This window comes from Halorubrum ezzemoulense DSM 17463 (assembly GCF_002114285.1).
GTDB classification, from domain to species: Archaea; Halobacteriota; Halobacteria; order Halobacteriales; family Haloferacaceae; genus Halorubrum; species Halorubrum ezzemoulense.
The window spans coordinates 55,872-101,325 of record NZ_NEDJ01000004.1; the positions used below are offsets into that span (position 1 = coordinate 55,872).

Annotated in this window: 41 protein-coding genes and 2 pseudogenes (1 of these 43 running past the window's edge); 18 read left to right on the forward strand and 25 right to left on the reverse strand. The window is 66.7% G+C overall.

Annotated features, from left to right (window positions below; genetic code table 11):
• A pseudogene (locus B9H04_RS02385) lies at window positions 1–731 on the forward strand (IS110 family RNA-guided transposase) (it extends 277 nt beyond the left edge of the window).
• A 225-nt stretch (window positions 732–956) separates the two neighbouring features.
• Here the strand turns inward: B9H04_RS02385 and B9H04_RS02390 are convergent.
• Window positions 957–1,835 (reverse strand): annotated as a pseudogene (locus tag B9H04_RS02390) (IS1595 family transposase).
• Window positions 1,836–2,250: 415 nt separating this feature from the next.
• On the opposite strand from B9H04_RS02390, the gene B9H04_RS02395 reads away from it, so the two are divergent.
• The 4 genes from B9H04_RS02395 to B9H04_RS02410 are packed head-to-tail and all read left to right on the forward strand — an operon-like array spanning window position 2,251 to window position 6,456.
• A complete protein-coding gene (locus B9H04_RS02395; protein WP_080508550.1) occupies window positions 2,251–3,324 on the forward strand; it encodes a glycosyltransferase family 4 protein in 1,074 nt (357 codons plus the stop codon).
• The gene (locus tag B9H04_RS02400; RefSeq protein WP_049929726.1) at window positions 3,321–4,853 is read left to right on the forward strand and encodes a flippase; all 1,533 of its coding nucleotides are present in this window, start codon (window positions 3,321–3,323) and stop codon (window positions 4,851–4,853) included. Before B9H04_RS02395 ends, B9H04_RS02400 begins: the two co-directional genes overlap by 4 nt.
• A 51-nt stretch (window positions 4,854–4,904) precedes the next feature.
• A complete protein-coding gene (locus tag B9H04_RS02405; RefSeq protein ID WP_139835023.1) occupies window positions 4,905–5,765 on the forward strand; it encodes an alkaline phosphatase family protein in 861 nt (286 codons plus the stop codon).
• Window positions 5,766–5,820: 55 nt separating this feature from the next.
• Window positions 5,821–6,456, forward strand: coding sequence for an IS6 family transposase (locus tag B9H04_RS02410; protein ID WP_080508542.1), 636 nt, complete (start codon window positions 5,821–5,823; stop codon window positions 6,454–6,456).
• Between the two features lie 18 nt (window positions 6,457–6,474).
• Here the strand turns inward: B9H04_RS02410 and B9H04_RS02415 are convergent, their stop codons facing one another.
• Window positions 6,475–7,842 carry a sulfatase gene (locus B9H04_RS02415; protein WP_080508543.1) on the reverse strand — a complete coding sequence of 456 codons (1,368 nt, stop codon included), beginning with the start codon at window positions 7,840–7,842 and terminating at the stop codon, window positions 6,475–6,477.
• Window positions 7,843–7,949: 107 nt separating this feature from the next.
• Here B9H04_RS02415 and B9H04_RS02420 point away from each other — a divergent pair, with 107 nt between their 5' ends.
• Window positions 7,950–9,410, forward strand: a complete 1,461-nt coding sequence (locus B9H04_RS02420; protein ID WP_162141805.1) for a sulfatase — start codon at window positions 7,950–7,952, stop codon at window positions 9,408–9,410.
• On the opposite strand, the gene B9H04_RS02425 is transcribed toward B9H04_RS02420, so the two are convergent.
• Entirely contained in the window at window positions 9,404–10,204 is an 801-nt protein-coding gene (locus B9H04_RS02425; RefSeq protein ID WP_049929730.1) for a polysaccharide deacetylase family protein, read from the reverse strand. The genes B9H04_RS02420 and B9H04_RS02425 overlap by 7 nt on opposite strands.
• 35 nt (window positions 10,205–10,239) lie before the next feature.
• Between B9H04_RS02425 and B9H04_RS02430 the strand changes: the two genes are divergently transcribed.
• Complete coding sequence (locus tag B9H04_RS02430) at window positions 10,240–11,217, forward strand: glycosyltransferase family 4 protein (RefSeq protein ID WP_085682411.1); 978 nt, start codon at window positions 10,240–10,242, stop codon at window positions 11,215–11,217.
• A 22-nt stretch (window positions 11,218–11,239) separates the two neighbouring features.
• On the opposite strand, the gene B9H04_RS02435 is transcribed toward B9H04_RS02430, so the two are convergent.
• The 4 genes from B9H04_RS02435 to aglG are packed head-to-tail and all read right to left on the reverse strand — an operon-like array spanning window position 11,240 to window position 15,688.
• Window positions 11,240–12,046, reverse strand: a complete 807-nt coding sequence (locus B9H04_RS02435; protein WP_049929732.1) for a polysaccharide deacetylase family protein — start codon at window positions 12,044–12,046, stop codon at window positions 11,240–11,242.
• Window positions 12,043–13,545, reverse strand: coding sequence for an alkaline phosphatase family protein (locus tag B9H04_RS02440; protein WP_049929733.1), 1,503 nt, complete (start codon window positions 13,543–13,545; stop codon window positions 12,043–12,045). Before B9H04_RS02440 ends, B9H04_RS02435 begins: the two co-directional genes overlap by 4 nt.
• Before the next feature lie 37 nt (window positions 13,546–13,582).
• Window positions 13,583–14,731, reverse strand: coding sequence for a glycosyltransferase (locus tag B9H04_RS02445; RefSeq protein WP_049929734.1), 1,149 nt, complete (start codon window positions 14,729–14,731; stop codon window positions 13,583–13,585).
• A gap of 18 nt (window positions 14,732–14,749) precedes the next feature.
• Complete coding sequence (gene aglG, locus B9H04_RS02450; RefSeq protein WP_049929735.1) at window positions 14,750–15,688, reverse strand: glucosyl-dolichyl phosphate glucuronosyltransferase; 939 nt, start codon at window positions 15,686–15,688, stop codon at window positions 14,750–14,752.
• 144 nt (window positions 15,689–15,832) lie between these two features.
• Here aglG and B9H04_RS02455 point away from each other — a divergent pair, with 144 nt between their 5' ends.
• Window positions 15,833–18,991, forward strand: coding sequence for an oligosaccharyl transferase, archaeosortase A system-associated (locus tag B9H04_RS02455; RefSeq protein ID WP_049929736.1), 3,159 nt, complete (start codon window positions 15,833–15,835; stop codon window positions 18,989–18,991).
• Between the two features lie 43 nt (window positions 18,992–19,034).
• The gene (locus tag B9H04_RS02460; protein WP_049929737.1) at window positions 19,035–19,979 is read left to right on the forward strand and encodes a DUF368 domain-containing protein; all 945 of its coding nucleotides are present in this window, start codon (window positions 19,035–19,037) and stop codon (window positions 19,977–19,979) included.
• 153 nt (window positions 19,980–20,132) lie between these two features.
• On the opposite strand, the gene B9H04_RS02465 is transcribed toward B9H04_RS02460, so the two are convergent.
• Together B9H04_RS02465 and B9H04_RS02470 are read right to left on the reverse strand one after the other, a co-directional pair.
• Complete coding sequence (locus B9H04_RS02465; RefSeq protein ID WP_049929738.1) at window positions 20,133–20,543, reverse strand: PIN domain-containing protein; 411 nt, start codon at window positions 20,541–20,543, stop codon at window positions 20,133–20,135.
• Window positions 20,507–20,866, reverse strand: coding sequence for an AbrB/MazE/SpoVT family DNA-binding domain-containing protein (locus B9H04_RS02470; RefSeq protein WP_049929739.1), 360 nt, complete (start codon window positions 20,864–20,866; stop codon window positions 20,507–20,509). The genes B9H04_RS02465 and B9H04_RS02470 overlap by 37 nt, the downstream gene beginning before the upstream one ends.
• 178 nt (window positions 20,867–21,044) lie before the next feature.
• Here B9H04_RS02470 and B9H04_RS02475 point away from each other — a divergent pair, with 178 nt between their 5' ends.
• From B9H04_RS02475 to B9H04_RS02490, 4 genes are all read left to right on the forward strand, one after another.
• Complete coding sequence (locus B9H04_RS02475; protein WP_049929740.1) at window positions 21,045–21,605, forward strand: thioredoxin family protein; 561 nt, start codon at window positions 21,045–21,047, stop codon at window positions 21,603–21,605.
• Between the two features lie 96 nt (window positions 21,606–21,701).
• Window positions 21,702–22,397, forward strand: a complete 696-nt coding sequence (locus tag B9H04_RS02480; protein WP_085682420.1) for a hypothetical protein — start codon at window positions 21,702–21,704, stop codon at window positions 22,395–22,397.
• A gap of 66 nt (window positions 22,398–22,463) precedes the next feature.
• Window positions 22,464–22,880: an MPN domain-containing protein gene (locus tag B9H04_RS02485; RefSeq protein ID WP_049929741.1), complete on the forward strand. Its 417-nt coding sequence runs from the start codon at window positions 22,464–22,466 to the stop codon at window positions 22,878–22,880.
• 46 nt (window positions 22,881–22,926) lie between these two features.
• On the forward strand, window positions 22,927–23,253 hold the full coding sequence (locus B9H04_RS02490) for a DUF5789 family protein (RefSeq protein WP_049929742.1): 327 nt from the start codon (window positions 22,927–22,929) through the stop codon (window positions 23,251–23,253).
• Between the two features lie 37 nt (window positions 23,254–23,290).
• Here B9H04_RS02490 and B9H04_RS02495 read toward each other — a convergent pair whose 3' ends face one another.
• On the reverse strand, window positions 23,291–23,605 hold the full coding sequence (locus B9H04_RS02495; RefSeq protein WP_049929743.1) for a PRC-barrel domain-containing protein: 315 nt from the start codon (window positions 23,603–23,605) through the stop codon (window positions 23,291–23,293).
• 147 nt (window positions 23,606–23,752) lie between these two features.
• On the opposite strand from B9H04_RS02495, the gene B9H04_RS02500 reads away from it, so the two are divergent.
• Window positions 23,753–26,830 (forward strand): FAD-binding and (Fe-S)-binding domain-containing protein, encoded by a 3,078-nt coding sequence (locus tag B9H04_RS02500; RefSeq protein WP_085682412.1) that lies wholly within the window; start codon window positions 23,753–23,755, stop codon window positions 26,828–26,830.
• A 21-nt stretch (window positions 26,831–26,851) separates the two neighbouring features.
• Here the strand turns inward: B9H04_RS02500 and B9H04_RS02505 are convergent, their stop codons facing one another.
• The 3 genes from B9H04_RS02505 to B9H04_RS02515 all read right to left on the reverse strand — a co-directional run bounded on the left by B9H04_RS02505 (window position 26,852) and on the right by B9H04_RS02515 (window position 28,622).
• Window positions 26,852–27,061, reverse strand: a complete 210-nt coding sequence (locus tag B9H04_RS02505; RefSeq protein ID WP_049929745.1) for a hypothetical protein — start codon at window positions 27,059–27,061, stop codon at window positions 26,852–26,854.
• Window positions 27,062–27,082: 21 nt separating this feature from the next.
• Entirely contained in the window at window positions 27,083–28,078 is a 996-nt protein-coding gene (locus B9H04_RS02510; protein ID WP_049929746.1) for a DUF5787 family protein, read from the reverse strand.
• Window positions 28,079–28,175: 97 nt separating this feature from the next.
• Window positions 28,176–28,622 carry a bis(5'-nucleosyl)-tetraphosphatase gene (locus tag B9H04_RS02515; protein ID WP_049929747.1) on the reverse strand — a complete coding sequence of 149 codons (447 nt, stop codon included), beginning with the start codon at window positions 28,620–28,622 and terminating at the stop codon, window positions 28,176–28,178.
• A gap of 172 nt (window positions 28,623–28,794) precedes the next feature.
• On the opposite strand from B9H04_RS02515, the gene B9H04_RS02520 reads away from it, so the two are divergent.
• A complete protein-coding gene (locus tag B9H04_RS02520; protein ID WP_049929748.1) occupies window positions 28,795–29,127 on the forward strand; it encodes an uS10/mL48 family ribosomal protein in 333 nt (110 codons plus the stop codon).
• 84 nt (window positions 29,128–29,211) lie between these two features.
• On the opposite strand, the gene tgtA is transcribed toward B9H04_RS02520, so the two are convergent.
• From tgtA to B9H04_RS02560, 8 genes are all read right to left on the reverse strand, one after another.
• Window positions 29,212–30,690, reverse strand: coding sequence for a tRNA guanosine(15) transglycosylase TgtA (gene tgtA / locus B9H04_RS02525; protein ID WP_049929749.1), 1,479 nt, complete (start codon window positions 30,688–30,690; stop codon window positions 29,212–29,214).
• Window positions 30,691–30,775: 85 nt separating this feature from the next.
• Complete coding sequence (locus B9H04_RS02530; RefSeq protein WP_049929750.1) at window positions 30,776–31,588, reverse strand: Nif3-like dinuclear metal center hexameric protein; 813 nt, start codon at window positions 31,586–31,588, stop codon at window positions 30,776–30,778.
• Window positions 31,589–31,665: 77 nt separating this feature from the next.
• Window positions 31,666–33,006 carry a glutamyl-tRNA reductase gene (gene hemA, locus B9H04_RS02535; protein ID WP_085682413.1) on the reverse strand — a complete coding sequence of 447 codons (1,341 nt, stop codon included), beginning with the start codon at window positions 33,004–33,006 and terminating at the stop codon, window positions 31,666–31,668.
• Entirely contained in the window at window positions 33,003–33,674 is a 672-nt protein-coding gene (locus tag B9H04_RS02540) for a precorrin-2 dehydrogenase/sirohydrochlorin ferrochelatase family protein (RefSeq protein WP_049929752.1), read from the reverse strand. The genes hemA and B9H04_RS02540 overlap by 4 nt, the downstream gene beginning before the upstream one ends.
• A gap of 31 nt (window positions 33,675–33,705) precedes the next feature.
• Window positions 33,706–34,791 carry a siroheme decarboxylase subunit beta gene (ahbB, locus tag B9H04_RS02545; protein ID WP_049929753.1) on the reverse strand — a complete coding sequence of 362 codons (1,086 nt, stop codon included), beginning with the start codon at window positions 34,789–34,791 and terminating at the stop codon, window positions 33,706–33,708.
• A gap of 96 nt (window positions 34,792–34,887) precedes the next feature.
• Window positions 34,888–35,355, reverse strand: coding sequence for a DUF7112 family protein (locus B9H04_RS02550; RefSeq protein ID WP_085682414.1), 468 nt, complete (start codon window positions 35,353–35,355; stop codon window positions 34,888–34,890).
• Between the two features lie 10 nt (window positions 35,356–35,365).
• Window positions 35,366–35,764, reverse strand: a complete 399-nt coding sequence (locus B9H04_RS02555) for a 30S ribosomal protein S6e (protein ID WP_049929755.1) — start codon at window positions 35,762–35,764, stop codon at window positions 35,366–35,368.
• 66 nt (window positions 35,765–35,830) lie between these two features.
• Entirely contained in the window at window positions 35,831–36,574 is a 744-nt protein-coding gene (locus tag B9H04_RS02560) for a lipoyl protein ligase domain-containing protein (protein ID WP_085682415.1), read from the reverse strand.
• Between the two features lie 136 nt (window positions 36,575–36,710).
• Between B9H04_RS02560 and B9H04_RS02565 the strand changes: the two genes are divergently transcribed.
• From B9H04_RS02565 to B9H04_RS02575, 3 genes are all read left to right on the forward strand, one after another.
• A complete protein-coding gene (locus tag B9H04_RS02565; RefSeq protein WP_085682416.1) occupies window positions 36,711–38,387 on the forward strand; it encodes a sensor histidine kinase in 1,677 nt (558 codons plus the stop codon).
• Window positions 38,384–39,355, forward strand: a complete 972-nt coding sequence (locus tag B9H04_RS02570) for a hypothetical protein (protein ID WP_049929758.1) — start codon at window positions 38,384–38,386, stop codon at window positions 39,353–39,355. The genes B9H04_RS02565 and B9H04_RS02570 overlap by 4 nt, the downstream gene beginning before the upstream one ends.
• Window positions 39,356–39,430: 75 nt before the next feature.
• Entirely contained in the window at window positions 39,431–39,892 is a 462-nt protein-coding gene (locus tag B9H04_RS02575) for a PaaI family thioesterase (RefSeq protein ID WP_049929759.1), read from the forward strand.
• Here the strand turns inward: B9H04_RS02575 and B9H04_RS02580 are convergent.
• The 4 genes from B9H04_RS02580 to B9H04_RS02595 all read right to left on the reverse strand — a co-directional run.
• Entirely contained in the window at window positions 39,862–41,892 is a 2,031-nt protein-coding gene (locus B9H04_RS02580; protein ID WP_085682417.1) for a molybdopterin biosynthesis protein, read from the reverse strand. The genes B9H04_RS02575 and B9H04_RS02580 overlap by 31 nt on opposite strands.
• The gene (locus B9H04_RS02585; RefSeq protein ID WP_085682418.1) at window positions 41,889–43,148 is read right to left on the reverse strand and encodes a molybdopterin molybdotransferase MoeA; all 1,260 of its coding nucleotides are present in this window, start codon (window positions 43,146–43,148) and stop codon (window positions 41,889–41,891) included. The genes B9H04_RS02580 and B9H04_RS02585 overlap by 4 nt, the downstream gene beginning before the upstream one ends.
• A gap of 108 nt (window positions 43,149–43,256) precedes the next feature.
• Window positions 43,257–44,189 (reverse strand): CehA/McbA family metallohydrolase, encoded by a 933-nt coding sequence (locus B9H04_RS02590; protein WP_049929762.1) that lies wholly within the window; start codon window positions 44,187–44,189, stop codon window positions 43,257–43,259.
• Window positions 44,190–44,278: 89 nt separating this feature from the next.
• Window positions 44,279–45,454 (reverse strand): universal stress protein (locus B9H04_RS02595; RefSeq protein ID WP_085682421.1); only part of this gene is annotated, 1,176 nt, incomplete at its 5' end.

Consider the following 45,454-nt stretch of genomic DNA (forward strand, 5'->3'; position numbering starts at 1 on the left):
TGCTCGCGCAACTTCGCCGAGCCGGCATGATCGCTGAGAGTTATATTCCGTCCGAAGAGCTCCGACAGCGCCGCGCACTTGTGCGCGGCCGGAAGCGATTAGTTGAGAAACGTACGGACTTCAAAAACGAAGTCCACGCTCTCCTCGACAAACACGGGATCACCTACGACTGGGATCCATTCAGTGTGAACGGGCGAGACATCCGCGCCGGCGAGGATGTCTCGCTCGGGGTCGTCGGCGATCAGTCGATAGAGTCGTTCCTCTCGATCATCGACGAGTTAACCGCTCGGATCGAGGAACTCGAATCGTTGATCGAAGAAACTGCTTCGTCTCTTGAGGAGGCGCAGCTGTTGATGACGATTCCTAGCGTAAGTTTCTATTCGTCGCTGCTGATCACCTCGGAGATCGGTGAGATCGACCGATTTGATGAGGCGAAGCAGGTGGTGAGTTACCTGGGATTGGATCCGGCCGTCCGCGAGTCAGGGGACTCGCGGACGGAAGGTTCAATCTCGAAGCGCGAAAGTGGAGAATTACGCTGGATCCTCGTTCAGTGCGTTTAAACAGCGGTTCACCGGTGTAACGATCCGTATCTTGGACGGTTTTACCCTCGATTGAAACAGAGGAAGAATCATCAGATAGCAATCGTCGCAACGGCGCGAAAACTGCTCGTGTCAATCTTCCATATGCTGGAGCGTGAGGAAGTGTATGATTCACCAGAGGTGAGTGCCTGAAGGCCGCGGCCCGGCGGCCCTCATCGGCCGGCCGCAGCGGTCGTAAGCTACAGCTGTCCCTTCACGTTCTGACCGCCTGCCGGCTGGTTCCTGAACCACCACGGTGCCTGCTTGCGGTCTCTCTTTCGTGATCAAGATCGGATCGATCCCGGCAAAAAATATAGTATCGCAGACGTGGTTTGTTGAGCTAGCAGGCTTTCATAGGTGAAGTACGTTGTTGGTGAGTCAGAGAAGTTCTCGAATAATCTGTTTCAGTGCTTCTCCTCTCGGTTTGCGGAGGATTCGTCGCTGAAGTTGGAGCGGTCTGAGATGCGCTGTCAGTTTGTTCTTTGAGACGCCTCGATGTGGCGAGAGCCACCGTCGCGCCAGCGACGCGTGGCTCTCGCACGTGTTCACGTGCGCGTCTCCATCAACGTACTCGCCGTCACCGTGAATAACTGCTTCTCGGTGGAAGTTCTCGTCACCGTCAAGCGGATCGTAGGCCCGAAATCCGTCCGTATAGACAGTCAGCGACTCTTCCTTGTGGTTGTCGAGAAAGAGTCGTACCGTCGCTTCGTCGGCGGATTTCGCCGGGACGATGTACCGCTGACCGGTACCGCGATCAACGAGCGTGAATACCGGCGGTTTGTCCTCTTCATGCGTTCCTCGTCCGCGTTTCGAGAGCGCACGCGAGTGCGACCCTCGGTCGCGCTTGCGGCCTTTCTTCCCGGCAGAAACGTAGAACTCGTCGATCTCAACCGGGCCAACGAGAGAGATGTCTGGCGCGTCGGGCGTTCTGGCGAACTGCTCGACGCGCCAGCAGAGCGAGCGATACGAAACGTCGATTTCAGCGTCTAGCTGGCGGATACTCGTGTTGAACCGGAGGAGCGAGTAGAACGCGAACAACAGCTTGAGGCCAATCTTCGCGTGCGCGAAGATCGTGCCGGTCTTGTCGTTGAACGTGCGGTCGCAATCCTTACACAGATACCGTTGGTACTCTCAATAGCTGCCGTGTTTGATCACCGATTCAGACCGGCAGCGCGGGCAGAGGCCCTCGCGCCAGCGAACCTGCTCCAGCAGGTTTGCGGCGCTCGCCTCTGAGCTCAGCAATTCAAATGGGAACATTATGTTCGGGTGACGCGTTCGCGTCACGCTTGCCCGCTACGCTTTCACAGCGACAGCTCTACCCAACCAACAATCTGCTTCGGAAGAGCGTCGAATTTCAACGTGTATTGGACCAGTGTGAGCCACATGGAATGTACTTGGTTATCAGATCTGTTTGCTTGACCTGGTTAGGATAAAAACACAGCAGTCAACATTCGAGTGGTCCATGTCAGGAACTGGTGATTGAAGTGAGAATCCGCAGCTCTTGGTCCAGAAAGTCACTACACGAGGTGAGTAATCATATCTGTGACGACGTGAGCGCTGATAAGTCTCTATCTCACTGGTAAATACCGCGAGATATATTAATTCCCTATCCGGCTTTCATTACATGCGCGTCCTATATCTAACCGAGGAATCTATCTCTTTTACTGGCGCGATGGTTCGAGGGGGCGCAATCCATGTCCGTAATGTCGTCACCGGCCTCCGCGAGCGAGGTCATGATGTGACACTCCTTGACTGGAACAACACTCCTGAGCGGCCATTTCAAGTATCAATCTCTCCTCGATTTCGGATTGTCGAAGGGCCGCTCCGAACAGTTACCCACGCAGTACAAGCTGGGAAGCGACATAACGTAGATGTACTCGTGTCAAAGACACGTAAGACATATATACCGGGATTGATCGCAGCACGACGGCTGGGTGTCCCTCATGTCGTCCATGTAGGCTCGAGCCTAGATCCACCTGTCAACAGGATGTATGATCGCCTTGATCTAGCGTCGTTTTCAGCACGCTTGCGGGCACCACACGACGGTTATTTTGTTGTCTGTGAACATATTGGCAATCAGCTTCGAAACCAAGGTGTACCCGCCAAACGAATCTTCGACGTACGCAACGCTGTCGATGTGGATCGTTTTCACCCCGATACGATTCCAGAGCCACTCGCCAATCGATTTAGAAACCGCCTCGATAGTGCTGATACAACAGATGATACGCTCAAGCTCGGGTTTGTTGGCGGCCTCCAATCGTACAAAGGACTTGATGATCTAGCGGCCGCTCTGAATCAGGCGAACAGCAAGTGGCACCTGCTAGTGGCTGGTGATGGTCCAAGACGAAACCAACTGGCCGATCGATTTGGAAATCAAGCGACATTCCTCGGGTCAGTACCGTACGAGCAGATCCCCGCTTTATACCACGAGTTCGACATATTCGTGCTGCCTTCTCACACCGAAGGGTTGCCACGGGTTATCCTCGAAGCGCAGGCGACGGCGACTCCCGTTGTGGCGACGCGAGTTGGCGGAGTCCCGAAAGTGATCAGGAACGAGGAGACTGGACTGCTGTGTGACGCCCACGATCCAGCTGGCTTGGCGACGCAGCTGGACCGGCTGGCCAACAAGGACATGCTCGCCGACTATCTCGGAAAGAACGGTCGGGCTACGGTCGAGGCCGAGTTTTCTTGGGACAAACTGTACGAGCGATACGAACGCTACCTAGATCGAGTGGTCATGCGATGAGCGACCTCGATCAGGCGATTCGTGATGTCGTCAAAGGGGCGAGTGTGATCACGTTCGGGCTGGTACTACAATTGTTCATCGCCTTCGTGGCACAGGTAATTGCGGCCCGATACCTTTCAGTTGGAGACTTCGGGGGCCTGACCGCCGGGACAGCACTGCTTGACGTTGGAGCAATCGCCGGCGGCTTGGGCTTGGCGTCTGGGCTCACAAGGTACCTACCGCGGGTCGAAGCGGATAAAAAACGGACGCTAGTGACCGTATTGGTACTCATCTCGGTTGCTTCGTCGACGGCGCTCGGGGCGACGATCGCACTCAACGCCTCGTTCATAGCGTCAGAGATATTTGGCGACCCGAACGTCACGGTTAGTATTCGTATATTTGGCGCTGCGATTCCGTTTGCTACGGTTCTCAACCTCGCCGTGGGCGGCATCCGAGGACAAGAGCGCTCAACGTACTGGGTGATGGTGAAGAATATCGTCCATCCGGTGGCACGCATCTCGCTCGTCGTCGTCGCCGTTCTATATGGGTTGGGCCAGATCGGGATCGCTGGAGCCTACGCTGTCCCGTACGTGATCAGCGGATTCGTTGGCCTGGCGCTTCTGTACCATACCTTGCCACAGTCACGATCTGCCCTCGATCCCAACCGCACAGCAGAGGTAATTCGGTACTCATTACCGTTTACGATTAGCGGTATTTCTGGATTCGTCTACCGGAGCATTGACATTTTCTTGATCCTGTACTTTCTGACTGATGCTGCGACAGGCATATACGGGGTCGCATACGCAGCGACAAGCTTTATGGGGCTATTCTCGACGGCTTTTAATTTCCTGAGTACGCCCATCGCGAGCAGGCTCGAGAAACAAGGAGCCGTCGACGGCGTCATGGAATTGTTTCACACGGTCGTCCGGTGGCTTCTCGTCATGAGTGTCTGTGCGCTCGTCCCGCTCGGCGTGTTCGCAACTGATTTCATTGTGATCATCTACCAGTCGAAGTACGCCGACGGCGGGATAGTTCTGTCAATCCTCGCAGTCGGGTTCGCAGCAAAAAACGTCCTGAGTGTACACAACTCCATCCTCGAGGCTGTCGGGCGATCACAGATCCTCTCGGTTAACAGCACTATCGCAGCAGTCACGAATATCCTGCTCAACTTCGCGCTGATCCCACAAATGGGTATCACCGGGGCAGCGATAGCCACAGTTGTATCGTTCATGCTCCGTGACGGACTGGCGGCAATTCAGGTATACCTCACACTGGATAAGACGCCGCTGACCTGGGGATCGGTTCGACCTCTCGTGCTCGGAATGCCCTTCCTCGCTGTTGTCTGGGCATTTCTCGCACCGGCGATCCCAACAACGTTCCTCTGGCTGGTGGGGGTTACGGTAATGACCGGACTTGTCTATGTTGCCGCCGTACTGGTCGCTTTCGGGCTTACCCCGACAGAGGTCATGCTCATCCGTTCAGCAGAGGAGCAGTATGGTCTCAGTCTGTCACGACTCGACTGGCTGATCCGTCGTCTCGCAAATAAGTGACTCCCTAGCAAATCAATACAAATAAATCAGCAGGTCGGACATCGATGGGCAATGAGTATTGACCCGCGAGACGCTCTCACCGAAGTAGGTAAGAACTGGAACTCCGTCAACTGGTGGCGTAATCGCGTGTTCGTTCCGTTCATCTTCGGTACTGCGACTAGGCTCTACCCTAGATATCCGGGGTACGACGAAGCGGTCCGTGTTATGGATGAAGACTGGGACACGTTGATTGTCCTCGACGCGTGTCGGGCAGACTATTTCGAGCGCGTTGTTGAGATTGACCGTTTCGACGAGTACGAGACGCAGGTTAGTCTTGGCAGTCACTCCAGCGAGTGGACTCGCCGAAACTTCCAAGGTCAGTCCTTCGGCGATACAGTGTACATATCTGCGAACCCGCACACGTCACTCGAGGCCAGCAACGCTTTTCACCACATCGTCGAGTTGTGGGAGACCGATACTGATGAGCGGACTGGCGTCGTGCCCCCTGAAGCTGTCCGAGATGCTGCCATTGAGACCTACAAGAATTTTGACGATAAGCGTCTAATCGTCCACTTCATGCAGCCTCACGGGCCATTCATTGGGAGCGAGATCGGTGACGACCACGAAAATAAGTCCGAGTACTGGCAAGCCTACGCCGAAAATCTGGAGTACGTTATGCGGTTCGTCGATGATGTCATGGAGGCCATTCCCGGAAAAACTGTCGTCACTGCGGATCACGGCCAAGCTTACGCGAGCGGTTTTTCTGAGCTGCTGGGCATCGGCGGTCACAAACCTCGACTCCGGTTCCCATCGCTGGTCGAGGTCCCGTGGGCGGTCCTAGACGGCGAGCGGCGTGAAATTCGAGCCGGTGAGACCGGTGAATCAAAAGGAGAACAAATCCAGGACCGCTTGAAGGACTTGGGGTACCTCTGAGGTCGGTGTTCAGATAAGGATTGAAACGTGAGGCGGTGCGTTTTCAAAGTGATTCATGCCCGAAAACGCCCGCCTCAGCGGCTTTTTAGACGAGATCAGCTTAGAGTTTGTGGAGCGAGAAGCAACACCGAAGTTGTCGATGAAGCTCAGTATTCAGCTCCACCTTGCTGGATTATCGCTTTCGAATACTGTTTCGTTTCTTGAGATATTTGGTGTTGATCGGGTTCGATCCACTGTTCACAACTATGTTCACAAGGCCGATCTACAGCCGGAATCTGGTCGGAGCCCGAATCACGTTGCGGTTGATGAAACGGTGATTCAGCTTGACGATGAACAATATTGGCTGTACGCTGCTGTCGATCCCGACTCAAACGATTTACTCCACACAAAGCTTGAGCCGACAAGAACGAACGTGATCGCAGATCAGTTTTTCGCGGAACTCCGCGAAAAACACGACGTGGATGACGCGATCTTTCTCGTTGATGGTGCGGTTCCACTTCACCGAGCATGTGAAAAACATGGCCTCGATTTCAGATACGAACGACATGGAAATCGGAATAGCGTCGAACGTGTCTTCCGTGAGCTAAAACGTAGAACTGTCTGTTTCTCAAATTGTTTTAGCAACGCCGAAGCAGAAACTGCTGACGAGTGGTTGAGATCGTTCGCCTTCGCATGGAATCAGCTTATCTGAACACTACCCCTCTGAGAACTAGTCGACGTACCCAAGGTCTTCAAGCTGCTGTTTCACTTCATCGCTCTCTTCAACTTCTGGGAGGTCGGTGTCGGTCGCCTTCGCCTCGGCGATGTGATTTTCAAGCAAGGATTTGAATCGATCGACGACAGCCGGGTTCTCGTCGCTGATATCTCGAGTCTCGCTCGGATCCGACGCGATGTCGTACAGTTCAACTTCGTCGGTCTCACGCTCCCAGAAGAGTTTCCACTTGGGCGTCCGAGTTGTCAGCATGTCTCCGCCACGGGAAGTACAGAGGACGACGTGTTCCTCGTTCTCAGTACCATCGTCACCATCCATGGTATCCATGAAACTACGACCTTGTACGGTGTCAGGGGTATCTATGCCGACTAGGTCGTACAGTGTCGGCGGGACATCGATCAGGGAAACTTGCTGATCGATCTGAGGGCCGTTGCGACCGGGGATGTCAAACACTAGTGGGACGTGAATCAGCTCGTCGTAGTTGTACGGGTGGTGCCCGTAACGTCCGTGTTCGCCGAAGGCCTCCCCATGGTCCGCGGTAACGATCACGGCGGTCTGCTCGCGGACACCGCAGGCCTCAAGTTGCTCAAGCAGACGGCCCAAGTTGTGGTCCATGTATCGGATCTCACCGTCGTATAGATCAAGCAGATCTGCCCGGTCCTCGGTCGTGAGCGAGTTGGGATCCTCCTGCATACGGCCGTTTAGATCCGCCGTTCTGCGGGCTGAAAGTGGATCGACCCCAATCTCCTTGAGAAAGCGCTCCGGGGGTGTGAATGGGTAATGGACGTCCATATAATGTAGCCACATAAAGTAAGGCGTCTCGCCGTCCCAGTCGGTCTGGATCCACTCTACTGCCCGATCGGTTATATCCGCGGCTGGAGCGTAGGCTGAGGTGTCTGTTGCCATCGTCAGATAGTGCCAGCCGCGTCGCAGGAGGCTGTAAAGTTGCGAATCGGCAGGAACGTACTCGTCGACGAGGTTTTTGATTGTGAACGCCTCGTCGTCAGACTCAGCACCGTCGTTGAATACATCGAAACCTTTGTTGTAATTTTTTTCAGGACCAAGGTGCGGATTGGAGTGAAACCCTATGGTGGTCATGCCTGCGTCTCGGAGCGTGGACGAGAGAGCAGGGCGTCGTTCGTCAAGGTAGCGGTAGCCGCCGTACATCATTGGATAGGTTCCGGTGAGAAGGGTCGGAAAACTCGACGGCGTGTTGGGACCGTTTGCGTACGCCTCCGTGAACGAATGACCGGACGCAGCGAGTGAGGTGAGAGTCGGCGCGGGGTTCATCGATCTGTCGGAGTCTAGCGCTCGGTCGTATCGGAGGCTGTCTATTGTTACCAGCAAGACGTTCTCTACGGCCATCTTACATCTACTTGGACCAGTGTCGTATGAGTATTTTCCGCTCCCGCCGTAGGAATCCGAAAGAATACATTCGGCTACTGCGATTAGTCGACAACGGAATACTAACGATGGAAAACAACCACGCGTTTCTCTTGACCGCCGACGGGTTACGGTACGATCGACTCTCCGGAGCTGGGTATGATTCTCCGACTACGCCACAACTCGACGAAATTGCGATGTCGGGAGCCGCCTGCGAACAGGCGGTGGTCACGGGGACGGGGACGCGAAAGAGTTTTCCAGGAATACTAACCTCCTCGTATCCGCTGATGTACGGCGGGTATGCCCAATTGACAAAACACCGAACGACGCTGGCGAGCGCGTTCCGGGACGCTGGGTACGCCACAATTGGCGTCAACGCGAACGCTCAGTTACACTCCCGTTTCGGTTGGGACCGCGGATTCGATATCTACTTCGATAGCGAAAACACTGTCGTAAATAGAGAGATCGGAACGTTCAGCACCGATCGCGACGCCGGCAGCGAAGCCAGCGCGTTTCGTCAGCAGTTCGAGGATCTGAAGTCCGACATCTACGAGCAGCTGGATCAGGATGGCCTGCTCTACCGCCTACTCGAATCCGGGTACCGAACAGTCGAATCGCGCGAGCCGCCACACCCGACAGCTGACGAAGTCGTCGACCGCACGCTGTCATTCCTCGACAAGGCCCCAAATGATCGCCCGCTGTTCGTTTGGGTCCACTTCATGGACACCCACTCGCCATACGTCCCCCCTGAGTCCCACCGTGAGGCGGTCGACGCGCCCGACGTGGCAGATGGTCAACTCTGGGAGATCAACGACCAGCTCCATACCGACCCAGACAGCCTCTCTAACGCAGAGGTCGCGATGATCTCAGAAATGTACGACGCCTCGCTACACCACATGGACGATGAGATCGGCCGTCTGATCGATGGCTTCGAGGAACGCGGGCTGTGGAACGACTCGCAGGTTGCGTTCACTTCGGACCATGGCGAGGAGTTTCGGGAACACGGTGGGCTCACCCACTGTATCGAACCCTACGAGGAGGGCGCACGCGTTCCGCTCCTGTTCAGACTCGGTTCCGAGGAGCTGACAACCGTCGAAGGCATCACCTCGACCATCGATCTTGGGCCGACGCTACTTGACGCCGCTGTGGCCGACCCGGAAGTCCCGGATCAGTTTCACGGGCAAACGCTAGCTCCTGTCCTCCGCGGCGAGGAATCAATTTCCGAGGACCGGGCGGTGTTCATCCAAAACTCCAACCGGTCGGGGAGGGAAGTCAATCCCGACCTACGAATTACTGGCTGTCGGACCACCGAGTGGAAGTTCATCACGTCACTCGACAAGCAAATTAGGACTAAACTATTCCACCTCCCGAACGATCCGGGCGAAGAAAAAAATCTCGCCGACGACAAACCGGAACAGGTCGAGATATTCGAGAGAATCATTGCCGATCACTACGATCAACCGGCATATACCAACTACGGAATTGAGGGTGCGGTCGACACCGGTGATGTCGGCAATCGGCTCGAAGCGCTTGGGTATATTGATCACTGATCGTGGATTGATCTGTAGATTTCACTCGCGGTCACGAACGATCGCTCGGTCCGATTCAATAGTATCCGGAGGTCCGTTCGGAACTGTTCTCCGTCGTTTTCAAGTTCCTCGTATTTTGTCGCGTCGTAGGGGTGCATATACATCGAGAACACTGATGGCGTCGCGTCAAGGAGCCACGTGAGTGCGCGACGGCCGCTACAGAAGCGTCTATCCGAGCGGAGTTCGTGGGCAGTTGCGGTGATATTTCCTCCTAGACCAGCCCGCATACCGACCTTAGAGAGAAGCGGCGGCTCGCCGTAGGTCGTCGGCAGTTCGACCAAGCCACTCTTGTGCTCAAACGGCACGACTCGGCTGGTCACCTCGGCGGGCATGTGATCGCGATACCGTACATTGACCGACGCGTCCACCTCAAACCCGAGGTCGGCAAGTACGTTGAGCGTAGCTGGTTCAATCTTGTGTCTGCCGGCCCGGAAAGCCGTAAGGACAGTCTCATCGAGACCGGCCGCCTGGGCCACGGACTTCCGAGTCTGGGATATAAGGTCGCGCTGGCGAGCGGGATCGAGCTCAGCGAGGTTGTCGTCCCTGTGGCCGAACTCCCGCGGGTGGACGTGGACGCCCACCTCATGGTCAGCGGCCAGTCGTTTTAAGATATCCGGACGCTCAGTCGCGATCCGGTAGGTAGCATATACAGTTCCACGGGGCACAATGGAGTTGTACCAGTCCATCGCCTCGGCGACGCCGTCAAATGATCCGTCCTTATTAGGTTCAAGATCGACGGAAAAGGCTATGGACATAAGTGATTAAATGTTCTCTATGGGTGATAATAGTAATGTCGCAGTCCGCCCTTTACCTCGGGAGCCGGTGTCCGCCGAACATGGAGGCCTACCTAGATTCTCTGCTCTACCAGACACGGGAAGAGGAACTCTGGTTCGAACTGATTGTGGTCGGGAACTGCCGCGTGCCGGTGTGGCTAACCGACGCTGACAGGATTTCTGTAACTCGGTACAGTGCTCCACAAAAGACCGGATTCGAGCGGGCTCGAATTACCGCCAACGTGGTCAGACGATATCTGCGGGAGAATGACCCTGACACAATCAGACAGATCACTCAGCCCCGATGGCATGCCCCCGGCGTCTTGGCGGGCGCTATTGGGTCTGACGTGCGAGGCTATACCCGGGCATCTGCGTCGCTGTTCGGCGAGTATCGCGAGGCTCCGTCCCCGGTTCGGGCATGGCTAGCGAACAACGCACTCGGACGGTCGATATTTCTCTCCGACGCGGTCTACACGCCCAGATACGGCGGCGTCGAGGTGCCCTGGTGGGCGCCGGCTGACATAGTAAGAGAGGAACGAACCGTTAACGGCGACCGTTTCTCGCCCGAAGTCGCGCCCCGTGAGGATCTGTTCTCGCAGGACTGCGACCGGGTGCTAACCGTTGGTCGAATTTCCCGGCGGAAGGGGACCGATCTGCTACTAAAGGTCGCTAAACGCCTCAACACCGCGGAGTTCGTCGTCGTGGGGGCAGTCGGGGACAAGAATCTTGCGGCCCGCCTTGACGACTCTTCGAACGTTCGTCGTTATCCGCCAGTAAACTACATCGAGATGCCGGAACTGTACGCCGCCTCCGACCTCGTCCTCTCCGTTTCCCGGCTGGAGTGGGGCGGTGTATCGCGCGCGATGCTCGAAGGGAAGGCAACTGGCCTCCCCGTTATCGCGCTCGATCGTAAGGAAGCGGGTTCCGTCGCCAACACCACGGTTCAGGAAGACCCTGACGCAATCGCTGACGCCGTGCGGCGAATCCTAGGCTGAGTTGTCTCCAGTACGGATCCCTTCAGGCCTCTATCGCGGACATTGTCACCGGCTCCAGCTCCGTAGCAGCCCGCTCGCATAGTCGCTCGAACGCGTCGAATTCGTCAGCGATATTCATACAGGCGGGGTGCGCGAGCACCGTCGCGGGGCAATTTTCATTCACATGATCGGCGACACAGCTAAGCACCCAATCGAGCCAAGCATCGGCCTCACGGGCCTCGGAACCAAAGGGGCCATTGAAGTCGTTTGCGGCGACATATTCGGACGTCCGGAACGAATGGTATATGTGGTCATGATCCGGAGGAGTGTTTATTGGCACCATCGTCAAGCCACCGTCGGTGCGCGCATCACCGTCGGGTTCGATGGTGTCTGAGAAGTGCGTGACACCGTACTGTGCGAGCAGGTTGACGGTGTGACTGTCGTGGCGGTACGCATGATCACGCCAAGCCGTAACGGTCACACCGAGATCCGAAAACACATCTAGCGTTCGGCGGATTTCGTGAGCTTGGAACGGTCGCGGCCCGTTCCAAGAGCCGATCCGGCCATCGGTGACTTTCTCGAGCGCCCGCCAAGCGGTGTGTACCGGGGTCGTGAACGCCCAATAGTTGTGGCCGCCGAGTTCGATGTTCTCCATGGCCGCGAGGCGTTTCACCCGCTCCGGTTCCTCTTCGGCGGCCTTCCCGGTCACGAACAGCGTCACTGGAACGTCGTACTCTGCGGCGATCTCGGCGTATTCGATTGCCGCTTCTACTTCAGTCTGATCCATGTACTCTTGATCCCGTGTCTCCAGAGACATGTGGTGAACATCGCCGGTGAGACAGACCGTCATTCGAGGTACCCGAGATCCTCTAGGCGAGCCGCCACCTCGTCGTCGGCACTTTCGTCGATCGACGCGAACGGGATCGGCTCGCGAGACGCGACCGAACGCCCGCCCGTCAGTTGCGGTTCACCGTCCATGTCGGTCGGGACGGCGACGCCGAGCTGGTGAAGCAGCGTCGGAGCAACGTCCGTGATTGACATGGTATTGTTGAGCGACTCGTCCTGCGTATCAGCCCCGGTAGCGAGGAACAGGCCGGTCCGAACGTTCTCGGCCTTCCACTTGCCCGCGTCCGAGAACACCGGATTGTCGCCGATTGCACCGCTCGTGTGAACGCCCTCGCGCTGATCAAAAATAACATTGGGCGCTTCGTCGACGAACTCACCTTCGTACGCCCCCTCACGCGTGTACACCGCACTCGCGATCGGCTTCCCACCGCGTTCGAGTTTCTCGAGGTCGCGGACGAGCTCCTCGGTCCGAGAGTCGTCGATCAGATATATCAGTCCCTGTCCGCTCGCGATTGCGTCGCTGCGTTCCCAGTCCACCTTGTCGAGCTTCTGCTCGCGTTTGAATCCCTCTTCATCCTCGGGGACGGCGTCCTTGACCGACTCCGGCGTGAGTGACGTGATCAGCCCGTGAACACCGAGGCGATGTGCGAGCTGCGAGACGCGCTTCTTGTTGATCCCGAACTTAGAGAACGTGTCGGACGCTCCCGTCTCGGTAACGAGGTACCCCTCGCGCTCCAGCCAGCTGTTGGCATGGAACACCGTGTCCACGTCGGTACAGCCGTGATCGGACATCAGGTAAAGCGTCGCATCGGGGTACGCGTCGCGGATCTCACCGATGTGTTCGTCGATGACCTGCCAGCCTCGCTTCGTCACGTCGTCACGCCAGAAGAAGTGCTGGAGAACGTTGATGTAAAACACCGTTAGATGGGCCACGTCGACCGGGCGGTCCGAGAGAAGTTCGCGGAACGTCTCGAATCGCTCGTCGATCAGGTCGACGAGAGCAGATGCCGCCTCGTGGTCCTCGTTCGACGTGACGGGGATCTTCGGATGGAGTCGATAGTCGCGCTCTTCGAGTTCGTCTTCGAGCGCTTCAGGGTAGGTGTAATCGTCCTGTTCGCTTCCGGGACCCCCAGCTACCATCCAGCCGTCCACCTCGAACGTCGGATACGACATCGGGAGGTTCATGATTCCGACGGTCTTCCCGGCGTCGTTCAGATAATCCCAGTAGTTACTCGATTTAAACGACCGGGATGTCGGCGTCGTGAGCGTTCGGTTTTCAGTGTCGATCTTCTCCCACCAAAAGACGCCGAGCTTTCCGGGGTTCTTGCCCGTCGAGTAGCAGCGCCAGTTCGGACACGTGACCGGTGGCGGACAGCTCTCCATATCGCTCCACGTCCCCTCCTCTCGGAGCGCTTGGACGTTCAGAAGGTCGCCGCTCTCGAGCCACGGCTCTAGCAGGTCCCAGTTGGCCCCATCGAGACCGAGGACGATCGTCTCCGTCATCGTTCAATCGTCCTTCGCTACTCGGGAGGAGTATATGTTACTGGCGGACGCGTCGCTGGAGATCGGCGTGCCAGTCCGCGATGGTATCACGGGCTTCCTCGGTGAACGTATTGATAGAGAATCGAGAGACGTGTTTCTCAGGATCGACAGTCAGGTGCTTTTCGGCAAATTCACCGATACTCCGTTGGATGCTACCCGCTGTCCCGTCGTGAAGTCGTCCGTTCTCCTCGCTAACAAAGAGTCCCGGGAACCCTTCGTCTCGGGATAAAACCGGCTTCCCGCTCGCGTTCGCCTCGATAGGAACGATTCCAAAGTCTTCGTTGTACCCGTTGAACACGACCGCGGTACAGCACGCTAGTAGCTCGAACTTCTCGGTCTCATCGACGAAGCCACGCCACTCGATATTCTTGGCGCGCTCGATCCGATCGAGGACCGCATCGTCGACGTCGCCGGCTCCGCCGGCCATCACCAGACGCTCGTCCAGTTCCTCGAACGCCGAAACGACCTCGGGAACGCCCTTCTCCTCGTCGAGCCGACCGAGGTGAAGGAAGTATCCGTGATCGCCGTCGTTGTGGTACCGATCCAGTTCGACGGGAGGATATAATACCTCCGAGTCCCGCTTGTAGTACTTCCAGAGACGACGTCCGATGATCGGGCTGTTGACGAAGTAGTGATCGACGCGCGGATCGACCGCCACGTCTCGCGTCCGGAGGTAGCGTATCATCGGTCGCGAAAGAGCTCCGAACAGCGAGTCCTTGCGGTCGTGGTAGAGGTCGTAGAACCACCGAGGCGGAGAGTGACAGTAGTTCACGTGAAGCGTGTCGTCGGGCGTAATGACCGCCCGCGTCGTCGCACCCGATGTAACCAACACATCTGGATCGCCGAACTCCCGCCAGTTGACGTCTTCCCACTGTGAGTACTCGAAGAGGCGGCCAGCCCGCCGCTGTAGTCGCCGGAGCGCCGAGTAATCGAGATTGGGGGTTACGTCCTCGAACGTCACCGACCCGTACGGGTTGGGATCGTCCGGGTCGGGCTCGCCGAGCGTGTAAACGCGCTCCGCGTCGACAGCCTCCGCGAGCTTCGTGACGAGGTACTCGGCGCCGCCCCACGCGTTGACGTGCCAGTGGGCGACCGCGATGTCGAGATCGTCGAATTCGACGGGCTCGTCAGCGGCCGACGCGTCCATATCGAGCCTGAAGGCAGGTCATCGAAAAAGTGTGTCGTCATCCCAGTCCCAGAGGGCGTACGCGTATCCCAATCCGACAGCGGCGGTGAACTGGAAAAGAGAGAGAAACTGAAACAGACCGGCCACCGAGGGATCTCGAATCAGCGTCGCGGTCCGTGTCGGTACCGAATCGGTCGCCAAGGTTGTGAGAAACGCTCCCTCTTCTCCTCCTTCGTCGTCGACGAACGACTCCATCGCTCGCTTCGAATACCCCTGCCAGAACGCCCGATCAACCAACCACCGGAACTCAGTCCGGTACTCGAACACCTTGTGAGCAACCTCGGCTTCCGGATCGTACCACACGCCCCGCCCGTACTCCTCTCGCATCCGTGCGCACAGCTCGGTCTCCCCCCCTTGGAGGTTCTTGTCGCCCTTCCGCCCGCCGACGTCGACGTCGAACCCTCCCAACTCCGTGAACACATCCGCTCGGAACGAGATGTTCGAGCCAAAGGTGTTGCGCACCTCGCCCGGGCCGTCCGCGAATCCGCGATGCGTCACGCCGACCAGCCAGTAGAACTCCTCGGGGAGAAACGAGGGCTTCCCGGAGATCCATTCCGGCGTCATCTTCCCGCCGGCCGCGATCGCGTCCTCCTCCTCATACGCACGGACCAGCCGCTCGGCCCACGCCTCGTTCGCCACCGCGTCGTCGTCGATGAACCCGACCACGTCGCCGGACGCCAGCTCGGCGCCGCGGTTCCGACTCGCCAGCAGTCCCACGTTCTCGTCGTTACACGCGATCACCGTGTCCTCGCGGTCGCCGTAGTCCTCAACGACGCGGTCGTACACTTCCGGCGTCCCGTCGACAACCACGACGAGCTCAACATCGTCGTACGTCTGCGCGAGGACACTGTCGGCGGCCTCGCGGAAGTGCTCGTACATGTCCAGTGTGTACGTACAGATGACGACCGAGACCTTCACACCGAGACGCTTTCGACCCGCGCGCTTAGGGTTTCCGCCTCGCTTCGGGCCCGGAACGTGTCTGCGGGTAAACACGCCCGAACACGCGCGGCGGACGCGGGTAGATGACAAGCCTTATGCGCGTTTTGACAGTGCCATGGGACAATGAGCGATTCGAACGATCCGCCGGACGAATCGGACTCGTCCCCGTCCGATCTCCTCGCGCGGTGGTATCACGTTCCCGCCCTCCTCGGCGTGGTCGCATTCATGTTGTGGACGCGACTGCGCTCGTACGGGAATTTCGTACAGAACGGCGAGGTGTACTTCCGGGGGAACGACCCGTGGTACCACCTCCGCACAACGAGTTACCTCCTCGAAAACTGGCCGAATACGCTCCCGTTCGACGTCTGGACCGGCTTCCCGCTCGGAACGAACGCCGGCCAGTTCGGTACTCTCTGGGATCACATCATGGCGGTCGGCATCTGGGTCGCCCGACCGATCATGGGCAGTACCGAGGAGGTCATGCTCGTCATGGCCCCAATCGCCGGCGCGCTCGTCGCGGTGCCGACGTACTTCATCGCGCGTCGTTTCGTTGACCGCGTGCCCGCACTTGTCGGCGCCGCGACGCTGGCGCTGTTCTCCGGGACGTTCCTCCGGTACAGCCTCGTCGGGTTCCCGGACCACAGCGCGGCTGAGGTCCTCTTCCAGAGCACCGCTATTCTCGCGTTCCTCGTCGCGCTCGGCGTCGCCGAACGCGAGAAGCCGGTGTGGGAGCTCGTGGTCGACCAAGACTGGGACGCGCTCCGTAAACCGATCACCTACGCCGCCGCGGCCGGAGTCGCGCTCGGCCTCTACATGTGGACGTGGCAGCCGGGTATCCTGATGGTCGGCTTCACTGGGATCTTCCTCGCGGTCAAACTCACAAGCGACACCTACCACGGCAAAAGTCCCGAGCCGGTCGCGTTCGCCGGCGCGGTCGCACTGTCGGTCGCTGGCCTGATGCAGGTCATCCCACTCGATACCTTCCGGTTCGCGGTGAGCGAGTACTCGTTCCTACAGATCGTCACGCCGCTCGCCGTCGCGCTCGGCGCCGTCTTCCTCGCGTGGCTCGCCCGTCAGTGGGAGGCGCGCGACCTCGGGACCAATACCTACCCCGCTGCGGTCGGCGGGCTCATCCTCGCATCTGCGGGATTCGTCTGGCTTGCCCTCCCGTCGCTGTGGTCGACGATAGTAGGTAACCTCCTCAACACCGTCGCCTTCTCCGCGAGCGCCGGAGCTCGCACGATCGGCGAGGCCCAACCGCCCCTCCAGGGCGCCTCCTTCTCGAACTTCGTCCTCTCGCAGTACGGCCTCGCCTTCTTCCTCGCCCTTGCCGCAGTCCTCTACATCGTCGCGCGGCCGTTGTACCGCTCTGACGACACGAACCACACGCTATACATCCCGGCCGCGCTCGCGGTTATCGGCTCCGTCTACGCCGTCCCGCAGGCGTACAGCGCGATCGGCGGCGTCGTCGGCGTCGACTGGCAGGTGATCGGTCTCCTCATCGCCGCCGCCTTCCTCGTCGGTGCGACGCTGCTCGTCGAGTACGACGCCGAGGAGCTGTACTTCGTCGTGTGGGCGGCGTTCATCGGCAGCGCCGCATTCACCCAAGTCCGCTTCAACTACTACTTCGCCGTCGTCGTTGCGGTCGGCACGGCGTACTTCATCCAGGTCGCGCTCGACGCGCTCGAACTCACCTCCTTCGACGCCCTCCGCGACATCGAGGGATGGCAGGTGCTGACGGCGGTCGCGGTGTTCGCTGTCCTCCTCCTCCCGCTCCTCTTCCCGGCCGCCGGTGCCGCCCCGGTCTGGGTGGAGGGCAACTCGAGCAGTCCCGGCAGCGTCGTCCAGTGGGACGAGAGCCTCCAGTGGATGAACGACGAGACGCCCCAGCCGGGCGAACTCGAGGGCGCCGACGACCCCATGGAGCTGTACGGCACCTACGAGCGGCCGGCCGACGGCGACTTCGAGTACCCCGAGGGCGCGTACGGCGTCCAGTCGTGGTGGGACTACGGCCACTGGATTACCACGCGCGCCGAGCGCATTCCGAACGCCAACCCGTTCCAGCAGAACGCGGGCGAGGCGGCCGACTACCTGCTCGCACCGAGCGAGGAGGAGGCCGCGGAGGTGCTCGCGAGCCAGAGCACCGAGGGCAACGACACCCGCTACGTGATGGTCGACTGGCAGATGGCGTCGCCGAACTCCAAGTTCAACGCGCCGGTCACCTTCTACTCGGGGAACGAGACGGTCAACGACTTCAACGAGCTACTCTACGAGCGGGTCCAAGGGCAGAACGGGCAGCAGGGAGGACTCCGGCCGGCCCTCCAGACGCGCACCCAGCGCTACCACGAGAGCCAGATGATCCGGCTCTACCAGCACTACGGGAGCGCGGTCGAGCCGGACCCGGTCGTCCTCGACTGGGAGCCGCAGACGGCACAGACCCAGTCCGGCGAGCAGGTCGATATCAAGGTCCTGCCGAGCGAAGGACAGCCGGTCCAGCGGTTCGATAACCTCTCTGCCGCGCGGTCATACGTCGAGGAAGACGGCTCGGCGCAGATCGGCGGCGTGATGGGCGTCCCGACGGACCGCATCGACGCACTCGAACACTACCGGTTGGTCCACGCCACGCAGGCGCCGGGTCGGTCTCCGTACGCCCAGCAGGCGCAGATACTCGCCCAGCGGTTCGGCGTCGACCTCCGGGCGACGTTCGGTCAGTCGCTGTTCGGCGCGTTCAGCGACGACTTCGTCAAGACGTTCGAGCGGGTGCCGGGCGCGACCGTCGAGGGATCGGGCGCGGCCCCCGGGCAGGAGGTCGAGGCGACGGTCGAACTCGAGAAGCCGAACGGACAGACGTTCGAGTACACGCAGTACGCGACCGCGGACGACGACGGGAACTTCGAGTTCACGCTCCCGTACTCGACGACGGGGTACGACGAGTTCGGCCCCGAGAACGGGTACACGAACACGAGCGTCCGCGCGACCGGCCCGTACAATGTCACCACCGAGCGAACGACCGGCGACGACCTCTACACTACACAGCGCGTCGGCCAAGTCGAGGTGACCGAGGGCCAAGTCGTCGGCGCCGACGACGCCGCAGCCACCGTCGAACTCGAAGAGCAAATCGTGGACTGTCCGAGCGGCGACGCCGACTGCCCGGTCGGCGGCGGGAGTGACAGCGGCGGCTCGACGAACTCGACCGACGCGGGATCCCCGCTCGGCGCCGAGCCGACCGCGGCGACGACCGCGAGCGGACTGGTCGCCCCCACCGAGCCCGCGGCCGCCTGATCTCGGGTCTTTCATTACGGACGCTCCGCTTTTTATCGTACGAATGGCCGGACTCCGCGACTGGGCGACGCTGTATCTGAAGGGCGTGGCGATGGGCAGCGCCGACGCCGTCCCGGGCGTCTCCGGCGGCACCATCGCCCTGATCGTCGGGATCTACGAGCGCCTGATCGCGGCGGTCACCGCGGTCAACCCCGAGCGAGCGCGCCGCGTGCTCGCGGGCGTGCGGCCCGGACGCCGCGCCGACGCTCGGGCCGCGTTCCGGGAGGTCGACGGCGCCTTCCTCCTCGTGCTGGGGGGTGGGATCGGGACCGCGGTCGTGACCGTGTTGAGCGCGGTGAACCGCCTGCTGGCCACGCAACCGGTGGCGACGTACGGCTTCTTCTTCGGGCTGATCGCGGCGAGCGCCGCGGTGTTGCTCGGCGATGTCGACCTCTCGACGCCGCGCCGGAAGTCCGCCGCAGTCGCCGGGTTCGCGCTCGCGTTCCTCGCGTCGGGCGTCGCCGCGACCGCGCTCGGGAGCTCGCTGCCGGTCGTCTTCGTCGCCGGGGCGGTCGCGGTCAGCGCGATGGTGCTGCCGGGGATCTCGGGTTCGCTGCTGCTTATCGTCCTCGGCCAGTACGAGTACATGTCCGGCGTCGTGTCTCGATTCGTCGACGGCGCGGGCGCGCTCGCGCTCGGAAACGGGGGAGACGCGCTCGTCGAGACGCTGCCGCCGGTGGCGGCGTTCCTGCTCGGCGGCGTCGGCGGGCTCTTCACGATCGCCCACGCCGTCCGATACGCGCTGGCCCGGGCGCGGGCCGCGACGCTCGCCTTCCTCGTGAGCCTGATCGTCGGGGCGCTGCGCGCGCCGCTCGTGGAGGTGTCCGCCCGGCTGGCCGAGAGCGGCGAGTCGTGGCGGGCGGCCGCCCCGCGGTTCGCGCTGGCGGCGCTCGTCGGTGCCGGGCTCGTGGCCGTTCTGAATCGTTACTCCGCGGCGATCGAGTACTGAGCGGCGGGTCCGGTCGCGGCCAAGAAGGGAAAGCGGGTCACAGCTAGTCTGCCGTCACCAACCACCCCCAAATGGGTGGCCTTGTCGGTGGCCCGGGTTCTGGCCGACCTTACAGAGAACAGAGGGGAGAGCCCACAACAGTCGTGGAGGAAGTCAAGCTGGTTCGGTCCGGAACCGAGTGATCGGAACATCGATGACATCGTCGTAGCCGTCGTCGGCACCGACCAACAGCACCCCGCTGACGTGGGCTGCTGTCCCGAGCGCAAAAGCATCATCGAGTGCTGGCGAGTAGCGGAATTTGAAGTCGGCTGCTCGCGCCCATGTCTGTTCGGTGTCGATGCGACGGATGCCACTTTCCTCGAGGACGTCGACGACGGCATCAGCCCGGTCCTCGCCGTCGATTGCCCGCACGATATAGTGGACCTCGGCAAGATTGATCGCCGAGATGTAACCGTCTGCTGCGCCTTCAATGGCGTCAACGTACGTCTCGACGGTGTCGCTCCCTGGTTCGTTACAAAAACACGCGATTAGTGGTTCAGCGTCGAAGACGATCGTTTCGGGAATCTCAGCGCAGTCCGTCGTTCGTCAGCCTCGTCGTCACCGGCGTAGCGCTGTCGCAACTCTTCTTCACTGGCTTTGTCCGCTGTACGTTCCTCTTGGAGGCGCTCCGTTGCTGAGCACCCCTGCTCATCGGTTTTTCCTTCCAAAACCCCACGCAGGTCTGTAACCGAGCGGATGGGGCGGACAACGATGTCGCCCTCTTCAGTGCGAATGAACTTCACACGGCCGGGCGTGTCGATACCCAACTCCTCACGGAACTCCTTCGGGATTGTGGCTTGCCCGCGCGACGTTACGGACACCACCTTTTCAGACTCCGTCTCGCTTATACTATTTCTTATTAATACTTTTGTTTGGTCATATAAAACGCTAGCGTTGAGTTAGGTAGTTAATAGATCAGATCAGACATTGACTCGCCGGTCTCGAGTGTGCGGCCCGTCGTGGACCCTGACTCGACACCTAGAGTAGCTCGCAACGCCTTTTCAGTGTCCGCCCGTACGGCCGCGTATGGTCCAGATGGAATCCGACTCGGAACTCGACCGCGACGACGCCGCGCCCGACTTCGAACTGCCCGGCGCGGACGGCGAAACCCACGCGCGCGACGACTTCGAGACGGACGCGCTGCTCGTCGTGTTCACGTGTAATCACTGCCCGTACGCGAAGGCGAAGATCGACCTGCTGAACGAGATTGCGGCCGAGTACGACGATCTCGCGGTCGTCGGGATCAACCCCAACGACGCCGATGCATACCCGGAGGACTCCTTCGAGGCGATGCGCGAGGCCGTCGCCGACGGCACCGTCGCGTACGACGCGTACCTTCGCGACGAGACCGGCGAGGTCGCGGCCGCCTACGACGCCGTCTGTACGCCCGACCCGTTCCTCTTCGGCCGCGAGGACGGCGAGTGGCGGCTGCGCTACCACGGCCGGCTCGACGACGCGCTCAACCCCGACGACGAGCCGACAGAGCTCTACATCCGCGACGCAGTCGACGCCGTCCTCGCGGGTGAGGACGTCGAGATTCCGGACCGGCCCTCGCGCGGCTGCTCCATCAAGTGGCCCGGCGAGTAGCGGACGGTAGTGAGCGACCGACGCCCTCCCGAAGTCGGAACGCCGCACTAACAGAGACGACTTAACAAGGGACCGGGTCGAACGGGTGGTATGAGCATGAAAGGCGACGAGCCGGACCTCCACGAGATCGACCGGTACGACGGCGGCGTCGGCTGGCTCGCGTACCCCAACGAGACGATGGAGCGCGCGAGCCACGCGTTCGCGGTCGAGAACGAGGAGGCGGACGCGGACGACGTGTGGGTCGTCGACCCGGTCGACGCGCCCGGTGTCGACGACCTCCTCGACGGGCTTGGCTCCGTCGCCGGCGTCGTGGTCGGACTGGACCGCCACGTGCGCGACAGCGGCGAACTCGCCGCCCGCCACGACGCCCCGGTGTACGTCCCCGAGTGGATGACCGGCGTCACCGAGGATCTCGGCCCCGATGTCGACGTCGAGCGGTTCGGGTCGCGGCGCGCGGACACCGGGGTCGAGGCGAGCCGGATCCGCGACTCGTCGGTGCCGCCGTGGCAGGAGGTCGGGCTCTTCGACGGCGAGACGCTGATCGTCCCGGAGTCGCTCGGGTCCGCGTCGTACTTCCGCGGCGACCGCGAGCGCCTCGGCGTCCACCCGATGCTGCGGCTCACCCCGCCGACGAGCGCGCTCTCCGGGCTCGACCCCGAGCGCGTGCTCGTCGGTCACGGCGTCGGCGTCCACGAGCGAGCCGCGGTCGCCGTCGAGGACGCCATCTCGGACTCGCGGCGCAAGGCGCCCGGGCTGTACGCGAAGACGCTCGCGTCCGCGCTGCCGTTCTGAACGCGACCGAGCGGGGCGACCCGTGCGTGTCCTTTTGCCAATCCGTCCCATAGCGGAGGTCGAACAGTGATCTACGTCACCCGCGACCTACTGGCCGTACTCCGCGAGCGCGCCGCGAGCGAGGACCCAGACGGTGTGAACGTCCGGCTCTCCGCGACGCCGGCCGGCGAGTTCGAGGCCGACATCGGGCTCGACCCGGAGACGCCGGTGGTGACTCACTTCACGCTGCCGTCGGTCGGGAATTCGGTCAACTCCGTGTTCGGCGTCGACCTCGGCACGCCGGCCGGCGAGGGGGGCGCGCGGTTCCTCTCGCACCCGGACGGGTTCCTCGGGGTGTCGCGCACCGACGACCTCGCGGCCGTGGTGATCGTCGCCGTCCCGCCGTACGACGGCGACTCTGTCGCGGCCTTCGACCGCTCCGGAACGGGAGTCGAACTGGCGGTCGTCGACGCCGCTCCGCCGAGCGAATCCGTGCCGGAGTGAGCGGAGAACAGGGGTTTCAAGCCGTCGGAGGGAATACCCCGGCGTAATGGCAGCACGGCCACCCGGCGGCGGCGACACGAAAGAGCCCGAGGCTATCGAGTTCGGTATCGCCGCGCTCGACGCCCGGCTCGACGAGGCGGACGTGTCGTTCCCCGCGACGACCGCGGAGCTCCGCGACGCGCTGGGCGATCAGGAGGTTCCCTACGACGCGCAGGGGCGCTCCCTCGCGCTCGCGGACGCGCTCGACCGCGTGCCGCAAGAGAAGTTCGAGAACGAGACCGAGTTCCTCGACGCCCTGTACCCGGTGTTCGACGAGGCGCGCCGCGAGGAGCGCGGCGTGATCGCCAGCCTCCGCGACGCGTTGCCGTTCTGAGCGGGAGCCAAGGGGGTCTGGGAGCGGCCGGCCGCGCCTAGCGCGCCTCCGAGCGCGCCTCGACCTCCGGCGCCTCCTCGTCGGGCTCGCCGGCGTCGTATCGTTCGATGACGTCGTTGATTAGGACGACGTCGCCGACGGCGCGGACCCAGCGGTACGGAACGATGACGCCGGTCGAGCCGCCCACCTGCCCGGCGAACAGCTCGTGGTTGAGTTCGGCGAGCGCGAGTCCGGTCACGGCGCGGGCGTCCAGATCGAGCTGGATGTCCTCGACTTCGCCGACGAAGACGCCGTTGCTCGAGTACACCTCGCGACCGACGAGCGACGTGATCTCCTCGGGGGCTGCGTTCATACTCGGTACGGTCACGAGCGCGCCTATTAAGCGTTCGTTGTCGAACGACGCGCGTCGGACGGTGAGCGCGGGCTGGTCCCGCGGCCCGGGTTCCCGCCGCGCGCCGACGGCAGGAGGTTTTTCATAATTCGACCGTGAGGGATTCGTATGGCGACGAACACCTCGGAGCCGGACCCGACAGACGGCGGGGACTTCGACTACACCGGCGGGACGGTGGAACGGCCGGATCTCGTCGACGCGCTCGATCGCCGAGTGGACGGCGACGTGCGGTTCGACGACTACTCGAAGCGGCTGTACGCGACCGACGCCTCGGCGTACGAGGTCACGCCGATCGGCGTCGTGATCCCGGAGTCGACCGCGGACGTGGCCGCGGTCCACGAGTACTGCTTCGAGGAGGGGATCCCCGTCCTCCCCCGCGGCGGCGGTACCTCGCTCGCCGGCCAGACCGTGAACGAGGCGGTCGTCCTCGACCTGACCGACGAGATGGACGGCGTGCTGTCGACGGACCCCGACGCGGAGACCGCCCGCGTTCAGGCTGGCGCGTACGTGGGCGACCTCAACGCCGCGGTCGAACCGGCCGGGCTGAAGTTCGCACCCGACCCGGCGTGGCGCGACAAGTCCGCGGTCGGCGGGGCGATCGGCAACAACTCCACCGGCGCGCACTCGCTGAAGTACGGCAAGACGGACCACTACGTCGAGGAGTTGGAGGTCGTCCTCGCCGACGGCACCGTGACGACGTTCGGCGAGGTGGCGGTCGAGGAGCTCCGCGAGTCAGCGGACCCCGACGCCGACGGGCTCCTCCCGAGGATCCACGCCGAGGTCGTGCGGATCCTCGACGAGGAGGCCGACGAGATCGACGAGCGCTTCCCGGAGCTGAAGCGGAACGTTTCCGGCTACAACCTCGACCGCCTGCTCGCCGAGTACCGCGGCGAGCACGGCGAGGAGGGCGTCGTCAACCTCGGCCGCCTCATGGCCGGCAGCGAGGGGACGCTCGCGACCGTGACTGAGGCGACCGTCTCGCTCGTCGAGATCCCGGAGACGAAGGCGGTCGCGCTGCTGACCTACGAGGACCTCCTCGACGCGATGGAGGACGTCGCCGCGTGCCTCGAACACGACCCCGCCGCCGTCGAGGTAATGGACGACGTCCTCCTCGGGCTCGCGGCCGACACGCCGGAGTTCGAGGACGTCGTCGGGATGTTACCCGACGGCACCGACTCCGTGCTGCTCATCGAGTTCTACGCCGAGGACGACGCGACGGGAGAACAGAAGGTCGCGGACCTGATCGCGGACCGGGTCGGCGCGGCCGACGGCGCCGCGGGAGCCCGCGTCGAGACGACGACAGACCCGAGCGCGGGCGCCGCAGAGACGACGAGCCACCCTCGTCGCGCAGTCGACGCGCTGGAGGCGCACGACCCGGACGAGCGCGACCGGTTCTGGAAGATGCGGAAGGCGGGGCTACCGATCCTCCTCTCGCGCACCACCGACGAGAAGCACATCTCCTTCATCGAAGACTGCGCCATCCCGCCGGAACACCTCCCGGAGTACACCCGCGAGTTCCAAGAGATTCTGGAGGACAACGACACCTTCGCCACCTTCTACGCGCACGCCGGCCCGGGTGTGTTACACATCCGTCCGCTCATCAACACGAAGGAGGTCGACGACGTGGAGGCGATGCTCGACATCGCCGACCGCGTCACCGACGCGGTGGTCCGGCGCGGCGGCTCCGTCTCGGGCGAACACGGCGACGGCCGCGCGCGGACCCAGTGGAACCGGAAGCTGTACGGCGACGACCTCTGGGAGTCGTTCCGCGACCTCAAGACCGCGTTCGATCCCGACTGGCCCCTCAACCCGGGCAACGTCTGCGGCGACGTCGACATGGGCGAGAACCTCCGGTTCGACGCCGACTACGAGTACGACGCCGGGTTCGACCCCGCGATGGAGTGGGCGGTCGACAACGGGATGCAGGGGATGGTGGAGCTCTGCCACGGCTGCGGCGGTTGCCGCGGCCCGCAGGAGACCACCGGCGGCGTGATGTGTCCCACTTACCGCGCCTCCGAGGAGGAGGTCCAGTCGACCCGCGGGCGGGCGAACATGCTCCGCGGGGCCATCTCCGGCGAGCTCCCGGACGACCCGACGGACGACGAGTTCGTCACCGAGGTGATGGACCTCTGCGTCGGCTGTAAGGGGTGTAAGGTGGACTGCCCGAGCGGCGTCGACATGGCGAAGCTGAAGGCGGAGGTCGAGCACGCCCACCACGAGGAGCACGGGATCGATCTGCGGACGCGGCTGCTCGGACGCTTCGAGTCGCTCGCGCCGCTCGCCTCGAAGCTCGCGCCGCTCTCGAACCTCCCGAACAAGATCCCCGGGAGCGGGCTCATCGCGGAGAAGGCGCTCGGGATCGCGAGGGAGCGGGACCTCCCCGAGTTCCGCTCTGAGACCCTCGTCGACTGGTTCGAAGCCCGCGGCGGCGCGGGCGTCTCGCGCGAGGAGGCCGACCGCGACGTGCTGCTGTTCCCCGACGTGTACACGACATACACGAACCCCGGCGCGGGGAAGGCCGCGGTGCGCGTGCTGGAGGCCGCGAACTGCCACGTCGAGATCCCGGACGTCGACGGGAGCGGGCGGCCGCCACACTCGAAGGGGATGCTCGACGTGTCGCGCGCGACGGCGAGGGACGCCGTGGAGACGCTCGCCCCCCGGGTCCGGGATGACTGGGAGGTGGTCGTCGTCGAACCGTCCGACGCCGTGATGCTCCAGTCCGACTACCACGACCTGCTCGACGGCGAGGCCAGCGACGTGCCGGACGAGGACGTGGCCGCCGTCTCGGAGAACGCCTACGGCGTCATGGAGTACGTCGACGCCCACCGGCTCGACGAGACTCTCTCCCTCGACGCCCCGACGGAGTCGCTCACCTACCACGGTCACTGTCACCAGAAGGCGACGAAGAAGGACCACCACGCGGTCGGCGTCCTCCGGCGCGCGGGCTACGGCGTCGACCCGCTCGACTCCTCCTGTTGTGGGATGGCGGGCTCGTTCGGCTACGAGGCCGAGCACTACTCGATGAGCAAGGCGATCGGCGAGAACCTCTTCGAGCAGGTGGACGCCAGCGACGGCGACGGTCTCGTCGCCCCCGGAACGTCCTGCCGGACGCAGCTGGAGGAGGGGCCGGGCGAAGTGCCGGAGCCGTCGCATCCCGTGGAGAAGCTGGCGGCCGCGCTGGCGTAGGGGGACGGCTCGTTCGGGCGGTCACCCGGCGTCAGACCACACGTTCGCCCCGGCAAGCGCGATGAGGTACGAGAACGCCGGGAACGTCACCGCGACCACGGCGAGAAACGCCGGGTCAAGCCCGCCGGGGTCCTCGGAGAGCCAACCGGTGTACTGGAGGACCCCAAGCGTGAGGACCACGACGGCCGTGTTGAGCGCGTACTCGGAGAGCGGAGGGTTCGGGAACCGCATGCGACCTGCTGGCGCCCTCGGTCACTCAACGCTTTCGACCCGATCTCGTTCGCGCTCGCGACGCCGCGCCAGCAGCCGCTCGATACCCTTCCCCGGTCCGCCCTCGATCGGCCACCCATTCGTGCGCCACTGCGGGGGTTCCGGCGAGAACTCCGGACAGCACCCCGAACACTCCCGCGCGGTGGGGACCTTCCCCTTCGCCGCGCAGTAGGGGACGAGCGCGCGCCCCTCGCGGCGGAGTTCGAAGTGTCGGCAGTCCGGCCGCATCGTGTCGTGGAAGGTGCGCCACCCCTTCCCGTAAGCGCGCTCGGCGATCTCTAGGCGGAGCGTCTCCGTCGCGGCGTCACGTCGCTCGCCCGGTCCGGGAGAGAGGGCGCTCGGGTGCCACGCCACGTCGACCGCGTCGGCGTCGACGCCCGCGGAGAAGTCGGTCGCGAGGACCCCGGCCTCGACGGGCATCTCGCGGAGGAGGGCGGGCTCGACGCGTTCACCGGTCGTCTCGGTCGCGAGCCAGACCTCGTCGGCGAGCGCGGTCTCGACGTCGTGTTCGAGCTGGTCGGCGAGCCTGTCGGCCGCGCTGGCGTCTAGGTCCGGCTTGTTCTCGACCGCGACGATCCGCTCGACCCAGTCCGGATACGGTCGCTTGCGGCGGATCTGAATCCGGTTCCCGTCGCGCCGCTTCTCGATCAGGCCGCGGCCCGCCGCCCGGTGGACCGCCTGTCGAACGTAGCGCCACGGGTAGCCGGGGTCGGGCAGCGCGTCGCGGTACCACGCCCACGCGGCGGGCGCGCCGCGGACGACGTGGAGGAGGTCGGAGTCGATGGCCCGGTCGCCGAACGCGCGCCGCCGTTCGAACGCCGCGGGGTCGACCTCGATCACGACGGTGTCCCAGCGGCGCGCCTGCGTGCCGAGCTGGCGGGCGACGAGCGCGGGACGGCGTCCCTCGCTCGGGTGCCACTCCAGCTCGGCGTACCGACAGACCAACAGCTCGTAGCCGAACTCGGCGTCGGGCGTCACTGTCCACACCGTCGCGGGGCGCGGACAAAAGCGAAACGCTCGGGGCGGGGGCGCCCGCTGTCGGCCGATCGATCGCGCGCCCGTCTCCGCCCCCCGATCAGACGTACTTCCCGTCCTCCTCGTCTTTCCGCTCGTCGAGGTACACGTGGGCCTCCTCGAGGATCTCGCGCGGGCCGTCTTGGGTGATCGTGTTGAGCGCCTGGTCGTAGTCGCGCCACTGGAGGTCGCGGTGCTCCTTCGAGAGTTCGGCGCTCGCCTCGAACGAGCGGGCGATGAACAGGTGGACCGTCTTGTGGATGGTCTTGCCGTTCGCCTCGAACACGTAGTCGTACTCCTCGCGGAACCCGTCGATCAGCCGGAAATCCTCGATCCCGGCCTCCTCGCCGACTTCTCGTATCGCCGTCTGCTGGAGCTCCTCGTCCCCCTCGACCCCGCCTTTGGGGAACTCCCAGTCCCCCGGTCGGCTCTTCAGGAGCAAGTACTCCCGTTCGCCGCGGGTATCGCGGAAGAGGATGGCTCCGGCACTGGTCGCTTCGACCGTCATTGGCCGCAGGTAAGCGATCACCCCTAAAGAGCGTGTCGGACTCCCGAACGGATCCGAACGGCTCGGCCGCGTCGACCGGTCTTCGGCCGGATTCGCGGCGGGGTCTCGCGCGGCGACCGCGGGTAGGTGCGTTTTTACCGCTCCGGCGGTCATTCACGCACGACCCCCAGCCATGACCTTCGTCACGAAACTCCACTTCGCGTCCGGCGACCGCGACGTGCTCGCCGAGACTGTCCAAGAGCTCAAAGAGACGCTCGAACGCAAGGGCGCCGAGTGTAAGGGCCCGCACGCGAGCCCCTCGGAGCGCGTCACCGTGCCGCTGTACAAGGACCTCTCACCGGGCGACGAGTTCTCGCCGTGGCGCTACGACGTGTATCACCGCTCGATGGAGATCCACGGCGCCGACGACATCGCGCGGTCCGTCGTCGCGCGCGGCTTCCCCGACTCGATCCACGTCGAGGTCGAGGTCGGCCAGAAGAAACCGCTCGGTCACCGGCGCGACTGAGTCGCTCGACGCCGCCGAACCGACCGACGACTCCGGTCACGGCTGCGGTTTTCGCCGCGTCGGAATCCACGCGCCAGCGCCGGCTTAACCGAGCGTCCGGAGGTTCTCCGTCTCGACGCGGTCCGGCAGCCGCGCCAACGCGGCGTCGCACCACGCGTCGTGCCCGAGCGTGAGCGTCGTCTCCGGGTTCGCCGCCGCGAGCGCGGCCACACCCGCCGCCGCGGCGACCTGCGCCGCATCGTCGGTCCGCTCCGGAACCTCGGCGGTGAGCGGGTACGTCTCCGAGAGCGCGGGCGGATACGGCCCGAACGGTGGCTTCACGCGCCACACCGCGTCGTACGCGTGATTCGAGGGGGCCTTCGACTCGGTGAGCAGGAGGTCGTCGGGCGCCGCCAGCCGATCGAGTCGGTCGTGGTGTCGCATCACCTCGGGGCGACGGGCCGCCTCCCGTGAGGTGTAGAAGAACGCGTCCTTCGACCCGGGGTCGGTCCGCTCCAGTTCGTCGGCGTGGTCGAGCAGCGCGCGGTAGCCGTCGAGCATCGCCGGGTGGCCGCGGGCGCGGCGGTCGACCAGCTCCAGCAGCGTCCCCGAGCGGATCGCCTCCTTCACGCGGCGCAGTTCCTCGAAGGTGACGTGGAGGTTGTGCTCGGCGAGCAGCCGCTCCGCCTCGCCGTCGTCGAAGCCGCGGAGGTCCGCCGGCTCGTGGTCGGCGCACACGGGACACGAGCAGGGGAAGTAGTCGAGCGCTTCGAGGTGTTCGGTGCCCGAGACCGTCAGGTAGCGGCCGTCGCGGGCCATCAGCGCGTACGCGGCCGAGTCGAACAGATCGCAGCCAGCCGCCACCGCGAGCGCCAGCATCATCGGGTGGCCGGCCCCGAACAGGTGGACCGGCGCCCCCGGCCCGAGCCCGCGCTTCGCCGCGCGCACCGCCTCGACCACCTCGGCGTAGCGGTACGAGTTGAGCAGCGGCACCATCGCGCCGACCGGGAACACGTCGAGGTCGGTCGCGGCCGCGTGGCGCCCCGCCTCCTCGCGGAGGTCGGCGTACGTCGCCCCCTGGACCGGCCCGTTGACGAGCATCTCGCCGGTCTCGGCGGCCTCGGCGTCTGCGAGCGCCCGCTTCGTCGTCTCGAGCTCTGACTCGGCGCGCTCGCGGTCGGCGTCCGGGGGCGTCGGCACGTCGACGGGCGTCGCCACGTCGCTGCCGATCTGTCGCTGGAACTCGATTATCTCCTCGGTCGTCACGTCGATGTCGCCGTACTCGGCCAGCTGGAAGGAGCCCGAGTCGGTCATGATCGCGCCGTCGAAGCCGAGGAACTCGTGGAGCCCCTCGTCGAGCACGCGGTCGCGGATGCGGTCCGTGCTGCGGATGATGTAGGAGTTCGTGATCAGCATCTCCGCGCCGAACTCCTCGCGGAGCCGCTCCGGCTCGATCGTGAGCACGTTGGGGTTGACCACGGGCAGGAGCGCCGGCGTCTCGACCGTGACGTCGGCGCGGGGGACCGTCAGCCGACCGATCCGCCCGGCGGCGTCGTGGTCCCGGATCTCGAAGTGATCGCGCATACCCGGACTGCGCGGACGCGAGCGGTAAGGGTTGCGTTCGGCGGCGAGCGCGCCCGCAGGGGCCGCCCCCCGGCGCGAGCGGGGCTCAGAGCCCGGTCGGATGCGAGAGGTACGTCGTCTCGACGCCCCAGTCGGCGGTCAGCGACTCCAGCGCCCGAACGCCGAACGTCTCCGTCGCGTAGTGGCCGGCGAGGAAGACTGTCACCCCGGCCTCGCGGGCGTCGTGGTACACCTGTTGTTTCCCCTCGCCCGTGATCAGCGCGTCCGCGCCCGCTGCGACCGCCTCGTCGAGCCAGTCGACCCCGGAGCCGGTGACGACCGCGACCCGTTCGACCTCGTCGGGCCCGAAGTCCAGGACGCGCGTGGGCGACGGCTCGCCGTCCGGTTGGCCCTCGAACCCGTCGAGCGTCTCGCGGAGCGCGTCCGCCGAGCGCGGCGCCGCCGTCTCCCCGATCGTGCCGATCGTCACCGGGCCGATCTCGCCGAAGGGGTCACGGTCTTCGAGTCCGATCTCGGTGGCGACGCCCGCCGCGTTGCCCAGTTCCCGGTGGCCGTCGAGCGGGAGGTGCGAGACGTACAGCGCGATGTCGTGCTCGATGAGCGCCGCGATCCGGTCGTGGACGCGACCGGTCACGCGTTCGATGCCGCCCCACGAGAGCCCGTGGTGGACCACGAGGACGTCGGCGCCCGCGTCCGCGGCGGCCTCGATCGTCGCCGTCGCGGCGTCGACCGCGAAGGCGACCCGTTCGACCTCGGGGTCGTCGGCGGGTCCGGTGCCCGGGCTAGCGGCCTCGCCGCCCGGGCCGACCTGCAGGCCGTTCGCGCTCGCGTCGACGTCGGCGTACGCGGCCGTGTCGAGCTCCTCGTCGAGTCGGTCGACGTACTCGGAGAGCCTCATACCGGTCGGTGTGCGCGTCGGCGAATAAAGGGCGCGGAGCGGGCGCGGTCGAGAACGTCGGGGCCGGCGGTCGGGGGTCAGTCGTCGAGCTCCTCGGCGACGGAGTCCGGGACCGCGTCCGGGGAGCCGACCCCGGCGTCGGGAGCGTCCGACTCGACCGAGTCGCCCGTCTTCGGCGTGAAGTCGGGGTCGAACAGCCGGAGCGCCGTGCGGATCGTCTCCCAGTCGTCCTCGCCGGCCGCGTCTCGGAGCGAGCGCGTCGGGGCGGCGGGGAGCTGGCCGACGAGGGCGTCGGCGAGGTCGGCGACCGTCTGGCGCTGCTCGTCCGTGAGGTCGCCCTGCGCCTCCAGCTTCGACATCGCGCGGTCGAGCTCGCGCGCCTTCACCCGGTCCGCGCCGGCGTACATCGCCGAGATGGCGTCGTCGGCGCGCTTGCGCTTGTACGCCTCGAGGATGCGGTCGAGCTCCGCGTCGATGCTCGACTCGACCTCGCGCGCCTCCGCGGCGCGGCCCTCCCTAGTCCGCTGGGTCACGTCTTCGACGTCGTCGATGTCGAAGACGGTCACGCCCTCGCGCGCGCCGGCCGCCGGGTCGACGTCGCGGGGCTGCGCGATGTCGATACAGACGACCCGGCCGGCGCCGTCGACGTACGACGGGTGGACGACGAGGTCGGGGCTGCCGGTCGCGGTGACGACGAGGTCGGCGTCGGGGACCACGGCGGGGAGGTCCGCGAGCGGCACCGCCTCCGCGGGCGTGTCGACCTCCTCGGCGACGAACTCCGCGTGCGGGACGGTGCGGTTCGCGACGACGATGTCCGAGACCGGCGTGTCGTCGAGCGCCCGGGCCGCGAGCGTCCCCATCTCGCCGGCCCCGACGACGACGGCCGAGCCGTCGGTGAGGTCGATCTCGTCCGCCGCGAGCCGGACCGCGGCGGAACCGAGCGAGACGACGCCCTCGTTGATCTCGGTTTCCGTCCGCGCCCGCTCTCCGACGTGGAGCGCCTTCGTCACGGCGTCCTTGAGGACGGGGCCGATGCCGCCGGCGGACTTCGACTCCTCGTAGGCCTCCCGCAGCTGCCCGATGATCTGGTCTTCGCCGAGCACGAGCGACTCCAGCCCGGAGGCGACGCGCATCAGGTGTTCCAGGCTCTCCTCGTGGTCGAGGCGGCGGACCGCGCCGCCGCGGACGTCCGGCGCGAACGTCGACAGCGCCGTCGTGCCGTCGACGGTCCGGTCGGTGACGACGTACGCCTCCGAGCGGTTACACGTCTGCACCGCGAACGCCTCTTCGACCCCTTCTCGCGCGAGCAGGTCGGAGACGGTCGCGCGGACGCCGTCGCCGCCGGCGGCCTCGATCTCGTCGACGGTCGCGTCGGCGTGGGCGACGCTCACGCCGGCGATCGCACCCGTCTCTCTCATCGGTCGAGTACCTCCTCGATCACGGTGTCGGCCTCTTGCCGTCCGTTGGATCTCCCCTTTTGTAAACCCTTCCAAACCCCCCGGGATCTGACAACGCGGCGAACCGCTTCCCGGCGTTTCTCGGGAGGTATACCCTCGGATTTCAGTTCCTCGCGGATCTCGCCAGAGAGCGCCGCCATCTCGCCCGCCCCCTCTATCTCGGCCTCGATCCGCTCGCGTAACGCCTTCGCGAGCGCGGGGCTGGTCCCGCCCGTCGAGAGCGCGACGGTCACCGGCTCGTCTTCCACCGTCGCGGGCACCACGACGCTCCCGGGGTCGCGACCCCCGGAGACGTCGGTCCGGTTGACCAAGATCCCGCGGTCGAGCGCGGCCGACTCCACGGCGGCGTTGACCGCGGCGTCGTCGGTCGCGGCGACCGCGAGCGCGGGACCGAGCCGATCGATCCAGCCGGCGACCGCGTCGGCGTCCGGAGCGGCGCGTAGCAGTTCGATCGCGGTGTCGCGCTCCGCCGCGGGGTCGTCGGGCGAGGGCAATCGCTCGTCGAAGTCGGGACTCACGACCACGACGCGCGCGGCCTCGTCGAAGCCGCGGGCCTTCCGCGAGCCGACGGCGCCGCCGCCGAAGACGACCACCGTCTCGCCCGCGAAGTCGTGGTACAGCGGCGTCACGGACGGCCTCCGGTCCCCGCGATTCGGGGAGTCACGCCGTGTTGCTGTCCGCCCGGTCCGCGATGCGGATACCGGTCTTCTTCAGGATGCGCGTCGAGAACAGGGTGTCCCAGTCGTCCGCGCCGACGTCCCAGTGCTCGTCCATCAGCTCCCTGACCTCGGCGATCCGGCGCTCGCTCTCGGCCTCGGTGCGGCCGTGCGTCATGGCGAAGAAGTTGTACTCCCAGACGCCGGCGTGGCGCGGGCGCTCGTAGCAGTGCGTGACGAAGCCTAGGTCGGCGACGGAGGGGCCGACCTCGTCGAGGGCGTCTTCGGGCACGTCCCAGACGGTCATCCCGTTCTCCGTGTAGCCGAGCGCGTAGTGGTTCGGGATGACGCCGACGCGGCGCACCTTCCCCTCCCGCTCGAACCGCTTGATCGTCTCGATCACCCAGTCCACGTCGGCGCCGACCGCGGCGGCCACGTCGGCGTACGGCGTCTCGGTCACCGGGAGCCCGCCCTGGATCTCGACGACGAGGTCGCGCTCGTCGGGCGTCAACGTTCCGCGGTCGCTGGGCGAGACGTCGGGCCCGAGCCCCGAGAGGTCCACGTCGCCGTCGGGGACCGGGCCGTCGACGAGGAACTTCGCGCCGACGTGGAACTCCCGGAGCTTCGGGAGGTTGTACGTCTCCTGGCCCGTCGCGTCCTCGATCTCCGCGAGCACCTCCTCGACGCGGTCGCTCCCGTCCTTGTCGGGGTCCGGGTGGTCCGCGACGCTCACCACGAACCACATGTTGAGGTGCGGGTGCTCCCGCTCGTAGTTGTGTGCGACCGCGGTGAACTCGTTCACCGTCTCCGCGACCTCGTCGTAGCGGTCCTCGGGCGCGTGCATCGCGACGAGCGAGGCGGCGCCGCCGATCTCCTCGGCGTTGACGAGCGCGCCGAACCGCGAGAGGATCCCCTCCTCGTCGAGCTCGCGGACGCGCTCGCACAGCTCCGGTCCCGTCACGCCGACGCCGCGCTCGCGGAGCGCGGCCGCCGCCGCGTCGAAGGGGCGCTCCGCGACCGGGAAGCCGCCCTGGAACGCGTTGATGATCGCGCGGTCGAGCGCCGTCAGGTCCGCGTCGACCTCCTGCATGGACCGATCTCGGGGCCGCGCGAGAATAAGCGATCCGACCTGACGCCGCGCCGCCGCGGCGGAGGGTGACCGTCGACGCCCGGCGCGCTCCGGGAGCTACCCGTCCACGTCGCGGGCGATGTCGGCGAGCGACGACCGCGGCCCGCGGTCCGCGTCGTACACGGTCCGCTCGCCGGGGATCCGCAGCCCGTACAGCTCGCCAGACACCACCACGTCGAGGACGACGCTCTCGCCCGGCTCCCGGCCGTTCGCGTCGCGCCACTCGACCAGCCGGTTCGTCCCCTCGCCGGACTCGCGCGCCAGCCGCCGGTTGTCGAACGCGCCGCGGAGGAGCCGCCCGCGCGAGTCGGCCGCGACACGCGCGTGGTACTCGTCGCGACCGGTCGCGACGCGGATCAGGTCCCCCTGACTCACGCCGGGCGCGTCGCAGGCCCCGGACGCGACGCGCCCGTCGAGCGCGTCGTCGTCGGGAAGTCTGACGCAGGGGCGGCGAGTGCCGCCGCTCCGGGCGAGCGAGACGCGAACCGAGGAAACGTCCTCGCCGTCGGAGGGAACGCGAGGCATCGAAGCGCCGTTACTCGTCGGCGTCGTCGTCGCCCTCGCCGAGCGCGGCCGCCACGTCGCCGTCGCCGTCGACGACGCTCGCGTTGATCTGCGCGATGTCGTCGTCGACCTCGCGGCCGCGGACGGTGATCCGCTTGCGCTCGCCCTCGCGGGAGGGCTCGAAGCCGACGCCGCCCTCGAGGAGGAGCTCCTTCAGGCGGGTGCCGGAGACGTCTTCGCGCATCGGGCGCCCGGTTTCGTCGGAGCCGCCGGTGAGTTCGATCGTATGGTCGGAGAGCCCGACGGCGTCGCCGCCGATCTCGTCGCCGAGTTCGCGACCGAGGAATCGGTTGGCGTCCTGTCCGTCGACCTCTCGCTGGAACGTCTCGCCGGTCTCGGGGTCGGCGACGACGACTTTGAATTCGGCCATGCCCGAACGCAGACCCCCGCGCATAAAAAGCACGTCGAAACGTCGGAACCGCGCGCCGCGCAGCGCTCAGTCGGCTGCCCCGCCGACGCGCACGATCCGGCGCTCGCCGTCGCCCCACGGCCCCTCCACGAACGCGGTCTCGACCGCGCGGGCGACGGCGTCGGGGTCGTCCGGACCGCCGGCGTCGGCGACGCTCCCGACCGAGCCGGGATCGAACGGCAGGCCGAGCGCGTCGTAGACCGGTTCGGTGACCGACGCGATCGGCCCGGCGTCCGCCGCCGAGACGACGAGGACGCCGGCGACGAGCGCCGCGTCGGCGCGCACGCGCTGCGCGAGCCCGGCGACCTTCCCGCCGCCCGCGGCCCCGCCGGTTTCCGTCGCACCGCCCCCAGCGACGCGCAGGGAGTGCTCGCCGGGGCAGAACGCGGCCGGGGGCTCGCCGCGGACCACGTCGGCGCCGAGGTCGCGGAGCGCGTCGCGGAGCGTCTCGGTCGCGGTCTCGTACCGCGAGTCGATCGACCCCCGGTCGCCGCCGGTCGGTACTGCGACGCCGAACGAGAGCGTCGACCCGGTGTACGCGACCGCGCGACCGCCCACGTCGCGCTCGACGGCAGGGAATCCGGCCGCGCGCGCCGCCCGCTTCGCCCGGTCGAACCCCGGCTCGCGGGCGTCCCGCCGGCCGAAGGCGACCTGCTTCGGCGGCGCCGTGACGCGGACGGCCGGGACCCCCTCCGCGGCCGACGCGAGCAGGTCGCCCGCCGGCTCCCGGTCGGCCGCCGGGGTCGCGAACTCGCCCCTGTACACGCGCATGGACGTGCCGACGGCGGCGGCACACAAGCCCCTTGCGCCGAGCGCGGTCGCTCGGGGCGGGGAGAAACCGAGGGCCCCGGGGGCGCCGGCGCGTGACACAACAGTTTTGTCGGCGCTGGAAGTGGTACCGGTATCGATGAGCGACCTGAGCGCCCTGCCGGTTCAGGCGTACCTGACCGCCTGCCTGCTGGCCGGCGTCATCGGGCTCTGGCTCGGTCGGGTCGCGTGGCGGGAGCGCGACGAGCCCGGCGGCCTCGAGGTCGCGCTGTACCTCCTCAGCGGCGGCGGCGCGTCGCTGCTGTACGGCCTCCAGATCGCCGCGTCCGGTGAGCTCGCGATGCGCGTCGCGCTCAGCCTCGCGACGCCGCTCCTCGGCGCGCTTCCCGTCCTCTGGATGGCGTTCGCGCTGGCGTTCACCGGGCGCGAACGCTGGCGGACGGAGAACCGGATCGTCGCGCTCGCGACCCCCGCGTTCGTCTGGGTCCTCCTCGCGTGGTCGAGCGGGACCCACGGGCTGGCCCGGCGCTCCGTCGCCCCCGTCGCCGACGGCCCGTTCACGCTGCTCGGATACGGGTTGGGTCCCGCCGGCGGCGCGTTCGTCCTCTTCGCGTACGCGCTGTGTCTCGCCGGCGCGTCCCTCGTCGTCGACCTCTACGACCGGACCGGGAACCGCTACCGGCTCCAGACGTTCGTCGTGCTGCTCGGCACGCTGTTCCCGTTCCTCGCGGGGGCCGTGACGTTCGTCGACGTCGGGAGCTACGGAGACCTCTCGTGGCTGCCGACGGCGTTCGTGATCCACGGCGTGTTCCTCTACGGCACCGTCTTTTGGCTCGGCACCCTCGACGCCGCGGTCGTCGCGCGCGACACCGCGGTCGAGGTGATGCAGGACCCGGTGATCGTCTCCGGCTCCGACGGGCGGATCCGCGACCTCAACCCCGCCGCCGAGTCGCTCCTCCCGCCCGACGCGGTCGGCTCGTCGCTGTCGGACGTGTTCCCGCGGCTGGAGTCCGGCGTCGAACACCCGATCGCCATCGGGGACCGCGAGTTCGACATCCAAGAGAACCCGATCACGGACCCGCGCGGGACCGACCGCGGCCACGTCTTCCTGCTCCGCGACGTGACCGCGCGGGAGCGGCGACAGGCGGAACTCGAACGCCGGGAGGCGGAGCTCGAACGGCAGAACGAGCGGTTAGAGGAGTTCGCCGGCGTCGTCTCGCACGACCTGCGAAACCCACTCGCCGCCGCGTCTGCGGCCGTCGAGCTGGCCCGCCAGCGCGACGGCGACCCCGACGGCGCCTTAGAGCGGGCCGCGAACGCCCACGAGCGGATGGACGACATGATCGAGGGACTCCTCGCGCTGGCGACGGCGGGGGAGACGGTCGACGACCTCGACCGGGTTTCGCTGGACGGGACGGTCAGACGCGTCTGGTCGCGGCTCGAGACCGCCGACGCGACGCTGACCGTCGCGGGCGACGCGACCGCGTTGGCCGACCGCGACCGGCTCGAACAGCTGACCTCCAACCTGTTCCGCAACGCGATCGAACACGCGGGAGAGGACGTGGCCGTCACGGTCGCTATCACCCGAGGCGGCGACCGGGCCGCGCTCTCGATCGGCGACGACGGTCCCGGGATCCCGGCCGAGGAGCGCGAGCGAGTCACCGAGCGCGGCGTGTCGCTCGGCGGCGGCACCGGGCTGGGGCTGGCGATCGTCGGCGACATCGCCGAGGCGCACGGCTGGACGCTCTCGGTCACCGAGTCCGACGCCGGCGGCGCGCGGTTCGTGATCGAGGGGATGGAGGTCGCCGACCCGTGACCGACCCGCCGGAGGCGACCGTCACGCTCCCCGCGGAGGTCGTCGAGCAATACGAGAAGTTCTCGCGGTTCAACTCCCCGTACCCCGCCCACGAACGCGGTCGCGCCGTCGACCTCTACCCGGGCGACGGGGTCGGCCGCTCTCCGGTCGCCGGGACCGTCAGCGCGGTCCGCACCGTCGGCTGTCCGGACCGCCCGTATGCGGCCGACGAGGACCACCTGATCGTCGTCGGCCTCGACGACGAGTGGTGTGCTCGCGCGGGCGCGCCCTCCGGCACCGTCGCGCGGATCCTCCACGTGATCCCGGCGGTGGCGCCGGGCGACCGGGTCACCGTCGGCGACGCGCTCGGCCCGACGACCCGCTCGGGCTTCTTCGGCCAGTGGGTGGATGACCACGTCCACCTCGGGTTCCGCCCACCGGACGCGAACCCCCTCCGAGCGAGCGGGTCGCTCCCGGTCGCCGCGGACCTCCCCGTGGAGCCGGTCGCGTGGGACGGGACCGGAACCGTCGTCGAGCGGGGGCCGACCCACGTCGTGCTCGCCGGCCCGCGGCGGACCGAGCCCGGACCGTCGTTCGCGGCGCTCGCGAGCGACGGGGGGGTCCCGCTCGACGGCGGGCTGACGCACTACGCGGGCGGCGGGACGTTCGCGGCGAGCGACGCGGCGCCCGGCGAGGATGGAAGAGACGACCGACGCCCGCGGTCGGGCGACGCGGTGTCCCTCCTCGGGACCCGGATCGGAACCGCGGCCGCCCACGGCGGGGGGTCGTCCGGGGCGCCACGGGTCGAGTGGGGGGCGGTCGACGTCCGCGCGAACGGCGATCGCATCGTGGGGCTCTCCCTGTTCGCCGCGCGCGGCGAGCGCTTCGGCGTCAAGTTGGTCTGTCCGGACCGCTCGTTCGCGATCGGCGAGTCGGTGACGGTCGAGCTCGTGCCAAGCGACGACCCGATCCGGCTCGGCGTCGGGTGAGCGAGGCCGTCAATCGATCGCCGGTTGTCGCCCGTTTCCGGGGGGTACAAGCCGTCCCGGGACGACCGGCGGGACATGGATCAGACGGACATCGCGGAGATGGACCCGCTCCCCGACGCGGCGACGCGGTTCGTCGAACAAAAGTTAGAGGACGAACACGGCTACCTCTCGTGGCTGAACACGTCGGTCGAGACGGTCGAGCGCGGGCGCGTCGTGCTCTCGATCCCCTTCGACGAGAAGCTCACGAACACGGACGGGCAGACGATCCACGGCGGCGTGGCGGCGACGCTGATTGACACGGCCGGCGGCGTCGCGCAGCGCACGACGTTCGAGGACCCGCTCGACGGCGGCGTCGCGACGGTGAACCTCAACGCGAACTACCTCCGCCCCGCGACCGGCGACCTCCGCGCGGAGGCCGAAGTGATCCGGGCCGGCGGCTCCATCGGCGTCAGCGAGATGACCGTCACCAGCGGCGTCGACGGGGACCGCGGCGAGGTCGTTGTCGGTCAGGGATCGTTTCGGCTGTTCCGCGAGTAGCCCGGGAGGTCGGCGAGGATCGCGTTGATCCCGCCGCGACCGCCGTCGCCGTCGAGTGCGGCCGCCAGCGCCGCGACCGGCTCGCGGCCGGCGCGGTCGGGGGCCGCCCTGACGACGACCGACTGCTCGCCGAGCGGGACGAACGCACAGCCCAGCCGTTCCGCCGTCTCGCGGAGCCCGAGCCCGGCGTCCGCGTCGCCCGCGACGACCGCGCGGGCCGGGCTCTCGAACGCCTTCGCGGTCCGCTCGTAGCCGTCGATCCGCTCGGCGAGGTCCCGGCGGTCGGCGTCGCGCTCGTCCGCGAGGTCGTCGAGCGCCGTGTCGAGGCTCCGACGGAGGCCCGAGACTGTCGGCCGGTTCCGGAAGCGGAGGTCGCGGTCGACGAGGTCCGCGATCCCGGTCACCGCCTCCGGGTTGCCGTCGGGGACGACAAGCCCCCACTCGCGGGTCCAGCCGCCGAGGGCTTCGGCGCCGACCTCGCGGTCGGTCGGTCCGGCGGTCACCGCCACGTCGGGGACGCCGTCGCGGAGGCGGCGGTGCCCCCCGCGCGAGCCGACGGCGAGGTACCGCGGGTTCGCGAGGCGGTCGAGCAGGCGGTTGAGCGCGGGGTCGTCCTCGCCGACGCCGAGCAGCGTCGGCGGGCGCACGTCCGGCGAGAACAGCTGTACCTCGACCGCCTCACCGGCGTCGAGGACCTCCGTGTCCGGGTCGACCGCGACGACGCCGTCAGCCTCGACGAGGCTCGTCGTCGCGCCGGACCCCTTGTCCACCGGGTAGACGAGCGGGGGGGCGTCGTCGTCTAGGTCGAGCAGGCCGACGGGCATCAGCCGGAGACGGCCCTCCGAGTAGCGCTCGCTCACGCCCATCCGCCCCTCGACGGTCGCCGTCGCGGGCTCGGGCTGGCCGGCGGCGTCGCGGATCGCGGGCGCGACGAACGTGCGAAATATGGTGAGCGCGGACACCGGGTAGCCGGGGAGGCCGACGTACGCGGACTCGCCGACCGAGGCATCGTTCCGGGCGGCGTCCTCGCCGACGCCTTCGTCGCCGTCGCCGCCGTCGGAGCCGCCCCGGTCGAGCCGGCCGATCAGCATCGGCTTCCCGGGCTTGACCGCGACGCCGTGGAGCAGGAGCTCCCCGCGCGCCTCGATCACGTGGTAGATGACGTCGACCGCGCTCGCCGAGGTCGACCCCGACGAGAGCACGAGGTCGCACTCGTCGGCCGCCCGGCGCAGCAGCCGCTCCATCTCGTCGTAGTCGTCGCCGGCGTGCGGGTAGAGGACCGGCTCGCCGCCCGCCTCCTCGACGCCGGCGGCGATCGTCGTCGAGTTCACGTCGTAGATCTCCCCGCGGTCCGGGTTCAGCGCCTCGCCCGGGCGGACCAGCTCGTCGCCGGTCGAGACGATACCGACCCGCGGCCGCCCCTCGACCGGGACCTCGTCGACGCCGAGCGCCGACAGCAGCCCGATCTCGCGGGGCGTCAGCCGCGTGCCCGGTCCGAGCGCGCGGGCGCCGGCGGCGATGTCGGTCCCGGCTGTCATCACGTGATCGCCCGGCGCGACCGACGTGCGGACAGCGATCCGCGAGGGACCGTCGTCGTCGACCCCGTCCCCGCCCGAACCGAGCTCGTCGGTGCGCTCGACCATCACGACCGCGTCGGCGCCGTCGGGCATGACGGCGCCGGTGGAGATCTCCGCGCAGGTCCCCGGCTCGACGGTCACGTCGGGCGCGGCGCCCGCGTGGACCGCGCCGACGAGGTCGAGTTCGGCGGGATCCGCCTCGTCCGCGCCGAAGGTTTCCCGCGCGCGGACGGCGTACCCGTCCATCGACGCGCGGTCGAAGCCGGGCACGTCGATCGCGGCGTCGACGCGCTCGGCGAGAACGCGACCGCGGGCGTCCGCCAGCGAGACCGTCTCCGGGGTCGGCGACAGGTCGAGCGATTCGATCGCCTCGCGCGCGGCCTCGGGGGTCGCGAGGTCCCGGAACTCCTTGCGGTCGCTCATTCCGTCACCTCCCACAGTTCGACGTCGACCGACTCGCCGGCGTCGAGCCCCTCCCGCGGCTCGGGCACGACCACACAGCCGTCAGCGAGCGCGACGCTGGAGAGGATGCCGGAGCCGCTCGCGCGGGTCGGCGTCGCCGTCGGGAGCGCGTCGTCGACCGCCGCGTCCCCGTCGGGGCCGTCGTCGGGACCCGAAAGTGACACGCGCGCGAAGGTCCGTACACCGGGCTCGCTCGCGACCTTCCGGCCGAGCGTCGCGCGCCGCGTCGGGAACGGCTCTACGTCGGCCCCGCCCGCGCGCTTCATCGCGGGGCGGAGGAACTGCGCCGCGTTGACGATACACGCGACCGGGTAGCCGGGCAGCGACACGATCGGCGTCCCCTCGGCGCGGCCGAGGCAGACTGGGTGCCCGGGCTTCAGCGCGACGCCGTGGACCAGCACCTCGCCGAGGTCGCCGACGACCTCGGGGATCAGGTCCCGCTCCCCGACTGACGAGCCGCCGGTGGTGACGACCACGTCGGCGTCGAGGTCGGCGGCGACGGCCTCGCGCAGCGCCTCCGGGTCGTCGGTGACGACGTCGCGGTAGCGCGCCTCGCCGCCCCAGCGCTCGACGAGCCGGGAGACGGTGCGCCCGTTCGCCTCGATCACCTCGCCGGGGCCGGGATCCGACTCCACCAGCTCCTCGCCGGTCGGAATCACGGCGACCTCTGGCGGCTCCCGGACCGTGACGGTGTCGAGGCCCACCGAGCGCAGCAGGCCGAGGTCGGAGGGGCGCAGGGCGTGGCCGGGCTCGTAGAGGCGCTGGCCGTCGGCGACGTCCTCGCCGGCCTCGCCGACGTTCTCGCCGGTCGCGACCGCCTCGAACACCTCCACCTCGCCGCCGACCGACTCGACCTGTTCGATCATCACGACCGCGTCCGCGCCCTCCGGGACTGCGCTGCCGGTGTGGACCCGAGCGGCCTCGCCGGGCGCGACCGCGTCCGCCTCGGCGGGCTTGGCGGTCAGGACCGCCGGCGATCGGTCGCCGGCGCCGAAGGTGTCGCTCGCGCGGACGGCGTACCCGTCCATCGCGGCGCGGTCGTACCCCGGCACCGGCGCCGGCGCGTCGATCGGTTCGGCGACGACGCGGCCGTCGGCCGCCTCGACCGGGACCGTCTCCGTCCGGTCGTTCGGCGCGACGGCGTCGAGCAGCGTCGCCCTCGCGTCCGCGACCCGGGTCCGCCGCTTGAACCCGGACTCCCGTCTGTCGTGGCTCATGCCCACACATTCGCGGCCGCGGGCAAAAACCCCGTTCTCCGCGGGCGCCGTCGTTCGGACCCTCGGTCGCGGCCGCTCGCCGACGCCCCCGGCCGCCGACGCGCCCGGTCAGGCGAACCACGAGAGGAACCGGCGAGTCCGGTGGACCGACTGGAGGGCGGCGACCTTCGCGGCCGTGAGCGCGCCGAGGGTCGTCCGCCTGGTGGCCCGAGCGCCCCGGGCCGCGCCGGTCCGCGCGTAGTACCCGGACCGGCGTCCGGCTGCGCCGACGTAGTGTTTCGCCGCCATTCGGATCGGCGCGCGCCGGCCGTCGACGGTCGTCGTGCCGCGGCGGATCGCCGTCAGCACGTCGTCCGCGGTGACCTCGCCGACCGACTCTCGCCCCTCGATCGTCAGCTCAGTGAACGCCCGGCCGACGTACTGGAGGTGGTGCGCGTCGCTCGCGGCGACCCCCGGGTAGCCGTGGGTCGCCGCGAACCGCCGCGCGCGTCGGTTTCGGTACCCCGTGAACAGCCACGCGTTGAACACCTCGACGGCGTCGACCTCGGCGCCCGGCGCGGCGGCCCCGGCCGCGTCGACCGCGTCCTCGTCCGGCAGTTCCGCGTCCACGCCGGACGTTTCGGCGTCCGGCGCTTCCCCGCCGGAGCCGTCGCCCGATCCGGGCGTCGGGATGTCGCGCTGACGGACGCCGTGGCGCGAGCGCTGAAACGGGTGGGGAACGATCGCGACGCCGCCCTGCTCGTGGATCCGCCGGACCGTCTCGGCGTACGGCTCGCCGCGCGGCGGCATTCGATCGACGCCGATCGCCAGCAGGTGGCCGTGCGCGGTCGACACCTCCACGCCGGGGATGCCGATCAGCCCGTACTCGGCGGCGGTCTCCGCGGCGCGTTTCGACTCGCGGATCACGTCGTGGTCAGTGATAACGACCGCGTCGAGCCCGATCTCGGCCGCGTGTTCCAAGATCAGATCGACCGGCTCGTGCCCGTCGTAGCTGTCCTCGGAGTGCACGTGCGGGTCGATGCTGACGGTGACGCGGGACACGACCGAACTACGCGGCGGGAGGTATATAAATGGAGGAGCGGCGGCGGTTGGCCGAGAGGAGATCCGCCGCGCGCGCGCCGCCGACGGTCTCACCCCTCTCGTAACACCCGCACCTCGTGGTCCGCGTTCCCGCGGTCCACGATGGCCACGTCGCACTGGACGTCCTGGATGCGCTCGAAGGTCGGCGGAGAGACGAGCCGCGAGGCCGCGGAGCGGTCCCCGCTCGACCCCATGAGGACGAGGTCGTAGGCGTCCGCGTTCGCGCCGAGAAACGCCGTCACCTCCGACCGCGCGACCCGCGTCTCGACCGGCCCCGTCGTGGTCTCGACGGGGTTCGCCAGCTTCGTCTCGGCCCGTCTGCGCTCGGACTCGGCGTCGATACAGGTACAGACGCTCACCCCGCCGCTCTCGCCGGCCAGTCGCTCTGCGAAGTCGATCATCGCGTGCGCCGAGTCGCCGGGCCGGGCGACCAGTACGAGGACGCGCCGCCAGGTGTGGACGCCCGTCGTCGACCGGAACGCGACGGCGTCGAGTGGACCGGCGAAGACCTCCCGGGCGAACGGCGAGAGGAGGCCGTCTTCGGTCTCGTACGGCGTCACGATCAGGTCCGAGTTCGTCGCGCGGGCGGTCTCGACGGCGACCCGGGCCGGATCGCCGTCGGCCGCGACGACCACCTCGCACGGCACGTCGAACCGGGCTCGGATCTCCGCGGCGTGAGGTTCGAGCCGCTCGACCGCCGCCGCCGCCGCTCGGTCCGAGACCTCCTCCTCGAAGTCGCCGTCGAACGACGCCCGCACCGAGTCCGGGAGGTCTCCGGGCGTCGCGGCGCCGTGGTCGGCGGACACTGCCCGCTCCGCGACCGCCATCTCCGCGTCGTCGACGATGTCGAGGAGGACGACCTTCCCGGCGTCGTGGGCGGCCGCGAGCCGCGCGCCGAAGAACGCGGTCGCCTCGCTCGTCTCCCCACGCATCGGCACCAGGACGTGGTCGTCAGCCTGCGTGGTCCCGTAGAGGTAGCGAGCGCGCTCCTCGTAGAACCGCGTGCGCCAGACGGTGAACGCGCCCGCGACGAGACTGCCGGAGACCGCGACGGCCACGACGTAGGCCGCCGCCGGGTCGACGGTGGTGCCGAACACGAGCACCGCGTCGCCGCGCGCGCTCACGAGGACCAGAAGCGCGGTCGAGAAGGCGGCCGGTTCCTCGACGCTGGCCAGCCACGTCAGGCCGCCGCAGAGCATGATCGACAGCCCGGCGCTGAGCGGACT

Coding starts and splice junctions, on each gene's coding strand:
- B9H04_RS02395 (WP_080508550.1), top strand. CDS start 2,251: ATGGTTCGAGGGGGCGCAATCCATGTCCGTAATGTCGTCACCGGCCTC.
- B9H04_RS02400 (WP_049929726.1), top strand. CDS start 3,321: ATGAGCGACCTCGATCAGGCGATTCGTGATGTCGTCAAAGGGGCGAGT.
- B9H04_RS02405 (WP_139835023.1), top strand. CDS start 4,905: ATGAGTATTGACCCGCGAGACGCTCTCACCGAAGTAGGTAAGAACTGG.
- B9H04_RS02410 (WP_080508542.1), top strand. CDS start 5,821: ATGCCCGAAAACGCCCGCCTCAGCGGCTTTTTAGACGAGATCAGCTTA.
- B9H04_RS02415 (WP_080508543.1), bottom strand. CDS start 7,842: ATGGCCGTAGAGAACGTCTTGCTGGTAACAATAGACAGCCTCCGATAC.
- B9H04_RS02420 (WP_162141805.1), top strand. CDS start 7,950: ATGGAAAACAACCACGCGTTTCTCTTGACCGCCGACGGGTTACGGTAC.
- B9H04_RS02425 (WP_049929730.1), bottom strand. CDS start 10,204: ATGTCCATAGCCTTTTCCGTCGATCTTGAACCTAATAAGGACGGATCA.
- B9H04_RS02430 (WP_085682411.1), top strand. CDS start 10,240: ATGTCGCAGTCCGCCCTTTACCTCGGGAGCCGGTGTCCGCCGAACATG.
- B9H04_RS02435 (WP_049929732.1), bottom strand. CDS start 12,046: ATGACGGTCTGTCTCACCGGCGATGTTCACCACATGTCTCTGGAGACA.
- B9H04_RS02440 (WP_049929733.1), bottom strand. CDS start 13,545: ATGACGGAGACGATCGTCCTCGGTCTCGATGGGGCCAACTGGGACCTG.
- B9H04_RS02445 (WP_049929734.1), bottom strand. CDS start 14,731: ATGGACGCGTCGGCCGCTGACGAGCCCGTCGAATTCGACGATCTCGAC.
- B9H04_RS02455 (WP_049929736.1), top strand. CDS start 15,833: ATGAGCGATTCGAACGATCCGCCGGACGAATCGGACTCGTCCCCGTCC.
- B9H04_RS02460 (WP_049929737.1), top strand. CDS start 19,035: ATGGCCGGACTCCGCGACTGGGCGACGCTGTATCTGAAGGGCGTGGCG.
- B9H04_RS02475 (WP_049929740.1), top strand. CDS start 21,045: ATGGTCCAGATGGAATCCGACTCGGAACTCGACCGCGACGACGCCGCG.
- B9H04_RS02480 (WP_085682420.1), top strand. CDS start 21,702: ATGAAAGGCGACGAGCCGGACCTCCACGAGATCGACCGGTACGACGGC.
- B9H04_RS02490 (WP_049929742.1), top strand. CDS start 22,927: ATGGCAGCACGGCCACCCGGCGGCGGCGACACGAAAGAGCCCGAGGCT.
- B9H04_RS02495 (WP_049929743.1), bottom strand. CDS start 23,605: ATGAACGCAGCCCCCGAGGAGATCACGTCGCTCGTCGGTCGCGAGGTG.
- B9H04_RS02500 (WP_085682412.1), top strand. CDS start 23,753: ATGGCGACGAACACCTCGGAGCCGGACCCGACAGACGGCGGGGACTTC.
- B9H04_RS02505 (WP_049929745.1), bottom strand. CDS start 27,061: ATGCGGTTCCCGAACCCTCCGCTCTCCGAGTACGCGCTCAACACGGCC.
- B9H04_RS02515 (WP_049929747.1), bottom strand. CDS start 28,622: ATGACGGTCGAAGCGACCAGTGCCGGAGCCATCCTCTTCCGCGATACC.
- B9H04_RS02520 (WP_049929748.1), top strand. CDS start 28,795: ATGACCTTCGTCACGAAACTCCACTTCGCGTCCGGCGACCGCGACGTG.
- tgtA (WP_049929749.1), bottom strand. CDS start 30,690: ATGCGCGATCACTTCGAGATCCGGGACCACGACGCCGCCGGGCGGATC.
- B9H04_RS02530 (WP_049929750.1), bottom strand. CDS start 31,588: ATGAGGCTCTCCGAGTACGTCGACCGACTCGACGAGGAGCTCGACACG.
- hemA (WP_085682413.1), bottom strand. CDS start 33,006: ATGAGAGAGACGGGTGCGATCGCCGGCGTGAGCGTCGCCCACGCCGAC.
- ahbB (WP_049929753.1), bottom strand. CDS start 34,791: ATGCAGGAGGTCGACGCGGACCTGACGGCGCTCGACCGCGCGATCATC.
- B9H04_RS02550 (WP_085682414.1), bottom strand. CDS start 35,355: ATGCCTCGCGTTCCCTCCGACGGCGAGGACGTTTCCTCGGTTCGCGTC.
- B9H04_RS02555 (WP_049929755.1), bottom strand. CDS start 35,764: ATGGCCGAATTCAAAGTCGTCGTCGCCGACCCCGAGACCGGCGAGACG.
- B9H04_RS02560 (WP_085682415.1), bottom strand. CDS start 36,574: ATGCGCGTGTACAGGGGCGAGTTCGCGACCCCGGCGGCCGACCGGGAG.
- B9H04_RS02565 (WP_085682416.1), top strand. CDS start 36,711: ATGAGCGACCTGAGCGCCCTGCCGGTTCAGGCGTACCTGACCGCCTGC.
- B9H04_RS02575 (WP_049929759.1), top strand. CDS start 39,431: ATGGATCAGACGGACATCGCGGAGATGGACCCGCTCCCCGACGCGGCG.
- B9H04_RS02580 (WP_085682417.1), bottom strand. CDS start 41,892: ATGAGCGACCGCAAGGAGTTCCGGGACCTCGCGACCCCCGAGGCCGCG.
- B9H04_RS02585 (WP_085682418.1), bottom strand. CDS start 43,148: ATGAGCCACGACAGACGGGAGTCCGGGTTCAAGCGGCGGACCCGGGTC.